We start from the raw sequence: 53,648 nt of genomic DNA, 5'->3' as shown, positions 1-53,648 counted from the left end.
TTGTAATAAACTTGTTCATCGTATTTTTGCTTGCGTTAAACGAAAAGAATGTTATGTCGAAAACTATATCACAACCAATAGTTTTTGAAAAGTAATTTGTACTTTTTTAATACTTTTTCCTTGTTTTTACCATAGAAATCGTCCCAGTGTAAATCAGTACAATCGGTAAAATCTATGGTCTAATTTTGTTTAAGGAAAATAGCATAAAACTTGGTATCTTATCTTAAACAACCCTTATTTACGCATGAAAAAAATCATTATTTTATTGTTTTTGACGACCGCAGGGTTTTCACAATCCATTAAATTTCGTTCGCAAATGATTGCGGCAGAAAGTTTTGAATCGGTTGGCGTTTTTGATGTAAATAAAGATGGAATTTTAGACATTGTTTCGGGCTACTATTGGTATAAAGGACCTTCCTTTCGTGACCGTATTTACATAGGAGCGATAGAAAGACACGGCGAATATTGGGATGCCTTTTCGGTTCTTCCTTTTGATGCCAACGGAGATGGTTGGACGGATTTTATCACAGGAGGATGGTGGGGAAATAGTCTCAAGATTTGGGAAAATCCTAAAAATGACGGGTCTTGGAAAGAAAGTATAATTGACACCTGCGGAAACGTTGAAACTACTCGTTTATTCGATGTCGATGGCGATGGAGTAATGGAAATTTGTCCCAATAATCCGAGAAAATCTTTAAAATATTATCGTTTTGAAAATGGTAAATTTAAAAGATATGCAGTTGCTGAAACGCAAGGACATGGTTTAGGTTGTGGAGATATTAATGGCGACGGTCGCAATGATTTTGTATCCGCCGATGGTTGGTACGAAGCGCCCCAAGATCTACGGAAAGGGAAATGGGTTTATCACCCAGACTTCAAATGGGGAGAATTAAGCGTTCCGATTATCGTAACAGATGTAAATGGTGACGGTAAAACTGATTGTATTGCGGGGCAAGGGCATGGTTACGGATTGGACTGGTACGAGCAAGTTATTGATAATCAGAAAAACAGAACTTGGAAAAAGCACGCCATTGACCCTTATAATTCTCAATATCACGAAATGGTTTGGGCTGATTTGGATGGGGATGGTAAAAATGAATTGATAACGGGAAAGCGTTGGCGAGCTCACGATAGTAATGACGCAGGCGCAAGCGATAATATCGGTTTATATTATTTCAAATGGAATGGAGATAGTTTTGTCAAGCAAGTCATCAGTTATGGGGCTTTTGGCATTGGTAAAGGCACGGGCGTTCAAATGTCGGTGGCTGATTTACGTGGAAATGGTCAGAAAGATATTATTGTGGCGGGCAAAGATGGGCTTTATGTTTTTTGGAATGAAGAGAAACAATGATATTTTAATAACATTTAACCTGCAAAAAAACCGCTCTATCGTTGAGCGGTTTTTTTATTCGTAAATTTGCAGAATCCTACAAAAATTTACGACAACGTACATGAAAATTCTTGATTTATATATCATAAAAAAATTCTTGAGAACGTATTTCTTTGCGGTTCTTATCATCGTAACCATCATTATGGTTATTGATTATACCGAAAAGATTGATAATTTTATTGATAATAAAGCGCCTCTCAACGAAATTTTAGGGGATTATTACCTCAATTTTATTCCTTATTGGGCCAATTACATCAGTCCTTTGATGGTCTTTATTGCCACCGTTTTTTTTACGGCAAATATGGCCGCCCGAACCGAAATTATTGCCATTCTGAGTACTGGAGTCAGTTTTATGCGGTTTCTTCGTCCCTATTTGATTGGTTCTACCTTGCTCGGTTTGCTTACTTTTTTAATGGTAGGCTGGGTAATCCCCATTGCTAATAAAACCCGTATTGCCTTTGAAAGAAAATACGTAGAAGGTGGTTCTTATTATTTCAGCGGGCGGGACGTTCACATCAAAATTGGCCCCGAAGATTATGCCTATATGGAAAGTTATGATACTGGAACAAACACGGGTTATCGGTTTGCGTTGGATAAAATTTCGGATAGTAAGTTGAAAGTTAAGTTGTTAGCTGACAGAATTGTTTGGGATACTACCCGCCGAAAATGGACAATTCAAGATTATAGAATCAGAACTTTTTTGGAAAATGGAAAAGAAACACTAACCTACGGCGCAAAGTTGGATACTACGTTGAACTTGCTACCCAAAGATTTCGACAGTAAATATCAATTGCAAGAAACCTTCACGATGCCCGAATTGGAAGAAACGATTGATAAAGTGAGAAGTCGTGGTTCGGATGGAATTGAAATATTTTTAATTGAAAAATACCTTCGTTTCGCTAATCCTTTTGCCGTGGTAATTCTGACGGTTATTGGCGTAATTGTTTCCGCTCGCAAAGCCCGAGGCGGCGTAGGATTTCAGATTGCTTTGGGCTTTATGTTGGCATTTTTGTACATTCTGTTTTTCATGATGAGCAAAGGAATTGCCCAATCGGGTGGAATGCCGCCACTTTTGGCCGTTTGGTTACCTAATATTGTCTTTACTTTTATTGGCATGATTCTGTATCGAGCCGTTCCGAGATAATTAAATATATTCTTAAAATAGACCACGGATGACATTGTAACGTACACATTTATGAAAACCACTTTTAAAGACTTTTTTACTTTACATTTCGTCGTATTAATTTTTGGATTTACGGCAATTCTTGGGCAACTTATTTCGATTCATACGCTGGGATTAGTTTTTTTTCGTACACTTTTCGCAACGATTGGTTTTTATATCTACTTCAAAATAAGGGGTTTATCCATCGAAATTGATACCAAAGGAAAACTGCAATTATTGGGAACGGGTGGGATTATTGTGGCTTTACATTGGTTTACTTTCTTCTATTCCGCTAAGGTTTCAACCATTGCTATTTCGTTGGCAGGACTTTCAACTACTTCACTTTGGACGAGTTTTATAGAACCATTGTGGAATAAGAAACGGATAAAACCACTTCAAGTTATTTTTGGGAGTGTCATTGTTTTGGGTTTATATTTAATATTTCTCTACGAATTTAATCATATTTGGGGGTTAGGATTGAGTATTATTTGTGCGATTTTAGGGGCAACTTTCTCAGTCTTAAACGGAGAGTTTTCCAAAAAATATACTTCCCAAATCATTACTTTTTATGAAATGTTGGGCGTTGCCATTAGCACGTTTATTCCAGTTTTATATATTTTAATTTCTGGAAATACCACAATTTCCATCATCCCACAAGCCATGGATTGGCTCTGGATTTTTATCTTAGCCTTCGTTTGTACCATCTATGCCTACACAGAATCAGTCAATTTGGTTAGAATTTTCTCCGCTTTTACATTCAATTTGACCTTGAATTTAGAGCCAGTTTACGGAATAATGCTCGCTTACTCATTCTTCGGGGAAAAAGAACGCATGACAGCGGGATTTTATGCAGGAACTTTGGTAATTTTATTATCAGTCTTACTGTACCCTCTATCTGAAAAACTAACACGTGAAAACTTTAAACTTAAAAAACCTTAGTATCGTTCTGGGCATTGCTCCCATTTTATTTTTTGTCTATTACGTCTGGTAATACACGATTAATGTTCCTTTTCTTGACGACGAATATTGAAAGTTGAAAATGGAAAATATGAAATCAAATACAGCAACTTGAAAGTTAGATTGTAAATGGCAATTCTGTAAAAAGAGATTCTATTATGAAATTTTAAACGCAAACTTTGGTAATTTTGGACTTTGTTCTAATGCACCACGTGTTCAGTAACTTTAAATCTGTCTTTTATTATAAAAATTTGTATCCGAATTCTTGCCTATAAACTACTTAAAACATAATAATTTGACCCAAAAAAGATTTTGCTGTTCGCATAAAACAACCACAATCACGAATGAAATCATTACAATTGAAAAACTTTGCTGTTTTTTTAATGCTATGTCCAATTCTATTCTTTATTTATTACGTTTGGAAATATACGATAAATATACCCTTTTTGGACGATAGTTTATATTACACCAAGTGCTTAGTTGATGTAGAAAAAAGTAATTCTATTGTTGATAAGTTCTGGATTTTTATGAAGCAACATACCATTACCGAGCATAGAACGCCAGTTTCTAAGTTTACGGCTTGGTTGATTTATAAATTTACGGGAAAGTTTAATTACACTATTTTGGCTCATTTGGGCAATATAGCTCTCTTTGGAATGATGTTTTTATTCTGGCGTTTCTTCAAAAAACACGTATGGAATATCATCTATTTTTTGCCAATACCATTCTTGATTTTTCAGATGCAAACGTACGAAAATCAGTTTTGGACTATCTGTAATTGGACGTATTATCCCATTGGTTTACTGCAAATGGTCGTCTTATATTTGCTGAGTTATCAAAAGAAAAACAACCTACTTTATGCCATTCTGACCACCATTTTAGTAACGTTTACTTTCAGTAATGGGATGTTTGTGTTTCTGCCCGCCGGATTAGTCTTGATTTATCAGAAAAGATATAAAGAATTGGGGCTTTTATTCGTGATAGGCGTGGCGTGTGTGGCTTTATATTTCAGTAATTATAGACCATCGCCAATTGCACCGCACGAGTTTTCATTGGCAAATTTATTGAGAGGATTTTTATTGTTGTTGGGGGCATACGTGGACGTACAAAGTTTCCATCAACTGGCCATTTTTACGAGTACATTTTTTGGTATAATCATTTTGTCATTAATGACTTGGGGAGGATTTGTATTATTAAAAAAATACATTCAAAGTACTGATAACCAAAGTGTTAGTTCATTGCAAAAAGATTATTTATTCATCATTTCCTCAATGATAGCCTTGTGTATGTCGGCGGGTGCGGTCGCTTATTCTCGCTATTCGGGTGAGTTCGGATTTGAAGAAATGTTTGTGAGTCGTTACCGTTTTATCAGTATTACACTCTTTTGTTTGGGATATTTATTTGCTTTATTATTGATTCATAAAGTGCAATATAAACGAATTTTATTGGCGGTTTTTTTCCCGATTACGAGTTTATTATACGTATATTCTTACTATTATTTGCATCAAAATAACGTCAATTTTCGTGAAAAATTAGTCGCTGCAGCCTTCAATTTTAAGTACCATAATAGTTGGGTTTTATATCCTTTCGATAACGATTGGACATATCAAGTTGATGTGGTAAATTCGGAAGCCATAAAAATGGGCGTTTATCAATTACCTAAGTTGCCATTTACAAATTTTCAAGAGGAAATAAATAAAGATACTGTTTACAATACCAGCGACTTAGCTTTTGTAATTGAACAAAAGAAAGATAGATTTACGGTGAAAAACGAAACACTCGATGTTGAAAACCCTTTGGAAATTCAGCAAAATGTCGTGCTTAAATCTAAAAGAAATTTGTATTTACTGCCTTTAAATCGTCAGCGAAATAAGAGCAGAAGGGATTATGTCTTAAATCAACATTTGTTTTGGAAAGGCTTTGAAACGGATATTCTCAAAAACACTTTTGTGCCAGACGAATATACCATTGGATTGTTGAAAGTTCAAGACGGAAAATACGAAATTCATTATAGTAATATTAAAATTAAGTTGTAGAAAAACGTTCAATGTTCAATATATCAATGCTATTTCTCTTTCTTTTTTTACCTTGAAAATTGAACATTAATTAAAATATATAAAATCGGTGCTTACCCCAAAAAACTTAGCAAATTCGGCCTTGTGGCTACTTTTTTTAATGACAGTTATTCCAATTGGTCTATTAGCAATCTATAATCATCCATCCGTTGATGACGATTATTGTTTCGCTTACATGACCAGAGATTACGGTTTTTGGGAGGCTCAAAAATTCTACTACGAAGGTTGGTCAGGAAGATATATTTCCAATATGATTTTTCATGCGACTCCCTTGGCTTTTGGCGTTTTTTGGTTTGTAAAAGTGATGCCCTTTTTGATTTTGGGTTTATTATATCACGCCATTTACACGCTAATTGGTGAATTATTAAAGCCATCACGACAAAATCAATTATTATTGGCCGCCACTTTTTTAAGCCTTTTTATTATTTTCTCGTCGAGCGTGGTTGATACTTTTTATTGGTACACTTCCGTTTTTATTTTCCCAACTTCGGTTTGTTATTTTCTGTATTTGATAGTGGTTATTTTACGCTATTATCAGCGTCAATATCAGCGAATTAAATATCCAATTGCGCTTTTAGCCGCCACTTTAGTATTTTTTATCGTGGGTTCTAATGAAGTGATGATGCTTTTTGTGTTGGCTTTTTTGGGAATGGTTTGGCTGTATATTTTAGTTTTTGAAAAACGATTTGACGGTTTTATTTTTGGATTAATCCTTGTGGGAGCATATTTTGCCTTCTTTTGGGTAATTAAAGCGAAAGGAAATGAAATTCGTATGGCAGGCGGAAATGTTTTAGGAGGGGCTATTTTTCAATCGCTTTTAAATGCCTTAAAATCAACGATTGTAAGTTGTTTAAGATGGGGGGTACTTTTAATGTTTTTTGCATTTTCATATTCAATATATTTCTTGAAAAAATACTTCCCACAAATACCCTCCAATGTCTTCAAAGTAAATATTTGGATAGCCATTGCAGGGCTATTTGTCTTAATTTTTCTGATGTTTTTTGTAATTCATTATGGCAATGACATGGGCGTTCCTGACCGTGTGAAAAATATTATTTTTGCCATTTACGCACTTGGTTTTTTTTATATTGTTACCATTGCCCATTTTGCTTATTTTGATGAAAAGAGAAAGGTTAAAAATGAATGGGGATGGATTGGATTAATAACATTTACATTATTGTCTTCTATTTATTTTGATGGCAAAAACTTAATAACAATGTACGCTGATATTCGCTTGGGAATTGCCAAAAGATATGACCAAGAAATGACTCAGCGATATACCCAAATCAGAGAAAGTAAAACGGATACTATTTATCTGGCTCCGCTAAAAAATATTCCGAAATCTCTCTGTTTCGACGACATAAAAACCAACGAAAAACACCTTTGGAATAAATGTTATGCTACTTATTTTGATAAGAAAGTGATAATTTTGAAAGAGTAAACCAATATCATGCAACAAGCCAAAAACTTATTTATCTCCGTGATAATTCCCTGTTTTAACGAAGAACAAGTAATTGCTCATACTTACGAAAGAGTGAACAAAACCATGCAAAGTTTTGAACATCGTGGATATGAATTGATTTTTATCAATGACGGAAGCCGTGACAAAACGTTGGAATTATTGAGAGTAATCGCCCAAAAGGATTCAAATGTTAAAATTGTGAGTTTTTCGAGAAATTTTGGTCATCAACCCGCCGTTACTGCGGGCATAAATATCTGCACCGGCGATGTCGCAATTATCATTGACGGTGACCTTCAAGACCCGCCAGAATTGTTTCCCGAAATGGTAAAAATACACCTTGACCAGAATGCCAACGTAGTATATGGCTTGCGGGGAGAACGAAAAGGGGAAACTTTTTTCAAGAAATTATCGGCAAAATATTTCTATAAAACCATTAATTTTCTTTCGGATACAAAACTCCCAGTTGATACGGGCGATTTTCGTTTGATTGATAAACACGTGATTGAGGCGTTTAAAAGTTTACCCGAAAAGAACAAATACATCCGAGGATTAATCTCTTGGATTGGTTTCAAACAAGTACCCATTACGTATGTGCGTGATGAACGCTTTGCGGGCGAGACAAAATATCCCCTCTCGAAAATGATAAAATTTGCTTCGACAAGTCTTTTGTACTTCAGTAAAAAACCTTTGAAATTAGCCCTTACGATAGGTTTAATTAGTATTTTTATTGGAATTGGTTTGGCCGTTTGGGTAATAACTGGACTCATTTATCGAACCAATAGCATCGTTCCTGGTTGGGCTTCCACCATTATTGCGCTCATCTTTTTTGGCGGAATTCAATTGTTGACAATTGGTGTTTTAGGTGAATATTTGGGAAATATGTTCGAGGAAATCAAGAACCGCCCAGAGTATATTATTCATGAAAAAATTAACTTTTAAATAGTAGGGATTTGGGATTAGGGATTAGGAATTAGGGAGTTTTACCTAATCCCCAATCCCTAATCCTAAACCCCTACACTCTTCCCCTTTGAAAAAGACATTAACCCAGATAGGTATCATTCTACCTATCTTTTTTTTCATATTAATGCTCTTCACGTATGCCGTGAATGTGCCTTGGATGGACGATTCAGACGCTTTTCCAGATTTTTTAGGGCGTTTTCTGGAAGCCAAAGATTTCAATGAAAGAATATGGCTTTTGTTCAAACCCAATAATGAACACCGCATCGTTTATGCCAAATTGATGAATCTTTTGCATTATGCGCTCACGGGAACGCTCAATATGCGGACGCTTACGATTATTTCCAATATTACACTCTTCGGAATGTTGTGGATTTTTTGGCGAGTGATTAAGGAGCAAAAACTGCCAGCCTACTATTTTTTGCCCGTTCCACTGTTGCTTTTACATCCTCAATATTACTTGACAAGCATCTGGACTATCACTGGTTTTCAGTATCAACCGGTCATTTTTTTTGGATTATTGGGCGTTTATTTACTCTCAAAAAATACGTTTTGGACGTTTTTAGGAGCCGCCTTTGCGGTATTTTTTGATAGCTTTACCATGAGTAACGGCTTGTTTTATTGGATAGTTGGCATGGTGATTTTGGCTTTGCAAGCTCGTTATAAAATGTTGGGTATTTGGCTTATTTTTACGATAGCAACTTTCAAATTGTACTTCTATAAATTCGATACGCAAGCCAATGACCAAGGGTTTGATTATTTTTTCCATCATCCTCACGAAAGTTTCTTTGGATTCTTTACGCATTTAGGGGGAAGTTTTGATTTTCAGACACTTAGCCCAATTTTAGAGCGTTCCATTGTTCCGACTATTGCAGGGTTCATCCTGATTTTAATTGCTATTTGGTGGATTTTTTTGAAAGGCATGACACTTTTGGAAAATTTTTCTATCGCTAAATATGGTATTAAGCTGCAAAATAAATTAAACGCCGAACCTTCCAATTATATCATTTTAGGATGCTTTTTATTTTTGGTAATAAATGCCATTGTTATTGCAATTTTACGTCCAAGATTTGGCTATTTTGTGATGTTGGTGAGTAATTATAAAATCTATCCCGCCACGATGTTAGTAATCGCTTATTTGATGATATTAACGGGCTGGTTAAAATTTAATCTGTCCCAAAAATCTTTCAAGTGGATATTGATTGGAAGTGTGGCTTTTTATGTGGCATCTTACCTGAAATTTCTTCCTGAAGTTCACGAACGTAGAAAAGATTTATTGGTTAGAATTTTCAATCAAGAACACGACCAAATTGGTTTAGGACCTATTGAAGGCTCAGATTTCGACCGCTACGTTCAGACTGCTTTAGCTCGGCTCGTACCAAAAGGGATTTTTCAATATCCTCAAACGATTTTTAAAGATTCGGAAAAAGAAATATTAAACCAATTGCCTGATAATCAATCCACTCAAGTCGATATTCGTATGAAAGATAAAGAGGTTTTTGTGGTCAGTAATGAATTTCCAATTGGCTTTGGCATTAATGATGGTATTTATCTACTCTTAAAATCAGCTAAAAAAACCTACTTAATTTATCAAAGGCGAAACACGCTGGGATATTTTAATAATGAAATAGCCATACAAATTCCTCCACAATATCTCGTTCGTGATGCCTATCAAATTGGTATATTTTGGGTAAATGGTGATACACAAAAAGTCTTTAATGCCAATCAGACTATTGAAGTAAATTTCTGATATGTATCTTTGTTTTAAAATCTGAAATATATATTACCTTTAATAAGCCTCAAATTTCAATTATTGCTTCTTTGTATAATGAACGTGAGACATTCCCAGATCTAATCAAACGATTGAATGCGGTCATGGATTAGTCGGAATTGAAGATTAAAATTGTATTAATTGATAATGGTAGTCGTGACAATACCGCTCAATTAATGCAAGCAATTGCCCTTTCAGACGAGCCTTACTATGAAATCAATTGGCTTTAATTACTTGTTTAGCTCATACAAAAACATTTTGAGCGTATTTTTCAGTCGATAAATAGACTGTTTTTATTATAAAGGAAACGATTGTGGACAAGGAGTTTTCAGCGTGATTAGTTGATTATTAATTATTTAAAAAATATGCAAGTTTGGAAATTTGGAGGTACTTCAGTCGGGAAGCCCGAAAGAATGCACTCTATCAAAAATTTGATTACCGAAGATGGTAATCGCAAAATCGTAGTTTTGTCGGCTCTTTCGGGTACGACCAATGCGCTTATCTCCATCGGAGAATCTTTGAAAGCCAATAATGATGCGGAGGCAATTGAGAAAATCAATATCTTGTACGCTCATTATGAAGAGTTTATTAAAGAATTATACGCAACGCCAGAAGGGTTTGCCAAAGGTAAAACCATTATCGAAAATGAGTTTTCTTTTATTCGTTCCTTAGTAAATATTAAGCCTTTTTCGCTGAAACAGGAAAAGGAAATTGTGGCAGAAGGTGAACTACTTTCTACTCAAATGTTTGAGGCATTTTTGCAAGAAGAAGGCGTAAAATCGGCTCTTTTGCCAGCCTTAGATTTCATGTTGATTGATGCCGATAATGAGCCAGTGCTGAAATTTACCGAAGAAAAATTAGGTTCGATTTTATCGCAATTAAAGGATCGTCAGATATTTATTACCCAAGGCTTTATCTGTCGTAATCCACGTGGCGAAGTTGATAACTTAAAACGTGGTGGTTCCGATTATACTGCATCATTGATTGGTGGAGCAATTGTAGCAGAAGAAGTTCAAATCTGGACTGACATTGACGGAATGCACAATAACGACCCAAGAATCGTTAAAAAAACCTTCCCTATTCGTGAGTTAACTTTTGAAGAAGCGGCTGAATTAGCGTATTTCGGAGCAAAAATTTTGCACCCAAGTACCATTACACCTGCTAAAATGAAAGGCGTTCCCGTTCGTTTGAAAAATACGATGGAACCGTTGGCTTTTGGTACATTGATTGCTGACAAAACGTCTGACCGTGAAATTAAAGCGATTGCAGCCAAAGATAATTTGACGGCCATTTACATTCACTCAACCAGAATGTTGAATGCCTACGGTTTTTTGAGAAGAGTATTTGAGGTTTTTGAGAAATACAAAACGCCCGTTGATATGATTACGACTTCGGAAGTTTCCGTTTCTGTAACCATTGATAATGATGAACATTTAGATTCTATCATGGCAGAATTACGTCAATTTGCTGATTTAGAGGAAGTTGATAAAGACCAAACCATTGTTTGTATCGTTGGAAATTTCTCGGCGGACAAAGAAGGAATTGCCTTGAAAGTATTAGAAGCGATGAAAAACATTCCAATCAGAATGATTTGTTACGGAGCTTCCGAACATAACATTACACTTTTGATTCACGGTAAAAACAAAGCAGCGGCATTGAATGCTTTGAACGAAAGATGCTTTTTGTACGAAGATGCGATGAAAGATATTTTCTCGGCACCGTGATATTAGCAACATTGTCTTAAAAGCCGTGTTGTGATATTTGCAACACGGCTTTTTGTTTATCTTTGTGAAATAGAATAAAGAATAATATGCTACAAATACAACAAATAAAAGAAAACAAAGCCGCAACCATTGAAGGCTTGAATAGAAAATATTTCAAAGGTGCAGAAGAAGCCGTTGAGCAAATTTTGGGTTTAGACGAAAAACGTCGTGAAACACAGGTTGAATTAGATAATACCCTTGCTAAATCCAATGCCCTTGCTAAAGAAATTGGCGGTTTGATGAAAGCAGGGAAAAAAGAAGAAGCCGAAGCTGCAAAAGCTGAAACGGGAACTTTGAAAGCTCGTTCTAAAGAATTGGAAGAGTCTTTAAAGGTTTTAGAATCAGACCTTTACGAAGTATTAGTAACGTTGCCAAATCTTCCACATTCAAGCGTTCCCGCAGGGAAAACACCTGAGGAAAATGAAGTTGTTTTGGAAAATGGTGTAATTCCAATGCTTCCAGAAGGTTCAGTTCCGCATTGGGATTTAATCAAGAAATACGATATTATTGATTTTGAATTGGGCAATAAAATCGCTGGGGCGGGTTTTCCAGTTTACAAAGGAAAAGGAGCCAGAATCCAAAGAGCTCTGATAAATTTCTTCTTGGATGAGGCCATTAATGCGGGCTATATGGAAATTCAACCGCCCATTTTGATTAATAAAGAATCAGGTTTTGGCACGGGACAATTACCCGATAAAGACGGGCAAATGTATCACGCTACGGTAGATGATTTATTCTTAATCCCCACTGCCGAAGTACCGATTACCAATATGTACCGTGACGTAATTTTGCAAGAAAGTGAATTGCCCATCAAAAATGCGGGTTATACGCCTTGTTTTCGTAGAGAAGCGGGTTCTTGGGGCGCTCATGTGCGTGGGTTAAACCGTTTGCACCAATTTGATAAAATTGAGATTGTTCGCATTGAAAAGCCAGAAAATTCTTACGATGCTTTGGAAGAAATGTCTTTGCACGTACAAGGGATTTTACAAAAATTAGAATTGCCTTACCGTGTGTTGCGTTTGTGCGGTGGTGATATGAGCTTTACGTCTGCGCTTACGTATGACATGGAAGTTTGGTCGGCGGCACAAGCACGTTGGTTGGAAGTAAGCTCAGTTTCTAACTTTGAAACTTACCAAGCAAACCGCCTGAAATTGAGAATGAAAACCGAAGGAAAATCTCAATTATTACATACTTTGAATGGTTCAGCGTTGGCCTTACCCCGTATTTTGGCTTCGATTTTGGAGAATAACCAAACGCCAGACGGTATTAAAATTCCAAAGGTATTGGTGCCTTATTGTGGGTTTGATATGATCGGATAAGGTTTTACGTGAACTGAGATAAAATAGACCACGGATGACACAGATTTGACGGATTTACACAGACAAAATGATAAACAATCTGTGTAAATCCGTTAAATCAGTATTATCCGTGGTCTATTTTTGGGTATCACACTTTTTTTATTAAATAGTGAAAGTTTTAACATTCTTCACGACCTTTGCAAAAACTCCACAACGAAACTTTTATCAAGTGAAACCAAATCAAAAACCATTTATTATCGGTATTACGGGGGGCAGTGCTTCGGGTAAGACTTTGTTCTTAAATCAATTATTAAAGTCATTTTCGCACGATGAAATTTGTTTGATTTCACAGGATAATTACTACCGTGACCGTAAAGATCAAGAAGTGGATGCTCATGGTTTTATCAATTTTGACGAACCAAAATCGCTGGATTTGCACCAATATGCTACCGATGTTAGAACAATTCACGAAGGAAAAACTTTCCAAAAATTAGAATATACTTTCAATAATCCCGATATCGTTCCCAAAATGATGACCTTCGAACCAAAACCTATTATCGTGGTTGAAGGACTTTTTGTGTTGTATTATAAAGAAATTGCCGATTCATTAGATTTGAAGATTTTTATTGATGCAAAACGTAAACTTAGACTTGACCGCCGTATTAAACGTGATGGTCAGGAGCGTGGTTATGGTGAACTTGAAGAAGTCATGTATCGTTGGAATAACCACGTTGAACCTGCCTTCCAAAAATACATAAAACCATACCGTAAACACGCAGATATTGTCATTCCAAACAACATCCATTTCGAGAAAGGACTGGATATTTTGGTTGGATATTTAAGAACAAAAATTTAAGAATTCATGTCACATCATGCTCTCGTTATAACCCCAAAATCTGAAAAAGATTTATCTAAACTTCAAAAGCAATTTAATGCTAATATCAAAAAAATCAATGAATTAAAACAGCGATTGCAAGAAGATGAAGCATCTTTACGGTTAATCGTTACTCGTATTCAATCCGATATTATTCCCGTTGAGCAAAAGCATTTTGATAAAATTACGGAGTTGGTTTACGTTTTTGATAAACACCATGACGACCCGTTTTTCAAGAAAAAAGAAAAGGAAAAAATTGCTGATTTTATCATTCATAAATCTCAGGAATTGATTGAAGGCACGGGGAATGAAGCCTTGAAAACGCTTTACGATAAATATGCCGATGAACCTTTTGATGACATGGATGCCGAGGCAGAAAATGCTACCGCTGAAATGATGAAAAATATGATGTCATCGATGTTTGGGGTTGAATTTGAGGAGGATGCTAATGTCAGTGACCCGCAAAAAATGCAGGAATACATGGAGCGGAAAATGGAGGAAAAGCAAGCTGAAGCCCAAGCAAAAAAAGCAAAGAAACAGAAAACGGAGAAGCAAATTGAGAAAGAGGAGAAAATAAAAGCAGAAGCTAAAAATGTTAGTAAGGCAGCCCGTAGTATTTATACCGATTTGGTAAAAGCCTTTCATCCCGACCGTGAGCGTGACGAAACTGAACGTGACCGCAAAACCGAAATTATGAAAAGGGTTACGCAAGCTTATGAAAAAGATGATTTATTTGAACTATTACGATTAAAAATAGAATTGCAAGGCTCTGATATTGAATCACTTACAATGGCGGATGAGCAATTGAAATACTACAATAAAATCTTGAAAGAGCAAGTAAGAGAGTTGGAAGAAAACCTTTGGCAATTAAGAATGCAAGGCACGACAGGTGGTCAGGATTTATTAACCAGATTTGGCGGTGATGAAAAGACGATGAAAGCAAAAATTACTCGCCAAGTCAATCAATTGAAGAACAATATAAAGATGATTGAGCAAGATATTTTAGCGCTCGGAGTCAAAGAAAATATGCGTAGATTTTTGAAGAATTATCAAATTCAAGATGATTTTGATGATGATTTTATGGATTTTTTACCGCCTCGATTTTTTAGGTAGCCATCAAAAAAGCCCCCAATTTTCTAAATTGGGGGCTTTTTTGATAATAGTTTCAATACATTTATTCCCAATTTGCATTTTTGGTCATCAATATCTTTTTGAATTGGGTATTCTGTACCATTTTTAAATCACTAATCATGATTCTCAATTTTATTCAAATCTGCCTTACCTTTCTTTCCCAAAGTATTAATCCAAGCGGCAATTTTCAAGACATCCGACTTTGGCACGTGCGACATTGGTGCCATTTCAGTTGCAAAATCGGGCCAGTTTTCGGGTTTTGGTTTATAGACTAATTCCAAGATTTGCTCATTGGTATAATTGCGTTTGGCAATATCGATATAAGAAGGTCCAACGACTCTATTAGCTTCGGCATGGCAAGCTAAACAAGCGTGTTTTTTCAATAAAACCATTACTTCTTTACTATTCACAATGATGTCTTTTGTGGCTCCAATTTTCTCTTTTTTCACCGCACCTTTTACCTCTTTTGCAGGAACTGGCGTAGGCGGAATGGCTCTCAAAGGAACTTTTGCCAAATCTCCCGTGGGAATTTCGTTCATCGTATAATAACTCACATCGTGCAGAAGTGGTTGTCCTTCGTCATTCACAATGCCCGAAGCGGTCACTTGGTGAATATATCCTTGACGAATATTATCCAATACCAAACGCACTTTCATACGGTCTTCTGACACAATTATTCCCCGCAAAGGCGTAATTTCTTGATTGATAATTGGACTTCCGTACTGATGTTGATATTTGTAAGTAAAACTTTTTAATTCGTAGCTATTAAAATTCTCGGCACTTTGGCGACTAATTGGTTGCGTAAATTCAATCTCAAAACCATCGGGACGAGCCGAAACACTTTTCATCTCAAAAGGCATTCTTCCATTCCAAACTAAGCGTTGCAAACCGAATAATTCCTTACCCGTTGACCCCCAACCACGGGATGTTTGTCCCACGAACATTGAGCCATCGTTGCCCCATCTTGCCCGTATAGTTCCCGACTGAAAACCCTCACGGAAAGGATAACAAGCACCTTGATATTTGCCATTTACTTTTTCTAAAGTCATACGCATGGCTTTCGATTGTCCTTGGTCATAAACAAAATATTGTCCTTGAAACGGTCCAAATTTACCGCCCGTTTGGTCTTCAATCATATCAGCCGTAGATATTCCCATCAAAGCATGAGGAAACCAGACGGCTGGCAATTTCAAAGATTTCATTTTCTTCGCAGCCTCAAACATCGGCTCTCCCGTGTCTGGAATGTCTTTCACGGTGGTTGGTTTTAGGGGAGATTCGGGTTCTTTTGTCCACCAAAGTCCACCCGCATTTCCCGCAAAATCACCTTTTTCTAAATGAGTAATCCGTCCAGAACCTACCCAATCGCCTTGATTTTCACCGTATAAAACGTCTCCATTTGAATTAACCGTAAAGCCTGCGGGCGAGCGTAAACCCGTAGCAATGGGTTCAAGCGTTCCGTCTTTTTTGATTTTCACCAACCAGCCCCGCCATTTTGCCAATTTTCCTTCGCCATATCCAACCCAAGCCACATTGAACGTCAAATACATATCGCCATTTTTATCAAAAATGGGCCCGTAAGAGTATTCATGGTAGTTTCCAGAAACTTCCCAATTGGCAAACGACTCATAAATATCGGCTTTATCATCACCATTAGTATCAGTCAATTTTGTCAATTCACCTCTCTGCGTACAGTAAAATGAGCCATCACGATAAGCCAAACCCAAAGATTCATGCAAACCACTGGCGTATAAAGTATAACTCGGTTGCGTCCCATTGGGCATATAAGGATTTTCAATAATCCAGATTTCGCCTCTGCGTGTACATACCGCAACTCGTCCATCGGGCATGGGTGCAACGCCCCCGACTTCCAATTTTATTCCTTCGGGAATGGTAATGGTTTTGATTTCGTAATAATCCTCTTCGGTAAGAGGTTTTGGTTTCTGTTGAGCAAAAATTTGCTGCGTTAAGAAACCAAGGATGGTGATAAATAAATATTTATAGTTTTTCATTTTTCTAAAATATAGTATTAAAAAATAACGTTATAAGAAACCTCTTTCAAACCCGCAAGAGGCATTAGTAATTGCTTTTTACCCTTACTTTCACGGATGAAAGGTTTGTTATTCAGGCTTGCAACAACTTCAACGTAATACATCTGATTATCAACACCATAACGATTGTTAGTTACTTCGGTAATGTCAGTTCCTTCGGCTAAAAGTGCATATAATTGCTTGGCAGTAGTTACTTCTCCTTCAAATACTAAATGACGATTCAAGCCTTCCGATTTTCCCATTGGCGTTGTTAAATCTTTGATTTTCAAGCCTTTATATTCATACATAAAACATGGAAAACCGCTACTATTGAGGTACTTTTCAAGTTTATATCCTTTAAATTTCAAATCTTCTTTCGTTAAACTATCTGGGAATTCTGTTTCATTGTTGTTTAAATATGCCATAGGAAATTTATCATTTGCTTGAATAGTCATCCCCATCGCAGCGGAGGTTTGAGGTTCGCCACGGTCGTGCCACATATCGGTAACATTCAAGAATTTTCCTCTCCACAATTGCAAAAATCCTCCTTGATTGAGGTCGTAAGAAAAACTCAATCCATCGGGCATTCCTACGCTAATTCCGTGCGATATTTTTTTATTGCCATACATAATAAAAGAACGTTGCACGGATGGTTGGTCGGTTGGTTTCACTTCAATTAAAGGTACAGGAACCATATCTAAAAGTGAAGTTCGTTCGGTAATATTTTGTTTTTCCCATTGGTCTTTCTGAATAAAAACGCCTAAAGAATTTGGTCGCCAATTATAATCTTTGGTATAAAGAATCGTGTAAGTATGTTCGCCTACCGCTAATTTTTTTCTACCTTTCACATATTCAAAAGGTTGATGCCAGCCTTGAATAACCGTATCATTATCTACCACAACGGCCCCAATGGCTTCCCATTGCCCGATAAAGGTATAATTGTCAGCAACTTTTGTGGTAAATTTTCCTTGAAATTTTGCTAAAAAATCTCTTTTGGCATTAATGATTTTTTGCGTTACTTGAGGAACTGTTCCAGAAGCAACCATTTTAGGATTGGTCTGTTTAAAATTATTGACTACGCCTTCGGATACTTCAAAGGTTACAGGCGTGAAACTAATATCGCTTTTTTCAAAAACTTCATAAACGATATTCTTGAAGGCCACTTGTCCATGGTCACCTTGAATTCTGAAAGGAGCTTTTGCTACTTCTTGTGGTGAAATTGAGCCACGAGTTACGCCCAATAATTCAACGTTTTCATGGATTAAAAGACCGTTCAAATAAACTGAATTAAAACGGGCATTAGTCAATTTTTTACCCGCAACATCAAAAGTGGGTGCTTTAAAATCAATCTCCAAATGATTCCAAAGTCCAGGGGCTTTTACAGCATTTTGGCGGGGTGGATGTCCTTCATAACCTTCATTTCCTTTCCCACGAGATTCGTCCCAACGATGATAAATAGCGCCACAAAAATTATCTATAATCGGTTTTTTCAACCAAGTATCATAAATCTGAATTTCGTAACGACTTTGGAGATAAATCCCTGAATTAGAGCCCGTTGGAATCATAAAATCCAACGACATTTTGATATTACCGTGTTCCATTAGGGAATACAACTCATCGGTTGCTTGATATTTTGCACCTCTCAAGGTACTCAAAAGTACACCTTTTCCTGCAATAGGTTTGAGCGCATTTCCATCAAAACTACCCGTAACACCGCCTTCAATCGTCCAATTGATACTGGGGTTTTTAAAAGCACTCAAATCGTTCAGCGGAATTTGGGTTTGGGCAAATCCTGTGATAGGAGTAAGAAGGAATAACAGTTTTTTTAACATTAGTTTCATGGGGTATTTTTAAAAATTTTACTTGTAATCAGGAGGTTATTCGCTCGAAATTTTAGCTAAATTTATGAAAAAAATACCGTTTGGCTGTGATGGTCTGGAGTTTTTAGGTTAATAAGTTTGGTTAGATGACAATTCATACAAAAACGCTGCTTATGATAATTCTATGCTACATTTACGATTAGATTTAGAAAGAAAATATTGTAGATGGATGTGGAGAAATATGAGGTTTCTTGGGGGTTTTTAGCCACTAAGGCACTAAGTTTTTTAATTCAATATTTATATTTTTTTTAAAGCCTTAGTATCTTGATGGTAAATATTAAAACCGCCAAACAAAACCTGCCTGATTGCCCGTAAACGTAAGATTTTCAAAAATAGCTTTCCTTTTTTTCAAATGCGAACGATGTACACCGTACATAATTCCATCAAAAAGTAAGAGAAATCCACCCTGCAAAATCACCGATTGACCGTAGCCTTTCAACATATCTTGACTATCAGTTGAATTTTTGCTTTTTTCGAGCAAATACACCCCCGTCATTACGTAAGCTACGTCCAAACCGGTATTTACCAAGAAGGTTTTTTCAGTACTACTTTGTTCTTCCAACGTCTGAAAAGCACTTAAATTTCCTTGCGTTTTTTTAGCTCCCAATACGCCCAAACCCGCCAAAGCACCGTTTACCACGTTCCAATACAGATTCATTTGATAAAAATATTTATCGCTTCCCGATGAATTATTGGCCAGTAAAATCCCGTTAGTAATTAAGTTTGCCCCCGCCCACGAACCCAAAACGGTCAAGCCTTTTCGATTCAAATCAATTCGTTCTTGATTGAAATTTGGGGGCGTTAAATTTTGAGAGAAAATGTTTGTCGAAAATGACAAAAAAAGAGAGAGGAATAATAGATTTTTCATGTTGATAAAGTTTAGATACAGTATCAACATGAAAAATTAAATTTTGTTACAAACTTTGTAAAGCACTTTGAACGGCTTCAAAATTAGGTACTTTTCCAGCATCTTCCAAAATTTCCGCATATTGGATATTTCCATCAACATCAACCACAAAAGCTGAACGTTTTGAAACACCTTTCATCCCTAAAACAAAGTTTTCGTACAACGAACCATAGGCCACCGAAGTGTCTTTGTTGAAATCTGACAACAAATTGAAAGGTAATTTTTGTTCAGCTTTGTATTTGTCTAAGGTAAATAAAGAGTCAACCGAAATAGCTAAAACCTCAGCATTTAGATTTGAATAGATTGAAATATTGTCTCTCATTTCGCACAATTCAGCCGTGCAAGTACCTGTAAAGGCTAAAGGGAAAAATAGGATAACAACATTTTTACCTTTGTAGTCCGAAAGGCTAACCTCTTGTTTATCAGAGTTAAATAATTTAAAATCAGGGGCTTTATCGCCTTTTTGTAATGCCATTATAATTATTTGTTATTCGTAAATTATATCTTTTCATTTATGGCATAATTTTAAATCATGCCATGAATTTGGTTCGGATATTTTGTATTAATTCAACACCTCAGCCATTGCCTCCGCTACACTCGGAATAAAATTCACTTCTGCTTGCTGTTTTTTCTCCTTAAAAGCCTCACGAGGTTTGATACTCAAGATTTGGAATAATTCTTTATCATTCGATACAGCAGGATTTGGTGTCGTTAAAAGCACATCACCCGAGAAAATTGAATTTGCACCCGCCATAAAACATAAGGTTTGCCCTTCGTAAGACATATCCATACGTCCCGCCGAAAGCCTTACCAAAGATTTTGGCATTAGGATTCTTGCCGTAGCAATCGTTCTGACCATATCCCAAATAGAAGCAGGTTCTTGCTCGCCAAGTGGTGTTCCTTTGATTGGTACAAGATTATTAATTGGCACAGAATCAGGATGTTGCGACATATTTGCAAGGGTTTTTAGCATTCCCATTCGGTCAGCATCTCCTTCACCTAAACCAATAATTCCCCCCGAACAAACTGACAACTTTGCCTTACGGACATTATCAATTGTATTTAGACGGTCGGCAAAAGTACGGGTTGAAATCACATCTTCATAATTTTCTTCGCTCGTATCAATGTTGTGATTATAAGCGTACAAACCCGCATCTTTCAACTTTTCAGCCTGTGATTCTGATAACATTCCGAGGGTGCAACAAACTTCTAAACCCATTTCGTTTACGCCCTTTACCATATCCAAAACTTTGTCAAAGTCTTTGTTATCACGCACTTCACGCCAAGCCGCACCCATACAAAAACGAGATGAACCCGCATCTTTGGCACGTTGAGCTGCTGCCAAAACTTCAGGTGTTTCCATCAATTTTTGCACCTTCACATCGGTATGATAGCGAGCCGCCTGTGAACAGTACGAACAATCCTCAGGACATCCGCCCGTTTTAATGGACAATAATGTGCTGATTTGAACCTCTTGCGGGTCATTATACTGACGATGAACGGTGGCAGCACGATAGACTAATTCCATGAAAGGCAAATTATAAATTGCTTCAACTTCTTCTCTTGTCCAGTTATTTTTTATCATTGTGTCGTTTCTTATTTCTTTGAATAGTTAAAATTAACCATGCTTTTCGGGTTTGGCAAATTTGGGGTATAAAATTCCAAACTTACAACTGAATCCGCTCCGAAATCTTGCAAATATCATACGCTGCTTTTTGAATATTCATGAATTGTTCGGGAATTACAATTTTACTTTCTTCCGGTTGGTCAGCATTTGTTTTTAGTTTTAAAATTTGAATATTTTCTTTCACCACAAATTCGCTTTTTTCAACAATTTTAATGGCTTCTTTCAGCATTACTTCAGTGCGTTGAGCCACTATAGTTAATTCTTCAAAATCGGGGATTTCCTCAAAATGTTCACTCGCATACATGGCAAGCGTGGCTACGTAAGAAGAAAATAAATGATTCAACACCGAAAATTTATGTATTTCATTGATGCTCAATTGTTTATGCTTAGGTTCGGAATACATTCGCTGAAATGCTGAGGCTAAATTGGCACTTCTCACAAAGACTTCTTTTCGGATAATTTTATAAGGAACCCTTTCATACTTTACGCCAAAGTACATCTGCGAAACTTGATGATAATACGCCAAATTTGCTTCTAACATCTCAATTAAGGTCTTTTTCAGTTTTTCGTGTTCCCAATTTGGCAGTAAAATATAACTTCCCATAAAAGCAAGTCCTCCGCCAATAACTGTATCATATACTCGTTCAATCAACAAAGCACGGCTTCCCATTCCCAAAAAATCGAAGAGAATCAAGATAAAAGGAGTCATAAAAACTACGCTAACGAGATAGGTTTTACGTTGAAAACTATACGTCCCCAACATACAAACCAATAGAATCGCAAAAAGTAAACGATTATCCGTGACATAATTAAGGATAACCATACCAATAAAAGCACCCGAAATCGTACCAATTAAGCGGTCAAGATTGCGTTCTTTTGTTAGACTATAAGCGGGTTTCATAATCACAACAATCGTTAAAAGAATCCAATTGCTGTGTAAAAAATTGAAAGATTCAGCGATAATAAACCCAACTAACATCATGCCCGAAATACGAAGGGCGTGCCTAAAGGTTTCAGATTTCAGGTTTAAATTATCGGTAAAATTATCTAATTCATATTCTTGATGCGAAATAAATGAAGCAATTCTTATGTCATTTTTAACTAATCTTTTTAGCTTTTTTTCTTTGAAATATTCCCTTATCTTCTTGATTCTCAAATAGATATTCTCAACATTTATTTCAATATTCTTCAATGCCTGTAATCCAATCGTTGAAAATTCAACCGTTGTATGCGCTTGTCCTTTCAAAACTGCCAATGCTTCAATTTCTAATTTTAAATCTTTGATTTTTCGAGGTAATTTCAGGGAAAAATTAGGGTTAGTTCCGTCTTTTAAAGATGCCCCGATTTCATCAATTTGTTCGGCTAAGAGGTTAAGTGTATTTTCAAAATCAGTCAGAATACCCGTTTTATCGAACTGTTTATGCAGGTTTTGGTAATTATAAAAAGTAGACATTATTTGTTCGTACAAGTCCACCATATCCACAAACACTACCAATAAAAAACGACCTTCTTGCGTATTTTCTCGTACAATCTCACGGCTTTTAAGCAATTGTTCTCTCACCGCATCCATCATATCATTCACCGTAATTTGGGCTTCGATAAGTTTTTTATAGTTCTCATCATAATCCATTCCTTCTTGATAAAAACCCGCCTTGATTCGCATAAAATCAGCGATTTCGATTAAACATTCACCCAAATTCAACCGTGCCTGACGGTAAGGCATAATGCGATAAAGCGATAAACTGAGGGCAATATACCACAATCCGCCGAAGAGAATTTCGAGCGAATATAGTAATATTTCAGGTAGTGGACGAATATCTTCAATCCCCAAAGTCATAATTAATAAAGCCGCAATACCCACGGATGCCGCCCGTGTTCCATATACATAAAGCATTGATAACAAGAACGTTAACCCAACTACTAACACACCAAGAAGATACACTGAAAAATTACAAAGAGCGGTCAATAAGGATACAACCGTAACTATTCCAATGGTAAAAAACATGGCATTACGTCGGTGGGTGATTGGGCCAGGTGAATCCACGATGCTCGCACACAAGGCACCCAAAGAGACGGTAATTCCTATTTTGAGTAAGTCAAATTGGGCAAGAACCAAACTCGGAAAAACAACCCCAAAAGTTATCCGAAGTCCATCACCGAAGTAAGGACTGAAAACAAAGTTTTTGACTTCGTTACTTGTTTTTTGGATTGGAATATTCATAAACAACAGATAAATTGTTTTGTAGAGCGAAGATAGCTATTTCGCAATGATTTTTGCAAAATAATCAAAAAGCCCTCTGAAATCAATTTCAAAGGGCTTTTTAATATTCTTACAAATTACTCAAATCAAATCCTTCCATGAACGCTGTGGTGAAATTTCCTGATTTGAAACGTTCGTCATCCATTAATTTGATGTGGAATGGAATCGTTGTTTTTATTCCCTCAATTACGAATTCTTGCAAGGCTCGTTTCATTCTCAATAAGACTTCCTCCCTACTTTGACCCGTTGCAATCACTTTCGCAATCATTGAATCATAATTTGGTGGAATTGTATATCCTGAATAAACGTGACTATCAATTCTGATCCCGTGTCCACCTGGCAAATGCAAATTGGTAATTTTTCCTGGTGATGGACGGAAATTATTGGATGGATCTTCGGCATTGATTCTACATTCCAAAGCGAATAATTTTGGAAAATAATTCTTCCCTGAAATCGCAATGCCTGCCGCTACCTTTATTTGTTCTTTAATTAAATCAAAATCTGTAACTTCCTCCGTAATAGGATGTTCCACTTGGATACGAGTGTTCATTTCCATAAAATAGAAATCTCCGTTTTTATCCAAAAGAAATTCTACCGTACCTGCACCTTCATATTTGATTGCTGCTGCACCTTTCACCGCTGCAGTTCCCATGCGCTCACGCAATTCAGGTGTAAGAGCCGGTGAAGGAGTTTCTTCACACAATTTTTGGTGACGACGTTGGATTGAACAATCACGTTCCGACAAATGGCAAACCGTTCCGTATTGGTCACCCACGATTTGAATTTCGATATGGCGTGGCTCTTCAACGTATTTCTCCATGTATAAACCATCGTTAGCAAAAGCCGCCGCTGATTCTGTTTTGGCATCGTCCCAAAGTTTTTCAAATTCGTCTTCGTGGCGAATAATTCTCATACCACGTCCACCACCACCAGCCGTAGCTTTAATGATAACAGGATATTTGATTTCTTTCGCTAAGATTTTTGCTTCTTCAACCGTATCAATCAAACCCTCAGACCCTGGAATTACAGGAACGCCCGAATTTTTCATGGTTGCTTTGGCAGTTGCCTTATCACCCATTGAATTGATTTGGTCAGCAGTTGCTCCAATAAATTTGATACCATATTCAGCACAGATTCTTGAAAATTCAGCATTTTCAGACAAAAATCCGTAACCTGGGTGAATAGCATCCGCTCCCGTAACTTCGGCAGCAGAAATAATCGCAGGAATATTTAGATATGACAGTCTGCTTGGTGGAGGCCCAATACAAACGGCTTCATCCGCAAATTTTACGTGAAGACTTTCACGGTCGGCAGTTGAATAAACCGCAACCGTTCTGATGCCCATTTCTCTACACGTCCTAATGATGCGAAGAGCAATTTCACCACGATTGGCAATGAGTATTTTTTTAAACATTTTTATCAATTATCAATTGACAATTGATAATTGATAATTGGTAGTTAACAAAATCTTATTCCAAAGAAATTATATTTTGGAAGGTTGTATTCACTTATTACAGCGAAAATTGTCAATTATCAATTATCAATTATCAATTGAATTACTGTTCTACAACAAAAAGAGGTTGATCAAATTCTACTGGTGTGGCATTTTCTACCAGAACTTCCACGATACGTCCTGAAATTTCAGATTCTATTTCGTTGAATAATTTCATGGCTTCAATAATACAAACAGGCGATCCTTTTGTAATTTCAGAACCTATTTCTACCAACAAAGGTCTATCTGGGCTTGATGAACGATAGAAAGTTCCAATCATCGGGGATTTGATTGTAACTCTGTTTGAGGCTACCACTGGTGCGGCTACAGGAGCAACAGGTACTTGTGCCGCTGGAGCAACTCCAGAAACTTGTGCCGCTACTACGGGAGCTACTGCTGCCACTTGTTGAACAACGGGAGCAACACCGTATCTTTTTACTGATAATTTCAGTTCAGAGGTTTCGATAGATACCTCATCGAGCGTTGACTGTGCAATAAAGTCAAGGAGTTTTTGGATTTCTTTGTTTTCCATTTTGGGAGTTAGAAATTTATGGAATATTAGGTTTTTTTAGATTTCAATTCAGAATAATCAACCTTTTACTCTTTCAACATACTCATAAGTACGAGTATCAACTTTAATTTTCTCGTCTGTTTGTATGAATAAAGGCACAGTAATTGTTGCTCCTGTTTCAACCGTTGCGGGTTTTTTAGGGGCATTTGCCGTGTCGCCTTTAATACCATTTTCAGTGTAAGTAACCACCAATTCAACGAACATGGGCATCTCGCATGAAATTGGCAAATCTGTTTCAGTATTGATAAGAATTTCAACTTCTTGTCCTTCTTTCATCAAATCTGAGGCAGGAACCATTTCTTTATTCAAGGTTACTTGCTCGAAAGTAATGTTATCCATAAAGGTAAATCCAAATTCTTCGGCATAAAGATATTGATAAACTCGACGTTCCACACGCACTGGATAAATTGATACGCCTGAGTTGAAGGTATTATCAATTACTCTGCCTGTATTTAAAGATTTCAATTTTGTTCTCACAAAAGCGGGACCTTTACCTGGTTTTACATGAAGGAATTCAATAATTGAAAATAGATCATTATTAAATTTAATTACTAATCCGTTTTTAATGTCTGCGGTATTTGCCATTTTATGTTTTTTTACTGTATTCTGATTAATCTAAATCGCCCATTTCAAATAAATACTTCCCCAAGTAAATCCTCCGCCAAAAGCCGCAAGAATCAAATTGTCTCCCTTTTTCAATTGAGATTCATAATCCCATAAACATAGCGGAATCGTTGCTGCCGTGGTATTTCCGTATTTTTGAATGGTCATCATTACTTTTTCTTCGCCTACACCCATGCGATGAGCCGTTGCGTCAATAATGCGCTTATTGGCTTGATGAGGTACTAAAAATGCAATATCATCACCCGTCAAATTATTTCTTTCCATAATTTCTGCCGAAACATCCGCCATTTTTGTTACCGCAAATTTATAAACTGTTTGTCCGTCTTGGTGAATAAAATGTTCTTTGGCGTTAATCGTCTCGTGGGTAGGTGGATAAGCACTTCCTCCCGCTTTTTGGATTAAATGATTAGCTCCCGAACCGTCTGACCTCAAAATAAAATCCTGAATTCCCAAACCTTCATAATTAGCTTCCAACAAAACTGCCCCTGCTCCATCACCAAACAATACACAAGTGGTACGGTCTGTATAATCAACGATTGACGACATTTTATCGGCTCCTACCACCACAATTTTCTTGTAACGTCCTGATTCTATGAACATTGCACCTGTCGTTAAGGCATTTATAAAACCCGAACAAGCCGCAGCAATATCAAAAGAACCTACATTCTTAATACCTACTGCTTCACAAATAAGATTGGCAGTGGCAGGGAAAAAATGGTCGGGCGAAATGGTCGCACATATTAATAAATCTATCTCTTCGGGCTTGGTATCAGTCTTTGCTAATAAACCTTTTACCGCCTCAATAGCCATTACAGAAGTCCCTTTCCCCTCGCCTCGTAAAATGTGGCGTTCTTTTATGCCCGTTCGACTCATTATCCATTCATCGGTGGTATCAACAAGTTTAGCAAGGTCAGCATTAGTAAGTATGTCTTCGGGAACGTATCCCTGAACACCTGTAATGGCAGCAGTTATTTTGGTCATAATGGAGATGTAGTTATGAATTATAAGTTGTGAATTATGAATTATAAAAAAACCGCTTCGGCGAACTATTCATAACTCATAATTTATAACTTACAACTAAAAACTAACGTAATGCTTCTTTAATTTTTTCAGTAACTTTCGATTCAACTACCTTACGGCAAAGATGAACCATATTTTTTACCGCCGTTGCCGACGACGAACCATGAGCGATAATAACATTTCCGTTTACCCCAATTATCGGACTGCCCCCAACGGCTTCGTAATTTGTTTTGTCTAAAAATTCATCTCTAATACCTCTATCTTTCATAATACCGTAGAGAGATTCGCCCATTTTCAAGAGAATATTTCCTGTAAAGCCATCCGTAACAATAACATCGGCTTTTCCCTTGAAAAAATCTTTCCCTTCGATATTACCAATAAAGTTGATGGTTTTATCTTCTTTCATCAGTTTATAGGCTTGTTGAGCGATTAATGAACCTTTTTCTTCTTCTTCACCAATGTTCATCAAAGCTACTCTTGGCGATTCAATATCCATCGTTGCCTTTGCATAAATAGAACCCAGAACACCAAACTGAGCCAGCATTTCGGGTTTCACATCAGCATTTGCACCAATGTCTAAAATTACCGCCAATTTCCCATCAATTTGTGGAGCAAATCCTGCAATTGGTGGGCGTTGAACCCCATCAATGGTTTTTATTGAGAATAAAGACCCGACCATCATCGCTCCGGTATTACCTGCGGAAGCAAATACGTCAATCTCCCCCGTCTTTAAAAGTTTAAACCCAACTCCGATGCTGGAATTGGGTTTAGATTGCAAGGCTCTAACGGGGTGTTCACCCATTTCAATAGTCTCATTTGCTTCAACAATTTCAATGTTTGTACCCTTAAACTTTTGATTATCAAGTATTTGTTGAATATCCTGAACTTTACCAATCAATACGATGGTAAGGTCAGCAGGTGTTTCTTGTGCTGCTAAAATAATTCCCTCAACGATTGCTTTGGGGGCATAATCTCCACCCATTGCATCAATACCTATCTTCATTAATATATTTTTCGGTTAAACGATTTAACCACAAATTTAACGATTAATGAAGTGTTAATCAGTATTTTTTCGTAAAAATAATTAGGCATTAAGATTTGGGGTTAAAAATTATATATGTAACCCATTACTAATCAAAAGTTTATACTTGATTTGGGCATAAACTAAATCAAAAACCTTACAAAAATTAAGGGGTTGGATATTAGTTTATTTCTAATGCCCAACCCCTTAATCTTAACAACTAATTACGCTTGAACAGCATAACCTTCAACAACCATTTTGCCTTTATACATCAAATTACCCTCGAATACGTGAGCACGGTGACGCAAATGGATTTCGCCAGTTGTTGGGTCTGTAGTGATTGTTTTTGGAGTTCCGAAGTCGTGTGAACGTCTTTTATCTCTACGAGTCGTCGAAATTCTGCGTTTAGGATGTGCCATTTCTTTATTTTCTTAATTTATGATTCGTTATTTATTTATTACTAATTTTTGTTCAATTTCATCAAAGCCTCCCAACGTGGGTCAATTGGCTTTTCTACGGTAATTTCAGATTCACTATCTTGACTTTCTACACTCTTCAAAGTTGAATAAACTATTTCTCCTTCATCTTCTGATTCTTGATCGTTGATTTCAAAATTCTCATCGTGATCATCATCTCCAACGTCAAAATCATCATCATCATCGTCCAATTCATATTCATCAAAATCTTCTTCTTCGTATTCGTCTTCAAATTTTTTCATCAGACTTTCATACGTCACTTCATCTTGGGTGAAGCGTGGATGAAGTTTTTTGATAGGAATTTGCAAGCCAATAAAATCAAAAATATCTTGGGCAACATTGATATATTGTGAATTACGATCAATCAACATTAATTCTTCTGTAATTTCTTCATTGTGGTCAGAGAATTTTAAAATCATTTTCTGCGTAATATCCACTGGAAAATCGAAGAGATCAAGACTTCGGTCGCAAGTTAACTCAACACTTCCAGTGATTTTGTACATCATCTGAATCATCGTCTCATTTTTATTGAGAACCACTGTTGCTTTAAAATGTCCTTTTTCAATTAAATTTTGGTCGAGTGCTTCAAAAAAATCATCGTTTCCTTCAAACTCATGCAGATATTGCTTGCTTTCGAGGCGAAAAATGTCAATTTTGAATGTATTTAGGATACTTTTTTGCACAGACTTAATTTTAAAAGACTGCAAAATTAAGTACTTTTTATTAGAAAGAAAAGGAAAGTTTGAATTTAGTTATAAGGGAGAAGTAATGAGTGAGAAGTGGGTGTTCTATTTACGCACAAAAAGTGTCCGGAAACGGACACTTTTTGTTTTTTGATTATTTTCAAATTACTGATAATCAGATAATTATATAATTGGCACAGGTTTGGTTAAACTATTATTAACTAAATATTTCTGCCAAATTTAATTGAATGCCAGTTGCAGAATCTACCAAAATATTGTCATTATTAAAGAAAATATATTTACCTATTTGAGAATGTACACTTACTGCTTTTAAACTTGGCATCACTAACCAGCACGATTGAACTCCTGCAAAGAAATATCTCTCAAATTTGAGTAATATTTCATCGTTTGATTGTGTTGGAGAAACAATTTCGATGGCAGTTAAAGGCATTTTATCAAACGTTATTGAATCATGCGAAAAATCTACCGTCATCTTATGGTAAATTGAAATGTCAGGCACACAATTAGGTCTTTGTGGCATTTCAAGGGTTAATTCTGGAAGAAAAGTAAATTGTTTACGATAGTTAATGTTCAATTCAGTAACAAGATTATTCTGAATATATGAGTGGTTAAGACTTGGCATGGGTTTTCCTCTTTCGGATTCGTAGGCAGTCATCTCTCTTTTTGCCCAATTTTCGATTAATTCCATATTATTTTTATTTTCCTCAAATATACATAAAAATTTAGAGTCATGTTACAAAATTATCTAAAAATAGCCCTACGAAATCTTGTTAAAAACAAGGTGTATTCTTTCATTAATATTGCTGGTTTGGCGGTTGGTATGGCAGTGGCTATGCTCATTGGTTTATGGATGATTGATGAGCTTTCTGCCAACAAACATCACAAAAATTATGAGATACTTTACCAAGTGAAAATGCACCAAACTTTTGATGGACACCGAGGCACACAGGATGCTTTACCTTTTCCAATGGGCGAAGAATTACGAACTAAATATCCTGATTTTAAGGCAGTTGCGATGTCGGATTGGGGAAGTGGACATTCGTTAGCAACGGGTAATCAGAAGTTTAGTAAGGAGGGACATTATCTGGGCGAACAGGGCATTGATATGTTTTCTTTTGAAATTTTGAAAGGGGATAAAAACCCTTTGAAAGAGCCTTATTCAATTGTACTAACGGATGAATTAGCCAAAACAATTTTTGGGGATAAAGACCCCATCGGTATGGTTTTGAAAATGGATAATACTGCCGATTTGAAAGTAACTGCTGTTATAAAAAAACAACCCAAAAGTGCTACTTTTCAATTTGATTATTTGTTGCCTTGGGGTTTGTACATTAAGCTGAATACATGGATGGAAAAGGAGAGTTCAAACTGGGGTAATAATTCGTACCAAGTGTTTGCTCAATTAAAAGAGGGGATAAATCCCGAAAAAACGAATGCTAAAATTGCGAAGGTTGTGTTTGACCATTTTAAGGATAATGCCATGATGCAAAATACGATTAAACCCGAGGTTTTAATTCACCCCATGTCAAAATGGAGATTGTATAATGATTTTACGGATGGCATAAACACGGATGGATTTATTAAATACGTAAAATTATTCGGCATTTTTGGCATAGTAATTTTATTGATTGCCTGTATCAATTTTATGAATTTAAGTACTGCACGTTCCGAAAAAAGAGCTAAGGAAGTAGGCGTAAGAAAGGCAATGGGGTCGGGGCGTGGGGAGTTGATTGGGCAATTTTTGAGTGAGTCTTTGATAATTTCTTTCATCGCTTTGGGGTTTGCCTTGATTATGGTTGAATTTACGCTACCTGCCTTCAACATACTTACTAAAAAAGACGTTTCTCTTCAATTGACAAACCCTATTTTTTGGGTCATCATGTTAGCTTTTACGGTATTTACGGGGCTTTTAGCGGGTAGTTACCCAGCTCTTTATTTATCAGCTTTTAATCCTGTGAAAGTACTGAAAGGGACAATTCGGGTAGGGAAAAGTGCTTCTTTGCCCCGTCAGATTTTAGTGGTTACACAATTTACTTTTTCTATTGCCTTGATGATTGGAACGGTAATTATTTACCAACAAATTCAGTACGGCAAAAATCGCCCAGTTGGTTACGATAATAAAGGCTTACTCACGGTTTTTGGCTCGGCAGAATTAATTAAAAACTATAATCCTCTTCGTAATGAATTATTAGCTTCAGGAGCGGTTTCATCCATTTGCAAATCTTCGTCTCCCCCGTATAATGCTTGGAGTAATAATGCTGGATTTGAATGGAAAAATGCCAAACCCAATGATAAATCTGTGATTTTTAATACCGTTGCCGTAAGTTATGATTACATTAAAACGATGGGGATTAAACTAAAATCGGGGCGAGATTTTTCCACTGATTTTGCCTCGGATTCTGCTGGTATGATTTTGAATGAAGCAGCCGTTGAGCGTATGGCACTTAAAGAACCCATTGGAGAAACGGTAAAATGGAATGGAGATGCACTCAAAGTATTGGGCATAATGCCAAACTTACAGGTGGGTTCGCCTTTTCAGAATATTTCACCGATGGTAGTATATTTTAATATAAATTCGGTAAACTGTTTTTGCATTAGACTAAACCCCAACGTTTCAACCTCGGTGGCAATTAAAAAAATGAACGTAATTTTTGATAAATTCAATCCTGGTTATCCCTTTGATTACCAATTTACGGATGAACAATACGCCAAGAAATTTGAATATTTAGAACTCATCGGTAGTTTATCGTTGTTGGTAGCATTTTTAGCCATTTTTATCTCTTGTTTGGGTTTGTTTGGTTTGGCATCTTTCATGGCAGAACAACGCACCAAAGAAATTGGCATAAGAAAAGTTTTGGGAGCAACAGTAATGAATATTACTGCTTTACTATCAAAAGATTTCTTAAAATTGGTAATTATTTCTATCGTCATTGCTTCACCAATTGCTTATTTTACGATGAAAAAATGGCTGCAAGATTATGAATATCGGATAGAAATTGGGATGGGAGTTTTTGTTTTAGTAATGGTGGTTTCGATTGTAATTGCTTTATTAACAGTGAGTTATCAGGCGATTCGGACGGGCTTGGCTAATCCTGTGAAGTCCTTGCGGACGGAGTAAACAGTTGTCAGTTTCACGACTGACAACTATCATATACTTATTATTGAGTCAGTTTCAGTAATTCTGTTTTCAAAACTGGAATAGAATGCTCAAGTTGTCGTTGAAAATTATGCCATAATTGTGTTAAAACTGCTATATCAATTTCTTCTTTGGCTTTTCTATCTATTTCGTTCATTAATATTTCCATCTCACTCAATCCTACCATACCGAGTGTAGGCTTGAGTTTATGAGTAAGTTGTGCCAAATTATCCAAATCTTTTTGATTAATGAATTGGTCCATCACCACAAAGTCGGGCAAAACATCATCCAAAAATGTTTGAATCATATCGGCAGCATATTCTTTATCATCGCCATAAAGTTGTTTCAATCGGGCATAATCAAGCATCGAACTCGAGTGATTTTGAGGAATAGCAATCTGTTCAACTCGTGTTTTGGCATTCTCCAAATACCGCTGAATAACGTTCAGCAAGTTGTTTGGTGCAAAAGGTTTGGTAATAAAATCATTCATTCCCGTGGCAAGTGCTTTATTTTTTTGGTCGAGCATCGCCGAGGCAGTTAAAGCTATAATTGGCGTATTTTGGTTAAGATTTTTAGTATTCCGAATGGTGATAGTTGCTTCGTAGCCGTCCATATTTGGCATTTGAATATCCATCAAAATAATATCGTAAAGCTGCTTTTGTACTTGTTCAACGGCTTTTTTGCCATCCAATACTATTGTAAAATCTACGTTCCATTTTGTGAGTAAATTAATAATGTATTTTTGATTCATGATGTTGTCTTCTGCCACTAAAATCTTACAGCCTTCAACGCCACTCGGGGCAAATTGAATTTCATTGGTATTTTGTACAACTTCGGTATCGGATTTTTGGAAAGGAAGCAAAAAAGTAAATATTGTTCCTTCGCCTTCTTCACTTTTTACGGAAATCGTCCCTCCCTGCAATTCAACTAATTGCTTAGTAATTGCCAGACCCAATCCTGTACCTTTATGTTTATTGCCTTGGGTGGTGATTTGTTTGAATTTCTGAAATATCAGCTCCAATTTTTCTTGGGGAATGCCAACACCTGTATCAGCAATTTTAAACTCAATCCAAGAAATTCCGTTTATCTCTTTTTTTAATTTAACGGTAATATCAATGGAACCCTCTTCGGTAAATTTCTCAGAATTTCCAATAATATTTAAGAGGGCTTGGTTTAAGATTAAATCATCTCCGATATAAGTTCCAGAAATGCGAGCATCCACCATCAAATTTAATTCAATCGGACGTGCTTCAAGTTTTATTTGAAAAACCCTTTGGTTGGTACGAAGTAAACCTACCAAATCAAAAGGATGATTTTGCACTTCTATTCGTCCTGCTTCAATTTTTGCCATATCAAGTAAGTCGGAAATAAGACTGAGCAAGAAGTCAGCCGATGTTTTAAGAATGTCTAAATATTCGTATTGTTGTTTATTGGGTCGAGTATCGTACAACAAATGCGTCATGCCAATAATGGCATTCAAAGGCGTACGAATCTCGTGGCTCATATTTGCCAAAAACTGTTTTTCAGCCTGACGAGCATCTTCGGCAATTTGTTTGGCCAGTTCCAGTTCCTGTTCGAGTTGTTTTCGTTCGGTAATATCGTAGTGAACTCCCATTGAGCCAACCAACACACCATTTTCATCTAATATTGGAGCACCACTAATAATTGTCCATATTTTACTACCATCTTTTTTATTCAATCTTAATTCGTAAGAAGAAGCACGACCTTTTCCACGTTCTTTATGTTCATCTTCGAGGGTTTTATTAAACTCTTCATCAATAAAAAGTTGTTGTGCATTTTTACCAATTAGTTCTTCTTCGGTATAACCGACCATTTTACAGAAGCGGTCGTAGGCACGAATAATTGTTTGGTTCAAATCAACTTCCATCAAACCAAGTTCCATATTATTCATAATTCCCCGATACTTTTCTTCACTTTTTCGGATAAGTTCCTGCGAAAGATGCTGTTTGGTAATATCGGTATATTCCCAAAGGTGCCCTCGATATTCTCTCTCCAAAAAAATGGGAATATAATCTCTCAGAAAAACCCTACCGTCCTTCAAAATTAATTTTTCTTCCACACAAATTTCTTTCCGAACTAATATTTTATTTATGTTTGCTACAAATTGTTCGGGATTTTCAAATAAATGTTTTGATTGTTCCGCCGATTGTGAGCAATCAACTCCAATTAAATCTTCGGTACTTACTGGAATATTAAAAATTTCGCAAAACAATTGATTAACAAGAATTATTTTGCGATTTTCATCTTCAACTAAAACGCCTTTTTGTAGATTTGTGATGAGCGTCGAGAGTCGAGTCTGGGTTGTTCTTAGTGAATCTTCGGCATTTTTTCGATCCGTAATATCACGGGCTACTGCTACCAGTTCGACCACCATATTATCTATTTCAATGAGTCTTACGGTTTGGCCAATCCACACGATTTCACCTCCCTTGGTAGTTACAGGGAACTCTTTGTAAGTGCTATCGAGCTTTTGCTCAATCATTTTGTAGTAGAATGTAATCAAATCTTTTCGGTATTCAGGTGGCACAAGTTGTTGAAAATGCTTTCCAATTATTTCTTTCTCCGAAAATCCTAAGCGTTTTTTTACTACTGTATTTACAAAAGTAAAAAAGCCATCCACCGAAATTTTGTAAATAATATCCTGGACAGATTCAATAAGTTCTTGGTATTTTTGTTCCGTTTTTTGAAGTTCAGCAACACCTTTCGCTATTTGGCTTTCAAGATTTTCATTGAGATTTAACAGCCGATTGTTGGCTTCATATAACTCCAAAGCTTTTGTTTCCAAAATTTCCTCAGCTTGTTTACGAGCTTTTTGCTCTCGTTCAATTCTGCGTTTGAGTAGTTCTATCTCTTCCATCTTATTTTTTTACAATCACAAATTTAACTGAACTCCCATCATTATTAAGATTTTCCTGAGTTATCAAAGCCTTTTCCCCGTAATGCGCCAAACAGCCCTCAATAAGCCCGTAAGCTAAGTCTGCCATTTTGCGGGCAGAAGTATAATTCATAACCAATGTACTATCATCAGGTTTTGAAATATCAAAATGTGGTAATTCGGCATCTGGATAAAGTTTTTTTACCTCCACGTGAATATAATCATGAATAAAGGCTAAAAACGAAAATGCATCTGGCGCTTTTTCTATAAAATGATGATACGTTTTTGTGAATGTTTCAAATAAATATCCTCCAAAAGCTCGAAGCAAGTCTGGAACAGGAATATTAGATTGATGACTTAAATTAACTACCAAATTTGCCATTTCGGTATGAGAATAAGTTCCAATAGAAGTATAAATACCTCCAGAATCCAACTCAGTATTATTGAGAAGATTATCTACCATTTGATAGCCAAATTTCTTTTCGACCATTTCAAAAAATTCTGTAAAAACGATACCTTTCATAGTGATTTGAAATAAGATAATATACACAAAGCAAGTGAAAATTAAATGTAATAAGTGTGCTAACGTTTAATTTCTATTCAGTAAAATTAAAGATAATTTACCACCCAAATACGAGATAATTACAATATCTGATTTTTTTATAAGAAAGTTAACATTTTATTTAAGTGTGTATAAAATACAATTTATGCGTGCTAATATTTATGTTTTCTTTTAGCATTGTTCTAATAAATTAACAAGCACACTCCTAAATTATTTCAAAAAATATCGCTTTATATCGTAACCTTCTCTCCGTTTCTCAGTTTCCACATTCAAATTAATCAATGCTTTCTTAATAAATCATTGGAGATAAATTGCATTTATCCAGGCAACATTTTATCGGGGAAAAGCAACTATTATTTTCCTTTATTCCCTCATAAATATAGAGCATTTAAACGAGTAAATGCTATTGATAAAATTCAACATTTTAAAATAAAAAACCTGTTTTAACTATATTTATCCTTTTATTGGGTTCGATTCTTTTTCCCCAAAATGACAAAAAGGATGCTGCTCAAATTCAAAAGAAAAAATATTTTACGCAAAAATTTTCCATTCCAATCCGATTAGATGGTATGCTGGATGACAAAGCCTGCTGCAGCATGGGGTAGTGATTTTCTTCAATACCTCGAGCATTATCTAACACGATTGAAATGGATTTATCGGGCATTTGACTTTTTAAATAATACAAGAAAGCTACGATTGCTTGAGTATTTACTGTTGTAAGATTGGTTTGGGAAAGAATTTTTTGGGTTATCGTACTAACATTCCCGATAACAGTTAACCGCTTTATTCCCGCATTAGATTTGATGAATAAACGAATGTTAGACCTCATATTAAATAGAAATACTTCCATGACAAAATGAACAGTATCAAGAAATAAGGAATATAGCGCTCTATTCGTAGCCTTTTAAATGCCTAAATTTAGTATTTCCGTTAAAATAAGTCTGCTGTTTTGGACATCAGCTTTTGAAGGAATATGACCTATTTCTTTACTTAAAATGAAGTCTTCTAAAAAAAAGATTCGACTTCATTTAGAGAGCGTTGAAGACCAGTGAGGAGAGTTCATTCCGTTCTTTGGCTTGACTTAATTCTAAATTCGATAATAATGTCTCTGAATAAACCTCTAATTCTGATTGACCAGCAGCATAATTTTCATATTTCAAACTCTATATTCCAGATTGATTATAAAGTTGAATAAAATTTGATACTTTTTAACGACTCTAACCAACATATAAGCCAATTTAGTATTTAAGATAAATGTAGTGTATTCTTTTTTTGAACAAGAGCCTCAGGATAGTTATACATTTTGTATTTTAGGGGTACAATTTCAGCGTGGATGGTTTAAGCCGTAGGGGAACTATGAGCGTTGTTTTGTTTAGTCGTAACAAAATTGCTCACTTTTAGCTATTTTTAAAATATTGGTATTTATACCACGCAAATTATAGGCAGAAAACCGTTATCGGACATGATAAAATCAATCCTGACAACGGTTTTTACTAAAAAATAATCGCTATTCTTAAAAATTGGGCTTCAATAAATACTTTGCATAAAAGTCATCAATTACTTTTACGGCCTCCGTTGGCGTATCTACCAAAGCTACTAAATTCAAATCATCGGCACCAATATATCCTTGGTCGAGCATGGTTTGTTTAACCCATTCAAATAACCCTCCCCAATATTTCTTCCCAACCAAAACCACGGGAAAACGGGCTATTTTCTTGGTTTGCATCAAGGTTAATGACTCAAACATTTCATCCAATGTTCCAAAACCACCGGGCATAATAATAAACCCCTGCGAGTATTTTACGAACATTACTTTACGCACAAAAAAGTAATCAAAATCGATACTTTTATCTCTATCTATATAATCGTTCGGCTTTTGTTCAAAGGGTAAATCAATATTCAATCCCACCGATTTTCCGCCTTGTAATTTTGCGCCTTTATTACCCGCTTCCATAATTCCAGGACCGCCACCCGTGATCACTCCGTAACCGTGACGAACCAATTTAGCCGCAATTTCTTCGGCCATGATGTAATATGGATTGTCGGGTTTTGTTCTTGCCGACCCAAAGATGGACACGCAAGGGCCAATCTTAGCCAATTTGTCAATTCCTTCCACAAATTCAGACATTACCTTGAAAATTCTCCAAGATTCTTCTGAATGTATCTCCGACCAAGTGTGGTCAATGAATGCTTTTTTGATTTTTTCGTCGTCACTTAACAGTCTCACGCTCTCTCTATCTGTCATAATTATTTATTTGTTGAATAGTTGAAGGAGGAATTGTCAATGATTTATTTAGAATTCAATCATTCAACAATTCCACATTTGTATTTTCCGTACCTTTACGATTATACGGCTTTAAATAACAAAAAAAAACGTTCAATAGTTACAAATACTTACATTTTTTATGGAAATATCAAAAAAAATAGCCATTGGAGGCGACCATGCGGGGTTTGAATATAAAGCAGAATTGATTAAATTATTGACCGCCGAAGGGTACGAAGTTAAAGATTTTGGCCCTTTCAGTACTGCCTCATGCGACTACGCTGATTTTGCCCATCCAGTAGCATCAGCCGTTGAAAATCAGGAATTTAGATTCGGAATTCTTTTGTGTGGAAGTGCCAACGGCGTAGCCATTACCGCTAATAAACACCAAAAAATTCGGGCGGGATTAGCTTGGAATACCGAAGTGGCTGCCTTGGTTCGTTTGCACAATGATGCCAATGTACTTTGTATTCCTGCTCGTTTCGTGACTTTTGAGGAGGCAATCGAAATCACAAACGTTTTTCTGGAAACGCAATTTGAAGGTGGAAGACATCAATTAAGAATTGACAAGATTCCTTGTTAAATAAAAAATGTCGGCAAGCAATTCCATTGTGGATTAAAGCTTGCCGACATTAATTAATAAAATTGCAAATCAAATTCTCGGAATCAACATAGGTACATTTTTCTGATATTCTTCATACTTTTTGCCAAATACACCAACCAATTTTTTCTCCTCAAAATAAATACCAATTCTGATATAAATACTTAAAAATAAGGCAGTTATCAGATAGCTTTCAGTAGCAAAAAAACCAAAACTTCCCCAAATAAATAATAGAATTCCCACGTATAACGGATGTCTAACAAATTCGGATAATCCTTCAGTGGTTAATTCAGGTCGTTTTTTATCCTGAAAATCGGTCCCAATAAATTCCTTTAAATCATAATTTTTGAAGGAAATATACATTACAAATATTCCCGAAAACATCATAATCCCGCCCAATAACTGATTAAAAATCGAATCTTCCATGAGTTTTTTGGAACTCATAGAAATCTGAAAATAGACAATTGGTAGCAACAAAACAATGGCTAACAAATTGTAAATCAGTCGGTAATACTTTACTGAGAATATTTTTTTAACCGCCTCAGAGGCCAACACAGAATGAATAATGCCGTAGCCAATCCATAAAATCCCTAAAATCACTTCGTTTTTCATATAACTAATTTATTGGGGATAATCCTAATCCCTAAAACCTAACCCCTAATTTCACCCTTTATAAAATACCCATTTTGAAATCTCTTTCCAACTTGGTTTTTTGCCGTACATTAAAATTCCCACTCTATAAATTTTTCCAGCCATCCAAGTAGTTCCCATAAAGCCTAAAACCAATAACGAAAACGACAAAGCTATTTGCCAATTCGGAACGCCAAAAGGTAGTCTCACCATCATATCAATCGGTGAAGTAAGTGGAAACATCGAAGCCCAAAATGCCAAATTACTATCGGGGTCTTGGATAATGGCTTGTCCCAAAAAGAAAGAAACCAATATCGGAACCGTGACGGGTAGCAGGAATTGTTGAGCCTCCGAAGCATTTTCAACGGCCGAACCAACGGCAGCAAACAATGAACTATAAATCAAATATCCACCGATATAGAACAAAAAGAAGCAGATGATTAATTTCGCCAAAGAGATATTTTCAACGGTTTGCGAAATGCCAGACAATGGGTTTTTAGCTTTAAAATCACTTTTAAATTTCTCTACTTCTTCTTTATTTACGCCCGTTTTTTGCATGACTTTCACTTTCTGCTCCACTTTTCCAGACATCAAAGAAGTCGTTGCCGTAGAGGCGGTGAAAGTAAGAACTCCCCACAATAAAAATTGCGTGATACCCACCAAACCAACGCCAATAATCTTGCCCATCATCAATTGGAAAGGTCTTACCGACGAAATCATCACTTCAATAATACGGTTACTTTTTTCTTCAATCACACCATTCATTACTTGAGAACCGTATAAAAATGCCGAAATATATAGCACAAAACCAAAAATACCCGCCAAAATCATGGCTCCCGTTGAGCTACTACTTTGCTCTTGGCCATCTTCTTGCAACGTGAAAGTGTCGGAACTAACTTTAACTTTATTATCCTCCAAAACTTTCAAATCAATGTTGGCATTTTTGAGTTTGATATTGCGTAATTCTGCTTGAATCGCCCCTTCAATATCGTGTTGCGTCCCAAAACCGATGCTTTTCTTTCCCACCATTTTCACGCCTTCAGGATTTGTCAGAATGTCTTTAGGAATGTTTACCAAAATATCAGCATCGCTTTTCAACAAGCCTTTTTTGGCTTCTTCAAAAGGCTTGTTAATAAATTTATACGTTAATTCTTCTTCCGATTTGATTTTATTGTTGAACAATCCGCTGTCATCCACAATTTCAATAGTCTTGGTTTCATTTGAATTCAAGGCTAAGTAAACTGGAATGGCATAAACGCCTGCCAACAGAAATGGAACAAGGATTGAAGCAATCCAGAAAGATTTTTTGCGTACCCGTGTTAGGTATTCTCTTTGTATAATGAGTAATATTTTGTTCATATTTGTAGCCCGATGCTTCCGCAACGGAGGTTATATCTTAAGATTTATTTTAGAAAATCGGATTACAACAAATCATTGGCTTCTCCACCGACAACTTTAATGAAAATTTCATTGAATGAAGGAATATTTTCATTAAAAGAGTTTAGTTCAACGTGCTGAATTAAATGATTAATTAACTGGTTTACAGGCATTTCTTGTGTATTACGAATATGCGCTTGTATAATATTATCTTCCAATCTTTTGGTATTCAATACTTCAAAAATGCCGTTTTCAGTGGGTAAATCTCCCGTAAATTGGATGGTGTAAGAATTATCTTTAAAACGATTTTTTACCTCTTTTTTGCCTCCGTGCAATACCACTTTTGATTTATTTATTAAAGCAATATTATCGCACAATTCTTCCACAGATTCCATTCTGTGAGTCGAGAAAATGATGGTTGTACCCCGTTCTTTCAATTCCAAAATTTCGTCTTTCAATAAATTTGCATTGATGGGGTCGAAACCCGAAAAAGGTTCGTCCAAAATGATTAGTTTAGGTTCATGAACAATGGTAGCGATGAATTGTGTTTTCTGTTGCATCCCTTTTGAAAGGTCTTCCACATTTTTATCCCACCATTCTTTAATGTCAAATTTAATAAACCAACGTTTTAGTTTTTCGAGTGCTTCGGCTTTTTTCATGCCTTTCAACTGGGCAAGATATAAAAGTTGTTCGCCGACTTTCATTTTTTTATAAAGTCCACGTTCTTCGGGCAAGTAGCCGATGTCTTCAATGTGTTTGGGTTGGAGTCGTTCACCGTTGAGCATAATTATTCCTTCGTCAGGTGCGGTGATTTGGTTGATAATTCTGATGAGCGAAGTTTTGCCCGCTCCATTGGGACCCAATAACCCAAAAATAGAACCTTGAGGAACTTCAATACTGACATCATCTAAGGCGGTGTGTTCGGAATAGCGTTTAACAACGTGCTGAGCTTCTAAGATATTTGACATAATTATAAGTTTTGGTTTTTTGTAGTTGGTTTGAGAACCATATTAGCCCCCGAATCGTCACACAAAACAAAGAGCGTTTGTCAAAAATGATTTAGATTTTTGACAAACGCTCTTTTTAGCTTGATAACCGGCAATTATTCTGAGTCTGTAATAGGCTCAACTTCAGGAGTCACTGGTTTTGAAGCGGGTTTATTCTTTGAAGTGCTTTTTTTAGTAGGAGCTGGTGTTGCTACTTTTGCTTTGGGTGCAGCGGCTGGCTTGGGAGATGAAGAAGTTTTATCGTTGGTTACGATGGAAATTTTAGCATTCAATGCTGCTTTTTCAGCCGCCTTTTCTTTCGCTTTTGCCACTTTTTTCGCTTTTGCTACTAATTTTTTTGTCGCTTTAATGGCATCTTTTTCTTGATCCTCTTCTTCGTCTTTTTGCAATTTTGCAAATTTCTTTACGATATCCTTAGAACATTCATCAACGGCTTTCACTAATTTTTTAGCGCTTTTTGCGTTCAATCCGTGCAATTTTCCTAAAATTACTGCCGATATGTCATTTGAGAGACTTCTGTTATCTGATTTCATTATCAATATTATTTAAATGTTAAGAGAATATTATTTTTGTGACAACGAATGTAGGGATAAGGTTTAACTCAAAAAAATTTTTTGTGTTAAGTTTTTAAGAAAAGTCTGTAAACTTTAGGTTCATTATTCAATAATTTGACCTTGAATAATACAATGTTGCAAAACTTTATCTTGATAATTTTTCCAATAATTTTGATGGCAAATTATAATCTTTAAATTTTCCCACTACCTTTGCAACAGTTTATGGTGCTTTCTATTCGTTATCAAACGAATTTAACGCTTAATAGGGAAATCGGTTCAATGCCGATACTGTCCCCGCAACTGTAAGTTTTATAAAGTCATTACCATGCTTCAATAACCACTGGAAAGAATTGATAATTATCAATTATCAATTATCAATTAAACTCTGGGAAGGTTTAGGTAATGATAAAACGAGTCAGGAGACCTGCCATTGAATCATTCTTGATTTTTGTTTACGGAAGATGAACACAATCGAGCGTTAGAATTTCTCTTTTTATTTTCTTGGTCAATTTCAGCGGTACTTCCGTCGGTCAAGGCTTAACGAATTTTTGTTATGTCTCTTGTCGTGTATTCTGTGCGTTATCGAATTTTATTTTCATTATTGGGTCTGGTTTTACCCCTGTTTGGCTACGCCCAAGAAATTGCCAACAAGCAAATTGATGAAGTAAAAGTGATGGGTTTTGCCACTGAACACTTTATGGCGGGTTTGAAAGTGCAAAAAATAGACTCGGCAACTTTAGCCAGATTTCAATTCCAAACCTTAGCCGATTTCTTGCAATTTCAATCACCAATTGCTTTTAAAAGTTACGGTTCTGGACAATTAACAAGCATTTCTTTTCGTGGAACTTCGGCAATGCATACTGCGGTACTTTGGAATGGACTCAATATCAATAGCCCAATGGCGGGACAAATGGATTTTTCCACCGTTCCAGTGTTGGGTTTCGACGAGATGTCAATTCAATATGGTTCAGCCGCCAGTTGCGTAGGTACGGATGCGGTTGGTGGAAGTATTTTGTTGAGTTCCGTTCCGAAATGGAAACAAAAAGGCACGAATTTCACCGTTGGCGGTCAGTACGGAAGTTTTGATAATTATAATGGACAAACGGGTTTGAGATTTGTAAAAGTCAGTAAATCGGGCTTACAGTTTTCGGGAAAAACCTTATTGTATGGAAGTCAATATAACAACCATTTCAACGCAACCGAACGAACCGACAACACCGGGAGAACTTACCCGATTGAGCCATCAGAAACTGCCCAAAAAGGATTCATTCAAGATTTATATTTGAAGAAAAAGAATGGAAATACGCTTTCTTTAAATATCTGGGTGACCGATAATAAATTGGCCATCCAGCCCGATGTGATTGCTTTTCGGGAAATTACGCAAAGCAAAGCCTACCGTGTTTTATCAGCTTACCAATTTGGCAATACCAATGTAAAAGCTGGTTTTATCAAAGATATTTTGGATTACGGAACGGGCGATTTTTTAACGCCAAGTCATTCAGAAACAGATAGATACATTGCTCGTGCCGAACACGAATTTTCTATAAAAAAGAAAGATTCCTTCCAACAAACTTCCTTGAGAATTGGCGCTGAATTTGTGCATTACATCGCCAAAGTTGATGGTTATGGTGGTGGCTCAATCACCGAAAGCCGACAAGATATTTTTGCTTTATTACGTCAACAATTTACCCAAAAACTAACTGCTTCGTTAAATCTTCGTCAGGCGTTTTCAACTCGTTATGTTGCTCCGTTTACGCCCTCTTTTGGCTTAGAATATGCGGTAATTTCAAACGAAAAAACACAAATCAAATTAACAGGAAATATTGCTAAAAGTTATCGTTTGCCAACGCTCAATGAACGCTATTGGAAAGTATTGGGCAATCTCAATATTCAACCTGAAAGTGGATTGAACAAAGAAATTGGAGCGAATTGGAAACAAGTTATTTCTACGAATCTCAATGCTTCATTAGGCGTAAATGTTTATCATAATTTGATTGATAATTGGACGTATTGGAATCCCGATAAAGGCTACCGAGTAGAGAATTTACAGCAAGTATTGAGTCAAGGATTTGAAATAATGGGTAGTGCTAAATATTTAAAAGACAAAATGTTGGCGGGCGTATCGGCTACTTATGCTTACACCGATGCATCTCAGCAAAAAGTCTATGATGTTTATGCCGTTGATATTATTGGCAAGCAATTAATTTACGTTCCCTTACACACGCTCACGGGAACGGCATACGTGGGCAAAGGCGATTGGTCATTGAATGTTCAAGGGCTTTATAATTCCGAACGCTATATCACTTTTGACCATTCAGGGCGACCATTTCCGTCGTACTTTATCGTAAATAGTACAGTTTCGGGCAAAATTCATATCGGCAAAATTCAAAGTAATCTTATTTTCCAAGTCAATAATTTGACGGATACCGTTTATCCGAGCGTTAGAAAAAATGCGATGCCAGGGCGTAGTTTTTCTTTGGGCTTGGTGTTTTCGGGGAATGGTTTCAATAAATAAAATTCAATAATTTTCATTCATATAAATCAATACAATAATGCAGTTTAATACTATTAATATACGTTCATTAGCCGCTTGTGCTTTAATTTTAGGGCTAAATGCTTGTAAATCAACTTCTGAGCCAGAGCCTTCTCAACCTTACGATACAGGCGTTTTTGTGATAAACAGAGGGAATTTCTTCGATAATAATGGTTCAATTAGTTTGATAAATTCGACGACAAAAGCGCTTAGTTTTGATATTTTTCAAACAGAAAATGTTAATTCTTTGGCTGGTGGCGTAAGTGATTATGCTGAAATAGATGGCAAAGGAATTATTTTGGTAGATAACGCTACGGCTGGAAAAGATGCAATCGAAATTGTGAATGCCCGTACGTTTAAATCGGTGGCAAAAATTCCTTCGAGTGATCTTGAAAACCCTCGCTATGTAGCAAAAGCAGGAACCAATAAAGCCTACGTAACGTGTTGGGATTCCTTCAATGCTGATTATTCATACAAGCCTGGCTACGTTTTGGTAATTGATTTAACGACTAATAAAGTAATTAAGAAAATTGCTGTACAGAAAGGTGCAAATAAATTATTGGTTGTTGGCAATGAAGCGATTGTAGCCACGACAACTTATAGCGATGCAACGACTATTTCAATCATTGATACGCAAGCCGATGCTATTAAACAAACTGTTGAAATAGGATATGAACCCCAATTAATTGGTGCGGATGCCAATGGAAAAATATGGCTTTATGCGGATGGAAAATTTGTAAAATTCAACCTAATCTCGAAAGCGGTGGAAAGTCGTATTGCCTTTGCTTCACCAAGTAGCATAAAATCGGCAGGAAGTTTTACTTTCAATAAAGAAAAAACGGCTATTTTATTTGCCTATTCTTACGCTGATGCTGCCGATAATTATAAGCAAAAAGGAGAAACATACAGTTTTGGCATCAATGATTCAAGTGTTTTAACTACTAAGCCTGTCATTAATAAAGTATTTTCTGGATTAACTACTGACCCAAATACTGGGAATATTTATGCGGGATTTTCTCCATCACTTAAGCAAGCAGGTTACGTTTTCCGTTACCAAGCCAATGGAACATTAATTGATTCTTTAAAGGCTGGAATCGGTCCAGAAGGCTTTTTATTCAAATAAACTAAATAAAAAAAGATTAGCTGAATTTTTAATATTCAGCTAATCTTGAAAATTTTAAATAGATGAAACAGACATTAAATCCCCGTTTTTTAACCTTGCTTTGCTTCATTTTAGCAATCGCTTTATTACGAATTACCAATGCTGCTCAACTGACACCATTTGCCAATTATACGCCAATCGGTGCATTGGGATTATTTGGCGGAGCGTATTATTCGAGTCGATGGAAAGCTTTTGCCTTGCCAATTCTCACGCTTTTAGTGAGCGATTTGGTGATAAATAAAGTCGTTTTTCAAGGAAAATACGGAGCAATGTACGATGGTTGGTACTGGATTTACGGAATTTTTGCCCTAATCGTTTTATTCGGAAAGGTAATTCTTCAAAAAATAAATGTTCAAAATGTGATTTTGGCGGCAATTATTGCCTCGGTTTTGCATTGGGTTTTGGCAGATACAACCGTTTGGATTGGTGGCGGAACAGATTTAAGAACCATGCTTCCATTCAGCCGTGATTGGGCTGGTTATGTACAGTGTTTAACGCAAGGATTTCCGTATATGAAAAACTTTTTAGTCGGGACATTGGCATATAGTGGGTTAATGTTTGGTGCATTTGAATTGTTGCAAGTACGATTTCCAAAATTAGCTTAGTTTCGATGTATGATGTTCGATGTTTGGTCTTCTTCCGAAAATCGAATACCGAACATCAAACACCGAATATCAAACATCGAGCAACGAAAATCGAACATCGAGACCAAACATCGGACAACGAATAACAAAAATCCAAAAACAATATGAAAGCCGTTTCTTTCCTTCCTGCCGCCACGCAAATGATTTACGACATGGGTTTGCAAGACCTTTTGTATGGCGTAACTTTTGAATGTCCCGAGAAATCACGGGCTGATAAACAGATTTTGGTTCGTTGCGTATTGGAAGGAAAAGATTATTCGAGTGAAGAAATTGACCGTATTTTTTCCGCTTCAAAAGCCCAAGGGAAAAGCCTTTATTACGTAGAAGAAGATAAATTGCAAGCCATCGCTCCCGATATTGTCATCACGCAAGACGTTTGTGAAGTTTGCCAAATTGACACCAAATGTACCCAAGCGGTCATTGATAATCTTGAAAAAACACCCATCATCATTACACTAACACCCCAAAGTTTGACTGATGTATTTCAGTCTGCCATCACAATTGCTTCGGCACTGGGTCGAGAAGAAGCCGCTTTTCATTATTTGGCGAAACTTCAACATCGTATTGATACCGCCATTGACGTACTCCGAGAATATCGGGCTTTGCCGAAGCGAGTGATGTTGATGGAATGGATTGAACCAATTTATAACTGTGGACACTGGATTCCGCATCAAATTGCGTATGCGGGTGGAACGGATATGTTGGGAAATCCTTCGGGAGATAGCATTGTGACTTCCTGGGAAAAAGTAGTAAAATATGACCCAGAAGTTTTAGTCATCGCTCCTTGCGGTTTTGAAACCAAAAGAAGTCTGGAAGAATTACACCTATTAACCTCAAAAAAAGGTTGGCAGAATCTGCAAGCGGTTCAAAATAAATTGGTTTATATCCTTGATTATGATTTGTTTACCCAACCAAGTGCTTCGACCTTAGTAAATGGTATCGAAATTTTGGCGGCATTATTTCACCCTACACTCTTTAAAATTCCCGAGTCGCTGAAGCATAAAGTTTATGCTATTTTCGATGAGATTTCGGTTGAATGATAACGCATCACTCAATTAAATTTTCCTCTAACTTGTTGGTTAGTCTGTTGCGTAAGTGTCAGACCAAATTTTATTTCCAATAAATATTATTTCTGTTATCTCTACTCAAATGCAAAAAAGAGCCTTAATGAATTGGTCGGGAGGAAAAGATTCAGCCCTCTCGCTATATCATATTCTGAAAAATAAAGAATACGAAGTTGAATATTTATTGACTTCCTTGAATGATTCCTTCAAGCGAGTTTCGATGCACGGTGTTCGGGAAGAATTGCTCGACCAACAAGCCGAAAATATCGGTATTAATTTGATAAAATTACGTTTGGCAGAAACTGTTTCGATGGAAGAATACCAAGCGAAAATGGCAGAAACCATGCAGCCTTTGATTGATACAGGCATTGAATACTCCATTTTTGGCGATATTTTCTTGGAAGATTTGCGTAAACATCGGGAAGAACGATTAGCGGAAGTCGGCATGAAAGGAGTATTCCCCATCTGGAAACGTCCTTCTTTGGAATTATTGGATGAATTTTGGAATTTAGGTTTTAAAACAATTGTCGTTGCCATCAACGGAAATCATTTGGATAAATCATTTTGCGGCAGAATTCTCGACCGTGATTTTGTCAAAGATTTACCCAAAACCGTTGACCCTTGTGGAGAAAATGGCGAATTTCATACCTTCGTTTTTGAAACGCCTTATTTCAAAAATCCCATTAAATTTGACATTGGCGAAACGGTTGATAAAACCTACAATTTCAAAAATTCGGATGGAGACGATTTGACTTCCACCTACTTTTTCACAGATTTAATTCTTAAATAAATGGACTTAATTTGCTCGTGGTCGGGCAGAAAAGAGTCATTTTTTGCTTTGATACAAATGAATCAGCAAGCAATCATTTTATTGAATGCTCCGAATGAAATCGAGAAAATCAGCCACTCATACAATTTATATACAAGTATTTTGCACGCCCAAATCAAATATCAGATTATCCATATTTCACAAACTCAATTGACAGAATTTTAGGTAAGAAAAGAGTAATGAAAGAGGTTATAATTTCTTAAAGTTGATGAGTATAACAAAAAATTAAAAATCGCTAAAATTGTACTATTAGAATATTTTAATTTTATCCACTTTTAATACAAAGTAATAAAAAATGCCTATTGATGTATTTTGAACTATTAAAAGAACTTGCTATAACATTTTAATAAACCTTACAACATAAGAACATTTTGTATTTTTCCGTGTTATTTCTAAATAATGTAATTTTAAAATAACCTTAAAATAAAATACAATGTCATTAGTAGGGAAAAAATATCCTTCGTTTTCAGCAGGTGCTGTAATTGATGGAGAAGAAATTGTTGAAAACTTCAGTTTAGACCAATATCTTGGAAAGAAGCATGTTATATTTTTCTTTTATCCAAAAGATTTCACTTTTGTTTGTCCAACAGAAATCCATGCTTTTCAAGAGAAATTAGCAGAATTTGAGAAAAGAAATACGGTTGTAGTCGGTTGCTCAACTGATACTGAAGAAACACATTTGGCTTGGTTAAATATGCCAAAAGAACACGGTGGAATCCAAGGAGTTACGTTCCCAATCGTAGCGGATTCTTCCAAAACAATCTCGATGAATTTTGGTGTCTTAGGGGGTGAATATTCTTTCAATAACGAAACAAGAATGTGGTCGTTTAATGGCGCTCCAATCGCTTTCAGAGGCACTTTCTTGATTGACCAAGATGGAATTGTTCGTCATGAATCAATCAATGATTTTCCTTTGGGACGTAACATTGATGAATATTTGCGTTTATTAGATGCACAAATCCACGTTGAAAAATATGGTGAAGTTTGTCCAGCCAACTGGGAAGAAGGTGAAACAGCGATGGTAGCAACGACAGCCGGCGTTGCAAGTTATTTTTCACAAAACTAAAATGGTTGTGAGCTTTGAGATTAGATTCTTAGAGTTCACAACTCAAAGCAAAAAAAATCATGTTAATAGAATTAGAACAAGATAATTTACAAGAAATCATTGCTCAACACGAGTCGGTGATGGTGCAATACTCGGCCGTTTGGTGTGGTAATTGCCGTTTGATGAAGCCAAAATTTAAAAGAATGGCTAACGAAAATGAAGGAACAACTTTCATTATTGTGGATGCTGAAAAATTTCCAGAATCAAGAAAATTGGCCTCTGTAAACAATTTGCCTACGTTTGCTGGTTTTAAAGGTGGCGTTTTAGTGAATCAAGTACAGACAAATAAAGAAGATCAATTAAAATCCCTTTTCAATGAAATTACCCTTAATTAAACAAATTCAGCGTACTTGCACGGTTGAAGAAATTGAAACAGCAATTAAAGTGCTTGAAATGACCGCTGAAGCGCCATCGTTGAAATCGGAAGAAGAAGATGTAATTGGCGAGTTAATTTCCAATTATTGTGGGGCATTAGATGTTCATCTAATGGTGGCTGACGGAATGTTAGAAAAAGATGCTTTGAATGCTTTTATGAAGAAAGTATTAGGGTCTATTGATAGAGTTTAGCGACTATTTTTGTAATTTATGGTAATAACTCATCATGGAAAAACACGCTCCCGATTCTTGCCCGAGATGTGGCGAAATATTCGTTTGTAAGGTCAATAATATCTTACAATGCGATTGTATGAAGGCCGTTCTGACTAAAGCTGAAACGGAGTACATTGCCAATATTACCCAATGGGAATATGATGGTAATTGTCTGTGCAATAAGTGTTTAGAGGAGTTGAAGAAAGAGATTTCAAAGTAAATAATTGACTTTTGGATTGAATTTTGCCATTCCCTTATTTGTTGATATATTTGTAAAAACATACATCATTATGACAAACAAAGAAAAATACGAAATGTGGCGAAATATAGCTGCTTCGATGGTGGAAGAAAAGAAAGCATTTTTAGATAGCAATGTTCAAAAAATGTTTAATGATGACCAAACAGTAAAAACAAATGATGTCAAGTCTAGAAAACTTAAATCCTTACGATTACAAGCAAGTTACCTTACGATTACAAGCAAGTTAATGATAAAGATTATAGATTTTTAAACACTGACGAAGTCGAGTATCAAGTTTATTTTTCTGACGGTTCTGGATATTTTGAACATCATGCTTTTGCTAACTGTGTAGAAATTTTTGGTTTTAGACCTTTATCAGATTCGTATTCAAATTATGATAAAAGAGTTGCCGAAACAGTTGTTTGTATTTTAACAAAATATTTGGTCAAAAACGAGTTTATTATTACGTTTGTGTGTGATGAAAAAGACAAAAGGCAGGCAAACCGAAGTCGTTTATTTAATTTACGGTTTAATAAATACAATGACGATAGTTTTGAAAAGATTGATTTAGTTTTCGAAGAACATACTTACGTTTCCGCAATTATTGCTAATAATAATCCATTTTACATAGATTTTAAACACAACTTTCCTAATTTAGGAGAGGAATATAAATAAAAAAAGGAAGATTCCGTTCAATGAGAATCTTCCTTTTCTGTTAATTACTGATTCATATATGATTTATACTCTCACCTGCACAGGCGTTGTTTTCTCTTTTGTCGCATTTCTTATCGCCACTTGTTGAGCCAATAATTCTGCTGCATTTCTGAAAATTTCCGCTACCATTCCTTCCGACATTACCGCTGGGCGACCGGCATCTCCCGCTTCACGAATGCCTTGAACAATGGGAATTTCTCCTAATAATTCCGTTTCGTATTTGATGGCTAAATTTTTGCCGCCATCTTTTCCAAAGATATAATACTTATTATCAGGTAATTCTTCGGGCGTGAAATATGCCATATTTTCAATTACTCCTAAAACAGGCACGTTAATCTGTGGCTGTCTGAAAAACATCAAACCTTTCGTAGCATCTGAAAGGGCTACTTTTTGTGGCGTTGTTACGATAACCGCCCCCGTTACTGGCACTAATTGTACCAAAGAAAGGTGAATATCTGACGTTCCTGGCGGTAAATCAATCAATAAATAATCTAATTCTCCCCAGTGTGTATCGCTAAAAAATTGACGTAAAGCCTGCGTTGCCATGGGACCTCTCCACGGCACAGGATTATCTTGAGGAGCCAGAAAACCCATCGAAATCATCTTAATTCCGTACTGCATGATGGGCTGAATCATATTTTTGCCATCCATTTGGCTAACCATTGGTTGCATATCCTCCGCACCAAACATTACAGGAATGGAAGGTCCTGAAATATCCGCATCAATAATTCCAACCTTTGCCCCCGATTGTTTTAAAGCCATGGCTAAATTGGCAGTAACGGTAGATTTTCCAACACCACCTTTGCCCGAAGCGATGGCAATGATATTTTTAACGTTTGGAAGTAAAGTTCCACCCATTCGTGAAGACGTAACGTTGGAACTCATATTGACAACAACGCTCAAATCTGCATTTACAAGCGTATGAATAGCCTCGGTACATTCCTTACGAATTCTTTCCTTTAAAGGACAAGCGGGAGTCGTTAAAACAACGGTGAAACTAACGCCACCCTCGCTCAACTCAATGTCCTTGATCATGTTAAGCGTTATCATATCTTGTTTCAAGTCTGGCTCTTGAACAGTTGATAATGCTTTGATAATATCTTCTTTTGTTATTTTTAAATCACTCATGGTTTTTTCATTTGGCAATCGGCTTTTTGCATTCAGCAAAAGTCAATAATTTTTCTGGTGCAAAGATACGGCTGAAATTTGTTTGAGGATAGTAAAATAAAAAGACAAGGATAAATCTTTCTCTATTTTTTCCTAATTTCGCAGCGTTAATTAACCTAAAATAACACGATGAATAATCCTAATCCCACCCGTTGGGGCATTCTTGCTTGCGGGAAAATAGCCGAAAAATTTGCCGATGATTTAGTCGCTCACGTACCCGATGGGGTCGTATATGCGGTAGCTTCACGAGATTTGATGAAAGCGCAAATTTTTGGGCAGAAATATGAGGCAACCAAAATCTTTAACAGTTATCAAGAATTGGTGGATTGTCCAGAAGTAGATGTGATTTATATCGCTTCGCCTCATGCCCTTCACTACGAACATACTTTATTGTGCTTGGAAGCTGGGAAGGCCGTTTTGTGCGAAAAAGCCTTTGCCATTAATACAACCATGGTGCAGGAAATGATTGCGAAATCGAAGGAGAAAAATCTATTTTTGATGGAAGCTATCTGGACGAGATTTCACCCTGCCATTGCTCAAACCTTGGAAATTATTCAGTCAGGACAAATTGGTGATATTGTTCATATCGTGGCAGATTTCGGTTTCAAGGCAGTTTATGACGAAGAGGCACGACTTTTTAATCCATCACTGACGGGCGGAGCTTTGTACGATATTGGTATTTATCCTCTTTTTATCAGCAAATTAATCTTAGGAAATCCCAAAGAAATGAAAGCCGTTGCCACTTTTGCTCCTACGGGCGTTGATAGCAATACTTCTTTATCTTTAAGTTACGAAAATGGTGCAACGGCTTCACTTTTTTCAACTTTAAATGCCCAAACGGATACGACTTGCACGATTTACGGTTCGAAAGGAAAAATATTGCTGCACGGACGTTTCCACGAAACCAAAGGCTTAACTTTGGAAATTGGAGGACAAGAAACTCAAACTTTTGAGACGGAAAGATTGGGGCATGGCTATTCGTACGAAGCGCAAGAAGTACAACGTTGTTTGAAATTAGGCAAAATAGAAAGTGATAAATTACCTTTGCAATTTAGCTTAGAATTAATGGAATTGCTTTGTGAAATTCGTCAGCAAATTGGCTTAGTTTATCCGCAGGAGGTGTAAGTAA

At 36.3% G+C, this 53,648-nt stretch carries 48 protein-coding genes and 1 riboswitch; of the genes, 26 read left to right on the top strand and 22 right to left on the bottom strand.

Translation table 11 applies throughout. The features are described from left to right. The first annotated feature begins 244 nt into the window (after window positions 1–244). The 11 genes from AC1W31_RS09130 (at window position 245) to AC1W31_RS09080 (ending at window position 14,822) form a co-directional block, all read left to right on the top strand. A complete protein-coding gene (locus AC1W31_RS09130) occupies window positions 245–1,351 on the top strand; it encodes an FG-GAP repeat domain-containing protein (protein ID WP_481734124.1) in 1,107 nt (368 codons plus the stop codon). A gap of 100 nt (window positions 1,352–1,451) precedes the next feature. Beyond that, a complete protein-coding gene (locus AC1W31_RS09125; RefSeq protein WP_481734123.1) occupies window positions 1,452–2,534 on the top strand; it encodes an LptF/LptG family permease in 1,083 nt (360 codons plus the stop codon). A gap of 51 nt (window positions 2,535–2,585) precedes the next feature. Continuing rightward, window positions 2,586–3,491 (top strand): DMT family transporter, encoded by a 906-nt coding sequence (locus AC1W31_RS09120; RefSeq protein ID WP_481734122.1) that lies wholly within the window; start codon window positions 2,586–2,588, stop codon window positions 3,489–3,491. A gap of 362 nt (window positions 3,492–3,853) precedes the next feature. After that, window positions 3,854–5,545: a hypothetical protein gene (locus AC1W31_RS09115; RefSeq protein ID WP_481734121.1), complete on the top strand. Its 1,692-nt coding sequence runs from the start codon at window positions 3,854–3,856 to the stop codon at window positions 5,543–5,545. Window positions 5,546–5,633: 88 nt separating this feature from the next. Continuing rightward, a complete protein-coding gene (locus tag AC1W31_RS09110) occupies window positions 5,634–7,025 on the top strand; it encodes a hypothetical protein (protein ID WP_481734120.1) in 1,392 nt (463 codons plus the stop codon). Window positions 7,026–7,034: 9 nt separating this feature from the next. Then, entirely contained in the window at window positions 7,035–7,985 is a 951-nt protein-coding gene (locus AC1W31_RS09105) for a glycosyltransferase family 2 protein (protein ID WP_481734119.1), read from the top strand. A 145-nt stretch (window positions 7,986–8,130) separates the two neighbouring features. Further along, the gene (locus tag AC1W31_RS09100; RefSeq protein WP_481734118.1) at window positions 8,131–9,753 is read left to right on the top strand and encodes a hypothetical protein; all 1,623 of its coding nucleotides are present in this window, start codon (window positions 8,131–8,133) and stop codon (window positions 9,751–9,753) included. A gap of 386 nt (window positions 9,754–10,139) precedes the next feature. Next, the gene (locus tag AC1W31_RS09095; RefSeq protein ID WP_481734117.1) at window positions 10,140–11,498 is read left to right on the top strand and encodes an aspartate kinase; all 1,359 of its coding nucleotides are present in this window, start codon (window positions 10,140–10,142) and stop codon (window positions 11,496–11,498) included. A gap of 86 nt (window positions 11,499–11,584) precedes the next feature. Next, window positions 11,585–12,856, top strand: coding sequence for a serine--tRNA ligase (serS, locus tag AC1W31_RS09090; RefSeq protein WP_481734116.1), 1,272 nt, complete (start codon window positions 11,585–11,587; stop codon window positions 12,854–12,856). Between the two features lie 148 nt (window positions 12,857–13,004). Then, window positions 13,005–13,691, top strand: a complete 687-nt coding sequence (gene udk / locus AC1W31_RS09085) for a uridine kinase (protein WP_481734115.1) — start codon at window positions 13,005–13,007, stop codon at window positions 13,689–13,691. 6 nt (window positions 13,692–13,697) lie between these two features. Then, window positions 13,698–14,822, top strand: a complete 1,125-nt coding sequence (locus tag AC1W31_RS09080) for a hypothetical protein (RefSeq protein ID WP_481734114.1) — start codon at window positions 13,698–13,700, stop codon at window positions 14,820–14,822. 131 nt (window positions 14,823–14,953) lie between these two features. On the opposite strand, the gene AC1W31_RS09075 is transcribed toward AC1W31_RS09080, so the two are convergent. From AC1W31_RS09075 to AC1W31_RS09010, 14 genes are all read right to left on the bottom strand, one after another. After that, on the bottom strand, window positions 14,954–16,849 hold the full coding sequence (locus tag AC1W31_RS09075; protein WP_481734113.1) for a hypothetical protein: 1,896 nt from the start codon (window positions 16,847–16,849) through the stop codon (window positions 14,954–14,956). A gap of 17 nt (window positions 16,850–16,866) precedes the next feature. Continuing rightward, window positions 16,867–18,708: a 3-keto-disaccharide hydrolase gene (locus tag AC1W31_RS09070; RefSeq protein ID WP_481734112.1), complete on the bottom strand. Its 1,842-nt coding sequence runs from the start codon at window positions 18,706–18,708 to the stop codon at window positions 16,867–16,869. A gap of 316 nt (window positions 18,709–19,024) precedes the next feature. After that, complete coding sequence (locus tag AC1W31_RS09065; protein WP_481734111.1) at window positions 19,025–19,615, bottom strand: DUF6992 family protein; 591 nt, start codon at window positions 19,613–19,615, stop codon at window positions 19,025–19,027. Between the two features lie 46 nt (window positions 19,616–19,661). Continuing rightward, on the bottom strand, window positions 19,662–20,129 hold the full coding sequence (locus AC1W31_RS09060; RefSeq protein WP_481734110.1) for a redoxin domain-containing protein: 468 nt from the start codon (window positions 20,127–20,129) through the stop codon (window positions 19,662–19,664). A gap of 87 nt (window positions 20,130–20,216) precedes the next feature. After that, window positions 20,217–21,239, bottom strand: a complete 1,023-nt coding sequence (bioB, locus tag AC1W31_RS09055) for a biotin synthase BioB (RefSeq protein ID WP_481734109.1) — start codon at window positions 21,237–21,239, stop codon at window positions 20,217–20,219. A gap of 82 nt (window positions 21,240–21,321) precedes the next feature. Continuing rightward, a complete protein-coding gene (locus tag AC1W31_RS09050; RefSeq protein WP_481734108.1) occupies window positions 21,322–23,502 on the bottom strand; it encodes an FUSC family protein in 2,181 nt (726 codons plus the stop codon). Between the two features lie 109 nt (window positions 23,503–23,611). Next, on the bottom strand, window positions 23,612–24,955 hold the full coding sequence (gene accC, locus AC1W31_RS09045; RefSeq protein WP_481734107.1) for an acetyl-CoA carboxylase biotin carboxylase subunit: 1,344 nt from the start codon (window positions 24,953–24,955) through the stop codon (window positions 23,612–23,614). A gap of 142 nt (window positions 24,956–25,097) precedes the next feature. Next, window positions 25,098–25,565 carry an acetyl-CoA carboxylase biotin carboxyl carrier protein gene (gene accB / locus AC1W31_RS09040; protein ID WP_481734106.1) on the bottom strand — a complete coding sequence of 156 codons (468 nt, stop codon included), beginning with the start codon at window positions 25,563–25,565 and terminating at the stop codon, window positions 25,098–25,100. A 57-nt stretch (window positions 25,566–25,622) separates the two neighbouring features. Next, complete coding sequence (efp, locus tag AC1W31_RS09035) at window positions 25,623–26,189, bottom strand: elongation factor P (protein WP_481734105.1); 567 nt, start codon at window positions 26,187–26,189, stop codon at window positions 25,623–25,625. A 30-nt stretch (window positions 26,190–26,219) separates the two neighbouring features. Beyond that, the gene (locus tag AC1W31_RS09030) at window positions 26,220–27,209 is read right to left on the bottom strand and encodes a beta-ketoacyl-ACP synthase III (RefSeq protein ID WP_481734104.1); all 990 of its coding nucleotides are present in this window, start codon (window positions 27,207–27,209) and stop codon (window positions 26,220–26,222) included. 103 nt (window positions 27,210–27,312) lie between these two features. Then, entirely contained in the window at window positions 27,313–28,251 is a 939-nt protein-coding gene (plsX, locus tag AC1W31_RS09025; protein WP_481734103.1) for a phosphate acyltransferase PlsX, read from the bottom strand. Between the two features lie 242 nt (window positions 28,252–28,493). After that, the gene (gene rpmF / locus AC1W31_RS09020) at window positions 28,494–28,688 is read right to left on the bottom strand and encodes a 50S ribosomal protein L32 (RefSeq protein WP_481734102.1); all 195 of its coding nucleotides are present in this window, start codon (window positions 28,686–28,688) and stop codon (window positions 28,494–28,496) included. Between the two features lie 41 nt (window positions 28,689–28,729). After that, window positions 28,730–29,428 (bottom strand): YceD family protein, encoded by a 699-nt coding sequence (locus AC1W31_RS09015; RefSeq protein ID WP_481734101.1) that lies wholly within the window; start codon window positions 29,426–29,428, stop codon window positions 28,730–28,732. 217 nt (window positions 29,429–29,645) lie between these two features. Further along, window positions 29,646–30,137, bottom strand: coding sequence for a Uma2 family endonuclease (locus tag AC1W31_RS09010; protein ID WP_481734100.1), 492 nt, complete (start codon window positions 30,135–30,137; stop codon window positions 29,646–29,648). Between the two features lie 42 nt (window positions 30,138–30,179). Between AC1W31_RS09010 and AC1W31_RS09005 the strand changes: the two genes are divergently transcribed. Next, entirely contained in the window at window positions 30,180–32,567 is a 2,388-nt protein-coding gene (locus AC1W31_RS09005; RefSeq protein ID WP_481734099.1) for an ABC transporter permease, read from the top strand. 40 nt (window positions 32,568–32,607) lie between these two features. Here AC1W31_RS09005 and AC1W31_RS09000 read toward each other — a convergent pair whose 3' ends face one another. The 3 genes from AC1W31_RS09000 to AC1W31_RS08990 form a co-directional block, all read right to left on the bottom strand. Continuing rightward, complete coding sequence (locus AC1W31_RS09000; protein WP_481734098.1) at window positions 32,608–35,463, bottom strand: PAS domain S-box protein; 2,856 nt, start codon at window positions 35,461–35,463, stop codon at window positions 32,608–32,610. 1 nt (window position 35,464) lies between these two features. Beyond that, a complete protein-coding gene (locus tag AC1W31_RS08995; RefSeq protein WP_481734097.1) occupies window positions 35,465–36,004 on the bottom strand; it encodes a heme NO-binding domain-containing protein in 540 nt (179 codons plus the stop codon). 1,552 nt (window positions 36,005–37,556) lie between these two features. Beyond that, window positions 37,557–38,288 carry an LOG family protein gene (locus AC1W31_RS08990; RefSeq protein ID WP_481734096.1) on the bottom strand — a complete coding sequence of 244 codons (732 nt, stop codon included), beginning with the start codon at window positions 38,286–38,288 and terminating at the stop codon, window positions 37,557–37,559. A 166-nt stretch (window positions 38,289–38,454) separates the two neighbouring features. Here AC1W31_RS08990 and rpiB point away from each other — a divergent pair, with 166 nt between their 5' ends. Further along, window positions 38,455–38,889 carry a ribose 5-phosphate isomerase B gene (gene rpiB / locus AC1W31_RS08985; protein WP_481734126.1) on the top strand — a complete coding sequence of 145 codons (435 nt, stop codon included), beginning with the start codon at window positions 38,455–38,457 and terminating at the stop codon, window positions 38,887–38,889. 69 nt (window positions 38,890–38,958) lie between these two features. Here rpiB and AC1W31_RS08980 read toward each other — a convergent pair whose 3' ends face one another. The 4 genes from AC1W31_RS08980 to AC1W31_RS08965 form a co-directional block, all read right to left on the bottom strand. Continuing rightward, window positions 38,959–39,519: a methyltransferase family protein gene (locus AC1W31_RS08980; protein ID WP_481734095.1), complete on the bottom strand. Its 561-nt coding sequence runs from the start codon at window positions 39,517–39,519 to the stop codon at window positions 38,959–38,961. A gap of 51 nt (window positions 39,520–39,570) precedes the next feature. Continuing rightward, window positions 39,571–40,896, bottom strand: coding sequence for an ABC transporter permease (locus AC1W31_RS08975; RefSeq protein ID WP_481734094.1), 1,326 nt, complete (start codon window positions 40,894–40,896; stop codon window positions 39,571–39,573). 62 nt (window positions 40,897–40,958) lie between these two features. Then, window positions 40,959–41,882 (bottom strand): ABC transporter ATP-binding protein, encoded by a 924-nt coding sequence (locus AC1W31_RS08970; RefSeq protein ID WP_481734093.1) that lies wholly within the window; start codon window positions 41,880–41,882, stop codon window positions 40,959–40,961. Between the two features lie 134 nt (window positions 41,883–42,016). Continuing rightward, complete coding sequence (locus AC1W31_RS08965; RefSeq protein WP_481734092.1) at window positions 42,017–42,454, bottom strand: hypothetical protein; 438 nt, start codon at window positions 42,452–42,454, stop codon at window positions 42,017–42,019. A gap of 227 nt (window positions 42,455–42,681) precedes the next feature. Continuing rightward, window positions 42,682–42,921: riboswitch (cobalamin riboswitch) on the top strand. Window positions 42,922–43,028: 107 nt separating this feature from the next. Here AC1W31_RS08965 and AC1W31_RS08960 point away from each other — a divergent pair. From AC1W31_RS08960 to AC1W31_RS08905, 12 genes are all read left to right on the top strand, one after another. Beyond that, window positions 43,029–44,990 carry a TonB-dependent receptor plug domain-containing protein gene (locus AC1W31_RS08960; RefSeq protein ID WP_481734091.1) on the top strand — a complete coding sequence of 654 codons (1,962 nt, stop codon included), beginning with the start codon at window positions 43,029–43,031 and terminating at the stop codon, window positions 44,988–44,990. A 37-nt stretch (window positions 44,991–45,027) separates the two neighbouring features. After that, a complete protein-coding gene (locus tag AC1W31_RS08955; protein ID WP_481734090.1) occupies window positions 45,028–46,131 on the top strand; it encodes a YncE family protein in 1,104 nt (367 codons plus the stop codon). A 62-nt stretch (window positions 46,132–46,193) separates the two neighbouring features. Continuing rightward, window positions 46,194–46,775, top strand: a complete 582-nt coding sequence (locus AC1W31_RS08950; RefSeq protein ID WP_481734089.1) for a DUF6580 family putative transport protein — start codon at window positions 46,194–46,196, stop codon at window positions 46,773–46,775. Window positions 46,776–46,918: 143 nt separating this feature from the next. Continuing rightward, complete coding sequence (locus tag AC1W31_RS08945) at window positions 46,919–47,854, top strand: ABC transporter substrate-binding protein (protein WP_481734088.1); 936 nt, start codon at window positions 46,919–46,921, stop codon at window positions 47,852–47,854. Window positions 47,855–47,963: 109 nt separating this feature from the next. Continuing rightward, window positions 47,964–48,668 (top strand): Dph6-related ATP pyrophosphatase, encoded by a 705-nt coding sequence (locus AC1W31_RS08940; protein WP_481734087.1) that lies wholly within the window; start codon window positions 47,964–47,966, stop codon window positions 48,666–48,668. After that, a complete protein-coding gene (locus AC1W31_RS08935) occupies window positions 48,669–48,872 on the top strand; it encodes a hypothetical protein (protein WP_481734086.1) in 204 nt (67 codons plus the stop codon). 268 nt (window positions 48,873–49,140) lie between these two features. Then, window positions 49,141–49,773 carry a peroxiredoxin gene (locus AC1W31_RS08930; RefSeq protein ID WP_481734085.1) on the top strand — a complete coding sequence of 211 codons (633 nt, stop codon included), beginning with the start codon at window positions 49,141–49,143 and terminating at the stop codon, window positions 49,771–49,773. Between the two features lie 59 nt (window positions 49,774–49,832). Then, window positions 49,833–50,147, top strand: a complete 315-nt coding sequence (locus tag AC1W31_RS08925) for a thioredoxin family protein (RefSeq protein WP_481734084.1) — start codon at window positions 49,833–49,835, stop codon at window positions 50,145–50,147. Beyond that, window positions 50,128–50,379, top strand: a complete 252-nt coding sequence (locus tag AC1W31_RS08920) for a DUF6952 family protein (RefSeq protein WP_481734083.1) — start codon at window positions 50,128–50,130, stop codon at window positions 50,377–50,379. Before AC1W31_RS08925 ends, AC1W31_RS08920 begins: the two co-directional genes overlap by 20 nt. Window positions 50,380–50,413: 34 nt before the next feature. Continuing rightward, window positions 50,414–50,620, top strand: a complete 207-nt coding sequence (locus AC1W31_RS08915; RefSeq protein WP_481734082.1) for a cysteine-rich CWC family protein — start codon at window positions 50,414–50,416, stop codon at window positions 50,618–50,620. A gap of 70 nt (window positions 50,621–50,690) precedes the next feature. After that, a complete protein-coding gene (locus AC1W31_RS08910) occupies window positions 50,691–50,909 on the top strand; it encodes a hypothetical protein (RefSeq protein WP_481734081.1) in 219 nt (72 codons plus the stop codon). Beyond that, window positions 50,840–51,313 (top strand): DUF6169 family protein, encoded by a 474-nt coding sequence (locus AC1W31_RS08905; RefSeq protein ID WP_481734125.1) that lies wholly within the window; start codon window positions 50,840–50,842, stop codon window positions 51,311–51,313. Before AC1W31_RS08910 ends, AC1W31_RS08905 begins: the two co-directional genes overlap by 70 nt. Before the next feature lie 63 nt (window positions 51,314–51,376). Here the strand turns inward: AC1W31_RS08905 and AC1W31_RS08900 are convergent, their stop codons facing one another. Further along, a complete protein-coding gene (locus tag AC1W31_RS08900; protein WP_481734080.1) occupies window positions 51,377–52,480 on the bottom strand; it encodes an Mrp/NBP35 family ATP-binding protein in 1,104 nt (367 codons plus the stop codon). Between the two features lie 168 nt (window positions 52,481–52,648). On the opposite strand from AC1W31_RS08900, the gene AC1W31_RS08895 reads away from it, so the two are divergent. After that, the gene (locus AC1W31_RS08895) at window positions 52,649–53,644 is read left to right on the top strand and encodes a Gfo/Idh/MocA family protein (RefSeq protein WP_481734079.1); all 996 of its coding nucleotides are present in this window, start codon (window positions 52,649–52,651) and stop codon (window positions 53,642–53,644) included. Window positions 53,645–53,648: the final 4 nt, after the last annotated feature.

The organism is Arcicella sp., from assembly GCF_964672035.1.
This window is presented reverse-complemented; position numbering and strand designations above follow the sequence as displayed.

Excerpts from the sequence above, each read along its gene's own strand:
- AC1W31_RS09060 (WP_481734110.1), bottom strand. The coding sequence starts at position 20,129 with ATGGCATTACAAAAAGGCGATAAAGCCCCTGATTTTAAATTATTTAAC.
- AC1W31_RS09100 (WP_481734118.1), top strand. The coding sequence starts at position 8,131 with ATGCTCTTCACGTATGCCGTGAATGTGCCTTGGATGGACGATTCAGAC.
- AC1W31_RS08980 (WP_481734095.1), bottom strand. The coding sequence starts at position 39,519 with ATGAAAAACGAAGTGATTTTAGGGATTTTATGGATTGGCTACGGCATT.
- AC1W31_RS08900 (WP_481734080.1), bottom strand. The coding sequence starts at position 52,480 with ATGAGTGATTTAAAAATAACAAAAGAAGATATTATCAAAGCATTATCA.
- AC1W31_RS08970 (WP_481734093.1), bottom strand. The coding sequence starts at position 41,882 with ATGTCAAATATCTTAGAAGCTCAGCACGTTGTTAAACGCTATTCCGAA.
- accC (WP_481734107.1), bottom strand. The coding sequence starts at position 24,955 with ATGTTTAAAAAAATACTCATTGCCAATCGTGGTGAAATTGCTCTTCGC.
- AC1W31_RS09070 (WP_481734112.1), bottom strand. The coding sequence starts at position 18,708 with ATGAAACTAATGTTAAAAAAACTGTTATTCCTTCTTACTCCTATCACA.
- AC1W31_RS09000 (WP_481734098.1), bottom strand. The coding sequence starts at position 35,463 with ATGGAAGAGATAGAACTACTCAAACGCAGAATTGAACGAGAGCAAAAA.
- AC1W31_RS08975 (WP_481734094.1), bottom strand. The coding sequence starts at position 40,896 with ATGAACAAAATATTACTCATTATACAAAGAGAATACCTAACACGGGTA.
- AC1W31_RS08910 (WP_481734081.1), top strand. The coding sequence starts at position 50,691 with ATGACAAACAAAGAAAAATACGAAATGTGGCGAAATATAGCTGCTTCG.
- rpmF (WP_481734102.1), bottom strand. The coding sequence starts at position 28,688 with ATGGCACATCCTAAACGCAGAATTTCGACGACTCGTAGAGATAAAAGA.
- AC1W31_RS09125 (WP_481734123.1), top strand. The coding sequence starts at position 1,452 with ATGAAAATTCTTGATTTATATATCATAAAAAAATTCTTGAGAACGTAT.
- AC1W31_RS08935 (WP_481734086.1), top strand. The coding sequence starts at position 48,669 with ATGGACTTAATTTGCTCGTGGTCGGGCAGAAAAGAGTCATTTTTTGCT.
- AC1W31_RS08955 (WP_481734090.1), top strand. The coding sequence starts at position 45,028 with ATGCAGTTTAATACTATTAATATACGTTCATTAGCCGCTTGTGCTTTA.
- AC1W31_RS09030 (WP_481734104.1), bottom strand. The coding sequence starts at position 27,209 with ATGACCAAAATAACTGCTGCCATTACAGGTGTTCAGGGATACGTTCCC.
- serS (WP_481734116.1), top strand. The coding sequence starts at position 11,585 with ATGCTACAAATACAACAAATAAAAGAAAACAAAGCCGCAACCATTGAA.
- AC1W31_RS09105 (WP_481734119.1), top strand. The coding sequence starts at position 7,035 with ATGCAACAAGCCAAAAACTTATTTATCTCCGTGATAATTCCCTGTTTT.
- AC1W31_RS08965 (WP_481734092.1), bottom strand. The coding sequence starts at position 42,454 with ATGAAATCAGATAACAGAAGTCTCTCAAATGACATATCGGCAGTAATT.
- AC1W31_RS08960 (WP_481734091.1), top strand. The coding sequence starts at position 43,029 with ATGTCTCTTGTCGTGTATTCTGTGCGTTATCGAATTTTATTTTCATTA.
- AC1W31_RS08915 (WP_481734082.1), top strand. The coding sequence starts at position 50,414 with ATGGAAAAACACGCTCCCGATTCTTGCCCGAGATGTGGCGAAATATTC.
- AC1W31_RS08925 (WP_481734084.1), top strand. The coding sequence starts at position 49,833 with ATGTTAATAGAATTAGAACAAGATAATTTACAAGAAATCATTGCTCAA.
- AC1W31_RS09080 (WP_481734114.1), top strand. The coding sequence starts at position 13,698 with ATGTCACATCATGCTCTCGTTATAACCCCAAAATCTGAAAAAGATTTA.
- AC1W31_RS09095 (WP_481734117.1), top strand. The coding sequence starts at position 10,140 with ATGCAAGTTTGGAAATTTGGAGGTACTTCAGTCGGGAAGCCCGAAAGA.
- AC1W31_RS08940 (WP_481734087.1), top strand. The coding sequence starts at position 47,964 with ATGCAAAAAAGAGCCTTAATGAATTGGTCGGGAGGAAAAGATTCAGCC.
- AC1W31_RS09050 (WP_481734108.1), bottom strand. The coding sequence starts at position 23,502 with ATGAATATTCCAATCCAAAAAACAAGTAACGAAGTCAAAAACTTTGTT.
- AC1W31_RS09005 (WP_481734099.1), top strand. The coding sequence starts at position 30,180 with ATGTTACAAAATTATCTAAAAATAGCCCTACGAAATCTTGTTAAAAAC.
- plsX (WP_481734103.1), bottom strand. The coding sequence starts at position 28,251 with ATGAAGATAGGTATTGATGCAATGGGTGGAGATTATGCCCCCAAAGCA.
- AC1W31_RS09115 (WP_481734121.1), top strand. The coding sequence starts at position 3,854 with ATGAAATCATTACAATTGAAAAACTTTGCTGTTTTTTTAATGCTATGT.
- AC1W31_RS08950 (WP_481734089.1), top strand. The coding sequence starts at position 46,194 with ATGAAACAGACATTAAATCCCCGTTTTTTAACCTTGCTTTGCTTCATT.
- AC1W31_RS09065 (WP_481734111.1), bottom strand. The coding sequence starts at position 19,615 with ATGAAAAATCTATTATTCCTCTCTCTTTTTTTGTCATTTTCGACAAAC.
- AC1W31_RS08895 (WP_481734079.1), top strand. The coding sequence starts at position 52,649 with ATGAATAATCCTAATCCCACCCGTTGGGGCATTCTTGCTTGCGGGAAA.
- AC1W31_RS09010 (WP_481734100.1), bottom strand. The coding sequence starts at position 30,137 with ATGGAATTAATCGAAAATTGGGCAAAAAGAGAGATGACTGCCTACGAA.
- accB (WP_481734106.1), bottom strand. The coding sequence starts at position 25,565 with ATGGAAAACAAAGAAATCCAAAAACTCCTTGACTTTATTGCACAGTCA.
- AC1W31_RS08990 (WP_481734096.1), bottom strand. The coding sequence starts at position 38,288 with ATGACAGATAGAGAGAGCGTGAGACTGTTAAGTGACGACGAAAAAATC.
- AC1W31_RS08930 (WP_481734085.1), top strand. The coding sequence starts at position 49,141 with ATGTCATTAGTAGGGAAAAAATATCCTTCGTTTTCAGCAGGTGCTGTA.
- AC1W31_RS09120 (WP_481734122.1), top strand. The coding sequence starts at position 2,586 with ATGAAAACCACTTTTAAAGACTTTTTTACTTTACATTTCGTCGTATTA.
- AC1W31_RS08995 (WP_481734097.1), bottom strand. The coding sequence starts at position 36,004 with ATGAAAGGTATCGTTTTTACAGAATTTTTTGAAATGGTCGAAAAGAAA.
- bioB (WP_481734109.1), bottom strand. The coding sequence starts at position 21,239 with ATGATAAAAAATAACTGGACAAGAGAAGAAGTTGAAGCAATTTATAAT.
- AC1W31_RS08945 (WP_481734088.1), top strand. The coding sequence starts at position 46,919 with ATGAAAGCCGTTTCTTTCCTTCCTGCCGCCACGCAAATGATTTACGAC.
- AC1W31_RS09130 (WP_481734124.1), top strand. The coding sequence starts at position 245 with ATGAAAAAAATCATTATTTTATTGTTTTTGACGACCGCAGGGTTTTCA.
- AC1W31_RS09075 (WP_481734113.1), bottom strand. The coding sequence starts at position 16,849 with ATGAAAAACTATAAATATTTATTTATCACCATCCTTGGTTTCTTAACG.
- AC1W31_RS08920 (WP_481734083.1), top strand. The coding sequence starts at position 50,128 with ATGAAATTACCCTTAATTAAACAAATTCAGCGTACTTGCACGGTTGAA.
- efp (WP_481734105.1), bottom strand. The coding sequence starts at position 26,189 with ATGGCAAATACCGCAGACATTAAAAACGGATTAGTAATTAAATTTAAT.